Origin of the sequence: Citrobacter sp. Cu233 (assembly GCF_030332225.1) — a bacterium.
Lineage (GTDB): Bacteria > Pseudomonadota > Gammaproteobacteria > Enterobacterales > Enterobacteriaceae > Citrobacter.
This window is the reverse complement of the sequence record NZ_JAOWIF010000042.1, coordinates 433876-491546: the sequence shown is the minus strand read 5'-3', so window position 1 is coordinate 491546 and position 57671 is coordinate 433876. Positions and strand designations below refer to the sequence as shown.

Sequence of the window (57671 nt, the reverse complement as noted above, 5' to 3'; positions counted from 1 at the left end):
CGGTCTGGTCAATGCAGCAACGATTACCCTGATTACCCTGGTCGGTTACTCAGCTATGGGCGGTGCTGTCGGTGCAGGCGGTCTTGGCCAGATTGGCTATCAGTATGGTTACATTGGGTATAACGCTACCGTAATGAATACAGTACTGGTATTGCTCGTCGTTCTGGTTTATTTAATTCAGTTATCCGGCGATCGCATCGTCCGGGCAGTCACGCACAAATAACGTTACACACAACACTAAAAACTCATTAAGAAAAGGAAATAAGCATGGCGTTCAAATTCAAAACCTTTGCGGCAGTTGGAGCCCTGATCGGTTCTCTGGCACTTGTGGGTTGTGGCCAGGATGAAAAAGATCCTAACCACATCAAAGTGGGTGTTATCGTTGGCGCAGAGCAGCAGGTTGCTGAAGTCGCACAGAAAGTGGCTAAAGAAAAATACGGTCTGGATGTTGAACTGGTCACGTTCAACGATTATGTCCTGCCCAATGAAGCGCTGAGCAAAGGCGATATCGATGCAAACGCCTTCCAGCACAAACCGTACCTGGATCAGCAGATCAAAGATCGTGGTTACAAACTGGTTGCCGTAGGCAATACCTTTGTTTATCCGATTGCAGGCTACTCCAAAAAAATCAAATCACTGAATGAACTGCAGGATGGCTCTCAGGTCGCTATTCCAAACGACCCGACTAACCTCGGCCGTTCCCTGCTGCTGTTGCAGAAAGTCGGCTTGATTAAACTGAAAGATGGCGTTGGCCTGCTGCCGACCGCGCTGGACGTGATTGAAAACCCGAAAAACCTGAAGCTGGTTGAACTGGAAGCGCCGCAGTTGCCACGCTCACTGGACGACGCGCAAATCGCACTGGCAGTCATCAACACCACCTATGCCAGCCAGATCGGCCTGACTCCGGCAAAAGACGGTATCTTTGTTGAAGATAAAGATTCCCCATACGTGAACCTGATCGTGACTCGTGAAGACAATAAAGATGCTGAGAACGTGAAGAAATTCGTTGAAGCATACCAGTCAGACGAAGTGTACGAAGCGGCAAACAAAGTCTTCAACGGCGGTGCTGTTAAAGGCTGGTAATTTTAGGCTGTTTTCACAATCTGTAATATCATCAGGACGGGCGCTTGCCCGTCTTGTCATTTATGCAAGCACCTGATTCAATATCTGACGTTTAGATCATTCATTGAGGAAATATTATGCGTGCTTTACCGATCTGTTTAGTAGCACTCATGCTGAGCGGCTGTTCTATGTTAAGCAGATCCCCTGTTGAACCCGTTCAAAGCACCGCTACCCCGCCAAAAGCGGAGCCGGAAAAACCAAAAGCACCGCGCGCGACGCCGGTCAGAATTATTACCAACGCAGAAGATCTGGTCGGTAAACCATTCCGCGATCTTGGCGAAGTGAGTGGAGAGTCCTGCCAGGCATCAAACCAGGATTCCCCTCCGAGTATTCCAACCGCACGCAAACGCATGCAGATAAACGCATCCAAAATGAAAGCCAATGCGGTATTGCTGCACAGCTGCGAAGTCACCAGCGGGACGCCGGGTTGCTATCGTCAGGCTGTTTGCATCGGTTCTGCCCTGAACATTTCGTCTAAATGAGTCATTTTCAGTTCGAGCAAATAGGCGTTATCCGCTCTCCTTATAAAGAAAAGTTCGCTGTGCCGCGCCAGCCGGGTCTGGTGAAAAGCGCCAACGGCGAACTGCATTTGCTCGCGCCCTATAACCAGGCCGATGCTGTTCGCGGCCTGGAAGCATTCAGCCATTTGTGGGTGATTTTTGTTTTTCATCAGACAATGGAAGGTGGATGGCGTCCAACCGTGCGCCCACCCCGTCTGGGCGGTAACGCCAGAATGGGCGTCTTTGCCACGCGTTCAACCTTTCGCCCTAACCCTGTCGGGATGTCGCTGGTTGAGTTAAAAGAAATTGTCTGCCACAAAGAGCGCGTTATTCTGAAACTCGGTAGTCTGGACCTGGTCGACGGAACGCCGGTGGTCGACATCAAACCTTATCTGCCATTTGCAGAAGCACTGCCTGACGCCACAGCCAGCTACGCGCAGCATGCGCCGGTTGCTGAAATGGCGGTAAGTTTCACTACGGAGGTTGAACAACAGCTTCTGACGCTGGAAAAACGTTATCCATTGCTGAAAACATTTATCGGCGAAGTACTGGCACAGGACCCACGTCCTGCGTATCGTAAGGGTGAAGAGACAGGCAAAGCGTATGCCGTCTGGCTACACGATTTCAACGTGCGCTGGCGCGTAACGGAAGAAGGTTTTGAAGTCTTTGCGCTTGAACCCCGCTAATTTCGTGCCCTTCTCTTTTGACATCCCTTTCTCGCTGGTAAACTAAACCACTTTTTTTGTGTCAGGCTGGCATCCAGCCTGTTCGATCGTTCAACTGGAACCGTAACAACATGCGTACTAGCCAATATCTGCTCTCCACTCTGAAGGAGACTCCTGCCGACGCCGAAGTCATCAGCCACCAGCTGATGCTGCGCGCCGGGATGATCCGCAAGCTGGCCTCCGGGTTATACACCTGGCTGCCGACCGGCGTGCGCGTCCTGAAAAAAGTCGAAAACATCGTGCGTGAAGAAATGAACAACGCCGGTGCGATCGAGGTGTTGATGCCGGTCGTTCAGCCTTCTGAACTGTGGGAAGAGAGCGGTCGTTGGGAACAGTACGGCCCGGAACTGCTGCGTATCGCAGACCGTGGCGATCGCTCATTCGTACTCGGCCCAACGCATGAAGAAGTCATCACCGACCTGATCCGTAATGAGCTGAGCTCTTACAAACAGCTGCCGCTGAACTTCTATCAGATCCAGACGAAATTCCGTGATGAAGTTCGCCCACGATTCGGCGTGATGCGTTCCCGCGAATTCCTGATGAAAGATGCGTACTCTTTCCATACTTCTCAGGAATCTCTGCAGGAAACTTACGACGCGATGTATGCCGCGTACAGCAAAATCTTTAGCCGTATGGGCCTGGATTTCCGCGCAGTACAGGCTGATACCGGCTCTATCGGCGGTAGCGCTTCTCACGAATTCCAGGTGTTGGCACAAAGCGGCGAAGATGACGTTGTATTCTCCGACAGCTCCGATTTTGCTGCCAACATCGAATTTGCTGAAGCCGTTGCGCCGAAAGAACCCCGCGCAGCCGCCACTCAGGAAATGACGCTGGTTGACACACCGAATGCGAAAACTATCGCGGAACTGGTTGAGCAGTTTAATCTGCCCATTGAAAAAACCGTTAAAACCCTGCTGGTGAAAGCGGTTGAAGGCAGCAGCTACCCGCTGGTTGCTCTGCTGGTTCGCGGCGATCACGAGCTGAACGAAGTTAAAGCAGAAAAACTGCCGCAGGTTGCCAGCCCGCTGACTTTTGCTACTGAAGAAGAAATCCGTGCCGTCGTGAAAGCAGGTCCGGGTTCACTCGGTCCGGTGAACATGCCAATCCCGGTGGTTATCGATCGTACCGTGGCGGTAATGAGCGATTTCGCTGCCGGTGCAAACATCGATGGTAAACACTACTTTGGTATTAACTGGGATCGTGATGTTGCAACGCCAGAAGTGGCAGATATCCGTAATGTGGTCGCAGGCGACCCAAGCCCGGATGGCAAAGGTACACTGCTGATTAAACGTGGTATCGAAGTGGGTCACATCTTCCAACTGGGTACCAAGTATTCTGAAGCGATGAAAGCTGCCGTTCAGGGTGAAGATGGCCGTAATCAGATTCTGACCATGGGCTGCTACGGTATCGGGGTGACTCGCGTTGTTGCTGCCGCTATTGAGCAGAACTTTGACGATCGTGGCATTGTATGGCCGGATGCTATCGCACCGTTCCAGGTCGCTATTCTGCCAATGAACATGCACAAATCCTACCGTGTGCAGGAACTGGCAGAGAAGCTGTACGCAGAACTGCGTGCACAGGGTATCGAAGTGCTGATGGACGATCGTAAAGAGCGTCCGGGTGTGATGTTTGCCGATATGGAACTGATCGGTGTTCCGCACACCATCGTGCTCGGTGACCGTAACCTCGATAACGATGATATCGAATACAAATATCGTCGTAACGGCGAGAAACAGCTGATTAAAACCGGCGACATTGTTGACTATCTGGTCAAAGCGATTAAAGGCTAACACCAGCAAAAGGCCCTGATAATCAGGGCCTTTTTTTACATGGATTGTATAAAATGGCTAAACCAACAGCGTATTACCGACTGCTCTTCCCCATCTGTCTTCTTCTTTCAGCCTGCACGGTTGACGTCAGTCAGCAGAATTCATCTGCAACCGCTGTAGATGCACAGGCAAAAAAATGGGTGGTAAAATTCCAGCATCAAAGCTCATTTACCGCTAAGGCACTACATGAGATTACAGATACCGACCTCAAGCCTGGCGATCTATTATTCTCTTCCAGCCTTGGGGTCACGTCATTCAGTATCCGCGCGTTCAGCACTTCTTCCGTCAGTCATGTCGCCGTTTACCTGGGTAATAATGAAGTTGCAGAAGCGACCGGGGCGGGCGTACAAATCGTTTCTCTTAAGCAGGTGGAAAAGCACAGTGATAAGCTTTTTGCCCTGAGGGTCCCCGACCTCACCCCGCAGCAGGCCGAAGACATCAAAATATTTGCCTATAAAATCAAGGACAGCGGCTATAACTATCGCGGCATCGCAGAATTTATTCCGTTTATGATGACCAAGCAAATATGTTCGTTGAATCCTTTCTCAGAGGATTTTCGCCAGCAATGCATCAGCGGACTGGCGAAAGCACAATTGAGCAATACCAGCGAGGGGGAAAAGAAGGCGTGGTTTTGCTCCGAATTCGTGAGTGATGCGTTTGCCAAAGCCGGGCATCCGCTAACGATGGCGCAGTCGGGTTGGATCAGTCCTTCCGACCTGATGCATATGCGCGAAGGCGATATTTCCGCGTTTAAGTCTGAAACGCAGCTACAGTATGTCGGCCACCTGAAGTTAGGAATTTATATCAGAACGAGCCGCTTTGTTGGATTGATCTGATAAAATCTATGAAGCCGAAAATAGGAAAAACTGTCCGCGAAATCACCGGACAGTTTTTATAAGCGACAGATTAATTTTCGCAACTCTGCCCGGGGATAAACTTAATTTCTTTATCCGCTCTTAAAGTTTTAACTGGCACGCCCGTATCCGGATTTGCTTCCATCGTGAAGTGCCCTTCCACCGTTAGCAGAACCGCCTTATCCGTTGCGCCACGCGCAGCCAGATAATCTCGCTCCAGTTGCGCATTGTTCGCTACAGAAACGCGTTTACCCGTTGCGCAGTCGGTAAAGATCGCCGCATCCGCCATGTAGAAATACATCCCACGCATCGGCATTGGCGTCACGGGCAGACTGGCAGAAACCGGCTGCAAGGTGTAGTTGAGCTGTGACTCAATTGGATTGCCTTCACGATCGAGCATTTCCAGTGCCTCGCCTTTTGCCCGGTAGTAAGACTTTTCACCTTTGCTGTCCGTCAGCACCAGCTTGTCAGCCGTACGCGCCCACGAGCCATATGAAGCAAACGAAGAGGGTTCATCACGTACGCCCTGATAGCGTTCGTTCATTACCCATGTTCCATCTTTTTCCAGGAACAAAGAGGTTTCAATCCCTTCGCAGTCCGCACAAGGCAAGATGCCACGCCAGCTTTGCTGCATCGGTTTTAATTCTGCCGCTTGTGTCGGTTGCAGAACATCAACTTCAGAGCGATTGTTACAGCCGATCAAGGCAAAGAGTGTAAATACAGCTGCTAATGACAGTATTGCTGTTTTCACCACAGATTCCTTCTAAATATTGTATTCCCATTCGTCAGTCCTGTGGGCGACGAACTTTCCCGCGCAGTGCCTTCACAGTGGATTTTTGCGCCTTCGATGACAATCTGCGCTCTTTTGAAGCGCGTGTCGGGCGCGTTGCCTGCCTGCTTTTCTGCACTGCGGTTAATTCTTTAATCACTGCCACCAGCCGGGATATTGCCGCTTCCCGGTTCAATTCCTGGCTACGGTATTCCTGAGCCTTAATAATAATGACACCATCGCCGCTGATCAGATGATGGCTGGCAGCCAATAGGCGTTCCTTGTAATACTCTGGCAGGCTGGAGGTCCGAATGTCAAAGCGCAAATGAATAGCCGTTGAGGTCTTGTTAACGTGCTGTCCACCTGCCCCCTGTGCCCGAATAGCGGTGATTTCCAGCTCGTTATCAGGGATAGAGACATTTCGGGAGATAATAATCATCAACGCTGCTGCCACGCAGACAGATGAATTTCCAGATTGTTCTGAGAGTCTGACAACCAGATAGCACCGTCCTGAATAGTTGCCTGCAGCGCCATGGTGCGTCCTGCGAACTCACTCAGTTGCGCCAGTTGTTCATCATCCAGATACCACACGGATAAATTGGCAAACTGCGCGCATCGGGTCTGATTCTGCTGCCACCAGATTTGCGCTGCGCGGCTGTTATAGGCAAACAAAGCGACTTCAGCAGACTGGGTACACGCCTTCTTAAGGCGACGTTCATCCGGCAAACCGAGTTCAATCCAGAGATCGATGCCCAGGTGATCGTTGCGCAACCATGCTTCGGGTTCGTCTTCAGCGCTTAAACCCCGCGTGAATTGCAGCCGCTCGTCAGCATATTTAATCCATGCCAACAAACGCAACATCATGCGTTCCTGGGTTTCTGAAGGATGACGCGCCAGCGTCAATGTCGCGTCAAGAAACTGGTTGCGGTCGAGATCCGCTACATTGACGACGGCTTTATAGATTGTCGCTTTAAGCGCCATGGGAGAACTCCTTTTGAATCAGGCGTCCATTGTAGCGAAAACTGTGGCAAAAGGCTGCTAACCGCTAACGAACGTACCGTCTATCAAGGCGCTGATATTGCTTGAATGAGTATGGTATAGTCACCTTGCTAAACAGAGTTTATCTTCGTAGGCTTAGACTTGCATCCACGGTTAAGTCAGAGTGCTGACAGGAGGGCATGTGGAAAAATATTGTGAGTTAATACGCAAGCGGTACGCGGAAATCGCCAGCGGAGACTTAGGGTATGTCCCGGATGCGCTGGGTTGCGTATTGAAGGTACTTAATGAAGTGGCGGCAGACAGCGCCCTTTCAGAGTCGGTCAGGGAAAAGGCGGCCTATGCTGCCGCGAACTTACTGGTGAGCGATTATGTCAATGAATGAAACGTATCAACCCATCAACTGTGATGATTACGACAATCTTGAACTCGCCTGCCAGCACCATTTGTTACTGACGCTGGCGCTCAAAGATGGCGAAGTTCTGCAGGCGAAAGCCAATGACCTGGTTTCACGCAAAAATGTGGAATATCTGGTCGCCGATGTCTCGGGTGAAACCCGTGAGCTTCGCCTCGACAAAATTGCCAGCTTCAGCCACCCGCAAATCGGTACTGTGGTGGTCAGCGAATCCTGATTATTTTGTTGCCGGATGGCGGTGCAGGCTCCTTATCAGACCTACTTTCCATACGATACGTAGGCCTGATAAGCGCAGCGCCATCAGGCACGCCACACCAGACTCACCCCGTCTTCATCTTTTGCCAGCCCGTCATGCGTCACGAAGGCCCCTGCAGCCGCAATCAGCGTGTCACCGTAAAACAGTAATGGCGTGGTGTCTCGCCGCCAGGGAGGAATACCCTGCTCCTGCCAGATTTTTTTAAGCTTACGCCCACCGTTACGCCCGACAATATGCAATAACCCTGGCGCTTTAAAACGAATACTAACGGGTTCATCAACGTGTGGCCTGCGCAGCTCACCCGTAGCGATAAGCTGTATCTCGCCCAACCCTGCAGGCAGCGCTAACGGCGTTTTCCAGGATTGCCACGGGATGACGGTTTCACTTTGCCCGTCAACCGACTTCACCCACCACAGCTGCGACTGATAACGGCGGACGTCATACTCACCAAGGTGAAAACAGGGCGATGCGTCCTCACGTGCCAACGCGACTTCCTGCCAGATACGTTCTAACGCATCACGGGAAGGCATCGGTGCATTTAATCCTGCCAGCCAGCGACGAAGCAGCGCAGCACGTCGTACGGTACTCATCGTCATTAATGGCCCGAGCAAGAGTGTACCTTGCGCCGTAACGCAGTTGGCTAAATCGTCGGTCAGCAACTCATCCAGTAAACGTTCCTGCTCGGCACACAGCGCAGCGCTACGGGCTGTAGCTTGCGCAAAGCGCGGCCACCGCTGTTGCAGGTGCGGGATAATACGCAGACGTAAGAAGTTGCGATCGTAGGCATCATCCTGATTACTTTCATCTTCAATCCACCGTAATTCATGCTGGCGCGCCCACTGCTCAAGCGCACCACGCGTTTGCATCAACAGAGGTCGAATGAGTTGGGTACCGCTAAAAGGCGAACTTTCCCCCATGGCCGAAAGCCCTGCAGGACCACTACCACGCTTAAGCGCTAACAAAAATGTCTCACATTGATCGTCCAGATGCTGAGCGGTCATCAGCACCTCTCCAGGCAACAGTGTCTGCGCAAAGGCCTGATAGCGCGCTCGTCGGGCTTGCGCCTCGATGCCCAGCCCGTCATCCTGCAGATGAACCCGCTCAACCACCAGTGGAACCTGCCACTGCACGCATACCGCCTCACAATGTTGCACCCAACGGTCTGCGTGCGGGCTTAACCCATGATGTATATGGATGGCCCGCAGAGAGACCTCCGGATGCTGCATTCGCCACAGCACCAGTTGGTGCAACAGCACGGTAGAGTCGAGGCCGCCGCTAAAGGCAACGAGGATCGCGTTAGTGTTCAGAAGTGAAGTATTCAGCGTAAGTGTCGTCATGATGATTGCTTACAATAGCATTGCCCGGCACGTTACCGGGCTAAAGCGACAATGACAAGCCTTACAGCTCATACAGTTCAAGCGGTAATCCGTCTGGATCGTTAAAAAACGTAACGCGTTTACCGGTAAAGGGATCGATGCGCACCGGCTCACATTTCACATGGTGGCCTTCAAGATGAGCAATCGACTTTTCCACATCCTCGACGCTGAACGCCAGATGGCGTAAACCGCAGGCTTCCGGTCTACTGGGACGACAGGGGGGAAATGGAAAAGAAAAAAGCTCAATCACGTACTGGCCATTCAGCGCCAGATCACCTTTCCAGGAGTCACGTTCTTCCCGGTAGGCTTCACTCATTAACGTGAAGCCTAATACATCACAGTAAAATGCCTTACTGGCCCTGTAGTCCGTCGCAATAATGGCAATATGGTGAACCTGTTTTAACCCCAGCATGTTCTTCGCCTCTTTAATTTTACTCTCAGCACGTTACTCGTGCGCAACGGGTTCAGGCAAGTCGTTATGCCATTTTTAGGACTCTCACACGATACACGCCGTCCTCTCCCAACTTAGCTCCATGAATATCAGTTTCAAATCCAGGGTAGCGCTGCCCCACAGAGCACAGCATCAGCAGGAAATCGAGCACTGACCGGCTTTTTTCTGTGATCATTTCTCCGGGCATCAGCAGCGGGACACCGGGAGGATAAGGCAAGATCATATTGGCAGAAACGCGCCCCACCAGTTGATCGAGGGTCACGGTCTCCACTTCACCTTTGATCTGCCGCTGCCAGGCCTGATGTGGCGTCATTTTCATTTCCGGCAACGTGTCGAATGCCCGCAGCATCAACCCGGAGAGATCGTGTTGGCGGATCAATCGATGGATTCCCTGTGCCAGATCCTGAATGCGCATATTGCGATAAAAATCGGGATCCTCAGCATACAGATCCGGCAGCATGTTTTTAACGCGTAAATTCAGATCGTACGAACGTTTAAATTCCGTTAGTCCACGTAGCAGACCCATCGCCCGGGTTTTATCAATACCAATACTGAACAGGAATAACAGATTATACGGGCCCGTTTTCTCCACGACGACACCGCGTTCATCAAGGAATTTCGCCACCAGTGCAGCGGGGATCCCCTCTTCGCTCATATTTCCCTGCTCATCCATCCCTGGCGTCAGAATGGTCACTTTCACCGGGTCGAGGTACATATGGTCGGCATCAGCATCAACAAATCCGTGCCAGTCTTCGCCAGGTGCTACTGGCCAGCACTCTGCTTCATCCACTTTTTCGGGCTGCCAGATATCAAAGAACCAGCCGTCAGATTCTTCACGCAGTCGCTGTACTTCTTTGCGAAAGTGTAATGCCCGCTCAACGGAGCGATTGATTAATCGCTTACCTGAGTTTCCACGTAGCATCGCTGCCGCCGTCTCGATCGAAGCGACAATCGGGTAACTCGGTGAGGTGGAGGTGTGCATCATAAAGGCTTCGTTGAAGGTCTCTTCGTCATAATCGCCTTTAATATGAATCAGCGAAGCCTGCGACAGCGCAGCCAGCATCTTGTGGGTGGACTGGGTTTCAAAAATCACCTTTCCCGGCACCCGATCGCCGCTCATACCACTTTTTCCCTGATAGATTGGATGAAAATGGGTATATGGCACCCAGGCTGAATCAAAATGAATAGAAGGCACATCCAGCGTTTGTTTGATCCAGTTAGTGTTGTAGAGCAACCCATCGTAAGTGGAGTTAGTAATTACCGCATGCACTGGCCATTGCGCCTGTACCGTCTCTGCGACCTTGCGCTCAATACTCTCCCGGGTAAATTCACTCTTAGGTATACCACCAAGAATACCCAGCGCATTACGCGTCGGCTTGAGCCATACGGGCACGACATCGCTCATCATCAGCAAATGCGCCAGAGACTTATGACAGTTGCGGTCAATCAGTAGCGTACTTCCCGAAGGTGCGGCATACATGCCAACAATTTTATTCGATGTCGAGGTGCCATTAGTGACCATATAGCTTTGCTCGGCACCAAACGTGCGCGCAATGTACTCCTCCGCTTCGAGGTGCGGACCGGTATGGTCGAGCAGCGATCCCAGCTCAGTCACCGAAATGGAGACATCCGCCTTAAGCGTATTGCCGCCAAAGAAATCGTAGAACAGGCAACCGACCGGACTTTTCTGGTATGCCGTTCCCGCCATATGTCCTGGGGTACAAAAAGTGTACTTTCCCTCTTTTACATAGGTAAACAGCGCTTTGGTAAAAGGTGGCGTAATGTTGTCGAGATATTCATTGGTGTACTGGCGAATACGCGTGGCAATATCGTCAGACTGACCCAATGCGTACTCAAAGAACCACAGCGCCATGCGCAGATCGTGTGCGCTGACATCCATCGTCGAATGGGTATTGATAAAGGCGTAAAGTGGGAGGTATTCGTTAAGCTGGTTGATGTCGCTACACAAATCCAGGCTGTATTCATCCCAGTCAAAAATGACGCCACAAATTCGCGGGTTGTGCTCAATAAATTTCAGCAAGTCGTTGCTATTCTGCGGCCAGATAATCTGAAACCCCTGCTGCTGTAGCGCACGTTCAAGCTCCTTGATGGGCTCATCTTTATAAAAGACGCCATGCGGTCCCATGATGGCAATGATATTCATGCGTTCCTCCTGGAAAAACCTTAGTTAATCATAGCCTGGTCAAACCGCAGGTAAAAAAAAGGGCCACAAAGCTGTGGCCCTTTTCAGAATAAATGCAGTTTACGCGTAGCCGTAACTCATCAAACGCTGATAACGACGGTTTTTCAAATCATCTTTGCTTAACACGTCCAGATCGGCAAGGTCGACCAACAGCTGTGCTTTCAGTGATGCAGCCATCACTTCCGGGTTACGGTGTGCTCCACCCAGCGGCTCCGGGATGATAGAGTCGATAAGTTTCAGCTCTTTCAGACGCGGTGCGATAATCCCCATCGCTTCTGCAGCCAGCGGGGCTTTGTCTGCACTTTTCCACAAAATAGAAGCACAACCTTCCGGGGAGATAACGGAATAGGTGCTGTATTGCAGCATATTCACTTTATCACCCACACCGATTGCCAGTGCACCACCGGAACCACCTTCACCGATAACGGTACAGATGACCGGCACGCTCAGACGTGACATCTCACGCAGATTACGCGCAATCGCTTCAGACTGGCCACGTTCTTCCGCGCCCACACCCGGGTAAGCCCCTGGGGTGTCGATGAAAGTAATGATCGGCATATTGAAACGCTCAGCCATTTCCATCAGACGTAGCGCTTTGCGATAGCCTTCCGGCGCTGGCATGCCGAAGTTACGACGAATTTTCTCTTTGGTCTCACGGCCTTTCTGATGACCGATGATCATCACCGGACGGCCATCCAGACGCGCGATGCCGCCGACAATGGCCTTGTCATCTGCATAGGCACGATCGCCCGCCAGCTCATCAAATTCATCAAACGCCAGGCGGACATAATCCAGGGTGTATGGACGCTGTGGATGGCGAGCCAGCTGGGCTACCTGCCATGCGCCAAGATCGGCGAAGATTTTACGCGTCAGTTCTACGCTTTTTTCACGCAGACGATGCACTTCTTCATCGATGTTAATATCCAGTTTCTCATCCTGACGGCTAACCGCAGTCAGAGAATCGATTTTTGCTTCCAGCTCTGCAATCGGCTGTTCAAAATCAAGGAAATTCAGACTCATAGTATTCCTGTATTAGTCAAACTCCAGTTCCACCTGCTCCGAACCAATAAGGCCACGGAGATCGTTTAACAAACGATCGCTCGGAGAGACACGCCACGTTGCGCCAAAACGCAATCGTGCTCGTGCATCCGCCCTCTGATAGTAGAGATGTACTGGAATTGTCCCCGAGCGGTGGGGTTCCAGAGACTGACGGAGTCGGTTTAAAAGCTGGTCATCAATTTGCCTGTCCGTCAGCGAGATAGCAAGCCCGCGAGCATATTTTTCCCGGGCTTCGTCAATATCCATGACTTCACGGGCCATCATTTTAAGCCCACCGCTGAAGTCATCAAAGCTGACCTGTCCGCTGACGATAAGTATGCGGTCTTTTTCCAGCAATTGCTGGTATTTATCCAGGGCATCGGTAAATAACATCACTTCCAGACGCCCGGAACGGTCATCCAGTGTACAGATGCCGATACGATTGCCACGCTTGGTGACCATTACCCGCGCAGCAATGACGAGCCCCGCAGCCGTGGTAACTTTACCACGTTCTGTCGGATGCATGTCTTTCAGCCTGTAGCCTCCGACATAGCGCTCAATTTCTTTTAAATACTGGTTGATAGGGTGTCCCGTCAGATAAAGTCCTAACGTTTCACGCTCACCGTCCAGTACCACCTGTTCCGGCCACGGTTGGCAGCTGGCATAGGATTGCTCAATTTGTTCCGGCTCTTCCGCCAGTACGCCAAACATATCGGCCTGACCGATAGCTTCCGCTTTCGCATGTTGATCGGCGGCTTTAAGCGCATCGTTCAGTGAGTTCATTAGAGCTGCACGATGCGGCCCCAGGCGGTCAAACGCCCCGGACATAATCAGCTTTTCCAGCACCCGGCGATTAAGTTTTTTGATATCCGTACGGGCACAGAGATCAAACAGCTCGCGGAAGTAACCGCCTTTATTACGCGCCTCAATGATAGCTTCAATTGGCCCCTCACCCACACCTTTTATCGCGCCGATACCGTAGACAATCTCGCCATCATCGTTAACGTGAAAATGGTACAATCCGGAGTTGATATCTGGCGGCAGGATTTTCAGCCCCATACGCCAGCATTCATCCACTAATCCCACCACTTTCTCGGTGTTATCCATATCAGCTGTCATCACCGCCGCCATAAACTCAGCGGGGTAATGCGCTTTCAGCCACAGCGTCTGGTAAGAGACCAACGCATAGGCAGCGGAGTGCGATTTGTTAAATCCGTAACCGGCGAACTTCTCCACCAGGTCAAAGATTTTCATCGCCAGCTCGCCGTCTACACCACGCTTCTTCGCCCCTTCCTCAAAGGTGCCGCGCTGCTTGGCCATCTCTTCTGGCTTTTTCTTACCCATCGCACGACGCAGCATATCCGCGCCGCCAAGAGTATAACCAGACAGCTCCTGGGCAATCTGCATGACCTGTTCCTGATACAGGATAATGCCGTAGGTTGGCTCCAGTACCGGTTTCAGGCACTCATGTTGCCACTGCACATCTGGGTAAGAGATCTCTTCACGCCCGTGCTTACGGTCAATAAAGTTATCTACCATCCCCGACTGTAGCGGACCGGGGCGGAACAGTGCCACCAGGGCTATCATATCTTCGAAGCAGTCAGGCTGCAGTCGCTTGATAAGATCTTTCATACCGCGGGATTCAAGCTGGAAGACGGCTGTCGTCTCCGAGCGTTGCAGCATGTCAAAACTTTTCTTGTCGTCCAGCGGGATAGCGGCGATATCCAGCGGCGGTTCGCCGTTCTTTTCGCGCCGCGCGTTGATCATCTCCAGCGCCCAGTTGATGATAGTGAGCGTGCGCAGACCGAGGAAGTCGAACTTCACCAGGCCGGCGTATTCCACATCGTTTTTATCAAACTGGGTAACCGGGTGCAGCCCCTGCTCATCACAGTACAGCGGTGCAAAATCAGTAATTTTTGTCGGGGCGATAACGACACCACCGGCGTGTTTACCTGCGTTACGCGTGACGCCTTCCAGCTTGCGCGCCATATCAATAAGCGCCCGAACCTCTTCATCTGCCTCATAGATTTCCGGCAGTTGAGGTTCAGCCTCAAAGGCTTTAGCCAGCGTCATACCCGGATCGGGCGGTACCAGTTTCGAGATACGGTCAACAAACCCGTATGGGTGCCCCAGTACTCGACCCACGTCACGGATAACCGCTTTCGCCGCCATGGTACCGAAGGTAATAATCTGCGAAACCGCATCGCGCCCATACATTTCCGCGACGTGTTCAATAACCTGGTCGCGTTTCTCCATACAGAAGTCAACGTCGAAATCAGGCATCGAGACACGTTCCGGGTTCAGGAAGCGTTCGAACAGCAGGTCAAATTCCAGCGGATCAAGGTCGGTAATTTTTAACGCGTAAGCCACCAGCGAGCCCGCACCAGAACCACGTCCAGGGCCTACAGGTACACCGTTATCTTTCGACCACTGGATAAACTCCATTACGATCAGGAAGTAGCCTGGGAACCCCATCTGGTTGATAACTTTAAGTTCAACTTCCAGACGTTCATCATAAGGCGGTCGCTTCTGCGCACGGACTTCAGGATCGGGGAACAAAAATTCCAGACGTTCTTCCAGGCCCTCACGCGATTTCGCGACGAGGAAATCCTCGGTGGTCATGTCGCCTGTCGGGAACTGCGGCAGGAAGTATTCGCCCAAGCGCACCGTCACGTTGCAACGTTTGGCAATCTCGACAGTGTTTTCCAGCGCCTCCGGGATATCGGAGAACAGCTCGCACATCTCCTCTTCGCTGCGCATATACTGCTGCGGCGAGTAGTTACGCGGGCGTTTTGGATCATCAAGCGTAAAACCGTCGTGGATCGCCACGCGGATTTCGTGTGCATCAAAGTCACCGGTTTCAAGGAAGCGAACATCGTTGGTCGCGACCACCGGCAGGCCGCGTGTTTCGGCCAGTGCTACTGCAGCATGCAGGTAATTTTCTTCATCCTGTCGACCGGTACGGATCAGCTCAAGGAAGTAGCAATTAGGGAAATGCTCTTCATAAAACGCCACGCACTCGTCGACCAGTGTGCTGTTCCCGCGCAACAGGCTGCGTCCGACATCACCCATACGGCCGCCGGAAAGCAAGATTAACCCTTCTTTTAGCTCTATCAGCCAGTCTCTGTCGATCACCGGCCCTTCTGCGCCATAGCCGCGCTGATAGGCTTTTGATATCAACAATGTCAGGTTCTGGTAGCCCGTATTATTAGCAGCCAATACCGTCAGTTGCGTGAGCTCATCACCCAACAGTTCGCTACGAACATGAAAATCTGCGCCAACAATCGGCTTAATACCTGCGCCATGACCCGCTCCGTAAAACTTCACCAGACCACACAGGTTGGTAAAATCGGTGATCGCCAGCGCAGGCATGCCCAACGCGGCCGCCTTTTTCACCAGCGGCCCGGTTTTCGCCAGCCCATCGATCATGGAATAGTCGCTGTGCACCCGCAGGTGGACGAAACGAGGTTCAGACATCTTCAGATTCCTTTAACACAAGAATCAGGACGTGAGTCCCAGTGCGCGTTTGACAGGAGCAAAACTGCGACGATGGTGCTCAATTGCACCATGCTCAGCGAGCGCAGCCAGATGAAAAGCGGTTGGATAACCTTTGTGCTGAGCAAAACCATACTGCGGGAAAACCTTATCCAGCTCGGCCATTTCAGCATCGCGCGTCACTTTCGCCAGGATGGACGCTGCGCTGATTTCCGCAACGCGGCTGTCACCTTTCACCACCGCCATCGACGGCATCGGTAAGGCCGGGCAGCGGTTTCCATCGATCAGGACGTATTCCGGCGCAATATGCAAACCTGCAACCGCACGCTGCATTGCCAGCATTGTGGCGTGCAGAATGTTCAATTCGTCGATTTCATGCGGTTCCGCACGACCCAGGCCCCAGCTTAACGCTTTATCTTTGATTTCATCAAAAAGCGCCAGTCGACGCTTTTCCGACAATTTTTTGGAGTCGTTAAGACCAACTATCGGACGTGCCGGATCAAGAATAACAGCGGCAGTCACTACCGCGCCAACCAATGGACCACGTCCAACTTCATCCACACCCGCCACCAAATGCGTATGTGGATAAACAAATTCAATCATTGTGCTAACTCCAGAACGGCATCCGCTGCCTGCTCATCCGCATTGCAACGGATCTGCTGGTGCAATTCGCGGAACGTGTCGTGCATCGCATGGCTGGTTTTACCGTTCGCCAGCAAAGGCAGCAACGCCTGCGCCAGCGCCTGCGGTTTACATTCATCCTGCAACAGCTCTTTGACGAGTTCTCTTCCCGCCAGCAGGTTAGGCAGCGATACGTAATCGGTCTTCACCAGACGTTTTGCCAACCAGAAAGTGAAAGGTTTCATTCGATAGCCGACAACCATTGGGCATTTTGCCAGCATACATTCCAGTGCAGCCGTGCCAGAGGCCAGTAGCGCAGCATCACTGGCGACCATTGCTTCACGTCCCATTCCGTTGAGCATATGCACGGAAAGTTCCGGGGCAACCTCAGCCTTGATACGTTCAAATTGCTCGCGCCGTTTGGCATTGACCAACGGCACGACGACTTCGAGATCCGGATAATGCTGACGTAATAGCTGCGCCGTTTTCAGAAAATCGGCGCTGAGCATCTCCACTTCTGCACCACGACTCCCAGGCAAAAGCGCCAGGCAGTGAGCATCATGAGGAATGCCTAACACATCACGCGCCGCGTTTTTATCTGGATCCAGCGGCATGGCGTCCGCCATGGTGTGACCGATAAAGCGACACGGGACGTTAAATTTGTCATAAAACGCTTTTTCGAAAGGCAGAAAGGCCAGCACCATATTGGTGGATCTGCCTATTTTGAAAACGCGTTTCTGTCGCCACGCCCATACAGAGGGGCTGACATAATGAATGGTTTTAATACCCTGCGATTTCAGGTTACCTTCAAGGGTAATGTTGAAATCAGGCGCATCAATCCCGACGAAAACATCCGGCTTAAGGTCGGTGAATCGGCGAGTGAGATCGGCACGGATATGCAGTAAACGACGCAGGCGCCCGAGCACTTCTACAATGCCCATTACTGCCAGTTCTTCCATTTCGTACCAGGCTTCACAGCCTTCCGCCTGCATCAATGGACCCGCAACGCCAACAAAACGCGCATTGGGAACACGAGCCTTGAGCGCACGAATTAAACCGGCACCAAGAATATCGCCGGAGGTTTCTCCGGCGACAAGGGCAATCGTTAAAGGACGCTGCTCAGTCATTAACGAATCAGACCACGCGTTGAGCGTTCAAAGAAGTCACTAAAAGCCTGAACATCGGGGTACTGCTTCGCCAGTTCGGCGATTTCCGGTTTCACTTCCTCAAGCGTTTTACCGCTGCGGTACAGCGCTTTATAGGCGTTGCGGATCGCGGTAATAGCTTCACGGGTGAATCCGCGGCGTTTCAGACCTTCGATGTTAACGCCAAATGGCGTCGCGTGGTTGCCCTGGGCGATAACGTATGGCGGGACGTCCTGGGCTACGCCAGAGCAGCCACCAACCATCACGTGTGCACCAATAATGCAGAACTGATGCACCGCGGTCATGCCGCCGATGATAACAAAATCATCAAGTGAAACATGTCCGGCAAGTGTCGCGTTATTCGCCAGAATGCAGCGGTTACCTACCGTACAATCATGCGCAACGTGTGCGTTAATCATCAGTAAGTTATCGCTACCCACCTTCGTCAACCCACCGCCCTGCACTGTGCCACGATGAATGGTGACGCTTTCGCGAATGCGGTTGCGATCGCCAATTTCCACACGGGTCGGTTCACCAGCATATTTCAGGTCCTGGTTCACTTCACCAATGGAGGCAAACTGATAAATCTCGTTATCGCGACCAATTTTTGTATGGCCATTCACGACAACGTGAGACTTCAGTACGGTACCCTCACCAATTTCAACATGGGGTCCAACAATACAAAATGGGCCAATGTGAGCATTAGCGCCAATGCTGGCGCCGTCTTCGACAATGGCTGTTGGGTGAATAAAGGCGGATTTATCAATCACGTATCAGGCCTCCCGGCTACGGGCACACATCATCGTTGCTTCGCACACAACTTTACCGTCGACCAGCGCAACCCCTTTGAAACGGGTCAGGCCGCGGCGCGTTTTCTCGAAAGTCACTTCCATGATCATCTGATCGCCTGGCACGACAGGACGCTTAAAGCGTGCTTCATCAATACCTGCGAAATAATACAGTTCGCCTGGTTCCAGTTTTCCTACGCTTTTAAACGCCAGAATACCCGTGGCCTGCGCCATCGCTTCCAGAATCAACACGCCAGGAAAAATCGGTTTACCCGGGAAGTGGCCCTGAAAGAAAGGCTCGTTAACGGATACATTTTTCACTGCGCGCAGAAAACGGCCTTCTTCAAAATCCAGCACGCGATCTACCAGTAAAAACGGAAAACGGTGCGGCAGAAGTTCTAAAATCTCTTCAATATGCAGAGTATGAGTGTTAGTAGTCAAAATACTCTTCCTGTCTAAATATACTAAAAGGCAATAATAACACGGCCTGCCGCAATCCCAGGAATGTGACAGGCCGTAAAGTCAGACATGCGTAAAACGATGTTTTAGTCTTGTTGATTAACCTTGCGCTCAATCGCTTTGAGGCGCTTGCTCATATCATCAATGTTCATCACCAGTGCAGCTGTTTTACGCCATACCTTGTTGGGTTGTAGCGGAATGCCTGAGGAGTAGACGCCAGGTTCTGTGATAGGACGCATCACCATACCCATGCCAGTTACCGTGACTTTATCGCATATTTCCATATGCCCATTAATCACGCTGGCGCCGCCAATCATACAGTAACGGCCAATCTTCAGGCTACCCGCCATAATGACGCCACCGGCTACAGCCGTATTGTCGCCAATCACGACGTTATGCGCAATCTGGCACTGGTTATCAATGATAACACCATTACCGATCACGGTATCGTCCAGCGCACCACGGTCAATCGTGGTACATGCGCCAATCTCAACACGATCGCCAATAATCACGCGACCCAGCTGTGGGATCTTCACCCAGTTACCGCGATCGTTCGCGTAACCAAATCCGTCGGATCCGACAACAGTGCTGGACTGGATCAGGCAATTTTCACCAATCTGAATGTCGTGGTAAATCGTCACATTTGCCCACAAGCGTGAACCTGCGCCGATTTTTGTGTTTTTTCCAACGAAGCAACCCGCGCCGATAACCACGTTATCGCCCAGTTCTACGCCAGACTCAATGACCGCATTCGCGCCCACAGAAACATTGTTACCCAACTTCGCCGTTGCATCGATCGCTGCACTGGGTGCAATATTTTGCGCAGGCTGAGGCGTGGTATCTAAAATTTGTGCCATTCGTGCATAGGTCAGGTAGGGATTCTTCACTACCAACGCCGCACTCTTAGCAAACGGAAGATCGTCCTGCGTCATCACAACGGCAGAAGCCTGGCATGCACTCAGGTGCTCACGGTACTTTGGATTCACCATGAACGTGATATTGCCAGTTTGCGCAGATTGCATGGACGCTACGCCGGTGATGACGATATCGCCATCACCGTGTAATTCTGCATCCAACTGCTCTGCTAAATCAGCCAGTCGAATTGAAGGCATTACTTATTTAACCTGTTTCAGTACGTCAGCGGTGATGTCTTTTACATCGCTGCTGTTGTATGCAACGGTGTTCGCGTCAACAACCAGATCGATACTCTGGCTGCTCGCAACAGATTTCACAGCAGTCTGGATACGATTAACCAGCTTGCCGCGTTCCTCGTTAGAACGACGTTGACGATCCTGCTCGAAAGCCTGCGCTTTCTGAGAGAAAGTCTGGCGCTGAGCCATTACGTCTTTTTCCAGCTTGGTACGGTCGCTGCCTGCTTTCATTGATTGCAGACGCTGCATTTTAGATTGCAGGTCGGATTCCATACGCTGCAGTTCGCTGGCACGGCCTTTGAACTCATTTTCCAGAGTAGTAGAAACACCAGTCTTCTGCGCAACCTGTTGGAACAGGCTACCCATGTTGACGATTGCAATTTTGTCAGCAGCCTGTGCGGACGTTGCCATCGCTAAACCGAGACCTGCAGCTAATAACCACTTTTTCACAATTAACTCCTTACCATCCCATTTGCACCCGAAGGTGCAGTTCTTTGCGTGGCCAGGCGATCCCATGCAGGATCGCCTAAAGTCATCGCTACACTACCACTACATTCCTTTGCGAAGAACAATTACCAGGTTTTACCAATGTTAAACTGGAACTGTTCCGCTTTGTCTCCATCGTACTTCTTGAACGGTTGGGCGTAGGAGAAAACCAACGGCCCCAATGGGGACATCCATTGTAACGCGATACCCGCAGACATACGGATATTATTCGGATCGCTGTAATCAGGTACGCCAAGTGCACGAGTGTCGGCAGTGTTCTGCCAGTTAGTATCCCACACGGTACCCATATCCCAGAAGAAGGAGGTACGAACCGAGTTAGCATACTTGTCGCTGATAAACGGCGTAGGCGTGATGAATTCCAGGCTCGCGACAGCCATGGCGTTACCGCCGACCGCATCGTCTGATTTACACAACGCAGCACCCGTACACTCTTCGTAGTTGTTATTATTGTATCTATCGCCAGAATAAGCCCCGTTCTTATAGACGGCTTTCGGACCGATAGTATTGGACTGGAAGCCACGCACGGTGCTGGAACCACCCGCGTAGAAGTTCTCATAGAACGGCATCTCTTTACTGCCTATGCCATCACCATAGCCCAGCTTGGTACGTCCCAGAACCACCCACTTGTGGTCGTCATCGATCGGCACATAGGTCGCCGTATCCAACGTCGCTTTATAGTATTCGTTATCGGAACCCGGAACGGTCACTTTACCGTTCAGGTTGACACGCGTACCTTCCGTTGGGAAATACCCACGGTCCAGCTTGTTATAGGTCCAACCGTAGTTAAAGGTGAAATCATCCGCGGTAAAGCTGTTGGCGTCATATTGTCCCATTGAATCAAGATAACGCTCCATCGCAATCTGCGGCTGCATATTGGACAGTTTGTTATGCACATAACCCAGACCAGCACGCAACGTATTGTATTCGTTGACCGGGAAGCCCAGGGTTACATCCGTACCATAGCTTTTGTTGGTATAGTCGGACAGGTCTGCATCATCTGCTTCAAAGTCGTTATAGAAGACACGACCACCGAGGCTCACACCATCGACAGTGAAGTACGGGTTGGTGACAGACAGCTCAGTATAGGTCTGATAGTCGTTTTTGGTGCCACTAATCCCGACTGAATAACCGGTACCTAACCAGTTATCCTGCTGAACGCCAGCCTGGAAGCTCACGCCACTTTCAGTGCCGTAACCCACACCGAAGTTAAAGCTACCGGTGTTGCGTTCTTTCACCTTATAGACCACATCAACCTGATCAGGACTGCCCGGAACACGTTGAGTATCGGTATCAACAGTTTCAAAGTAACCCAGACGGTTCAGACGCTCTTTACCCTGGTCAACCAGATCGCTGCCCAACCAGGCGCCTTCCATCTGGCGCATTTCGCGACGCAGTACGGAATCTTTCGAGGTATCGTTACCTTCAAAACGGATCTTACGCACATAGAAACGGTTACCCGCATCCACGTTTACACGCAATTTAACGGTTTTGTCGGCATCGTTGATTTCAGGCTGCGACTGTACACGCGGGTAGGCATAACCATAGCGTCCCAGAAGCTTTTTGATATCATCTTCCATTTTGGTCACTTTGGTGCCGTTATAGAGTTCACCCGGTTCGATTTTCGTCAGGGTCTCAATTTCGGCAGAGTGTCCAGCCAGGTTACCACTCACCTGGACCCCAGAAAGCTTGTACTGCTCGCCTTCTGTGATGTTAACGGTGATGTAGATACCTTTTTTATCCGGCGTCAGGCTAACCTGCGTGGAATCGATATTGAAGCGAGCATAACCGCGATCCAGATAGTAACTGCGCAGGGTTTCAAGGTCGCCCGCCAGTTTCTGTTTCTGGTATTTACGATCGCCCACCACGTTCCACCACGGTACTTCATCGCGCAGTTGGAAGTGAGAGATAAGCTCGTCGGTTGTGAAGGCATGGTTGCCGACGATATTGATCTGTTGGATCTTCGCCGAAACGCCTTCCTGGAAGACCAGTTTGAGGTCAACGCGGTTACGCGGCAACGGCGTTACCACCGCTTTCACACTGGCGCTGTATTTACCGACGCTATAGTAGAAATCTTCCAGGCCTTTTTCGATATCGGCAAGCGTGGTGCGATCCAGAGACTCGCCAACACGTACGCCAGACGCCTCGAGGTTTTGCTTCAGCATGTCATCTTTCACCGATTTGTTACCGGAGAAAGTGATGCTGGCAATAGTCGGACGTTCTTTTACCTGAACCAGAAGGGTATCACCATCGCGCAGGACGCGGACATCCTCAAAGTTACCGGTGGCGAACAGAGCACGAATGGTATTACTGATGTCTTCATCATTAACCGTGTCGCCTGTGCGCACCGGCATACTAAGGAGAGCCGCACCAACGGCGACTCGCTGTAGGCCTTCGAAATGAATGTCCTTCACGACGAACCCTTCAGCACCGTATACGGTGGCGCTGCTAAACAGCAGCGACGCTATGAGCAACTTTTTCATCGCCATCGTTATTATGCGTTCTTCCTAACACTCTCTTACAACCGAGAGAAATCATTGAAAAGTGCAAGCCCCATTAACAACACCAGCAAGATCGAGCCAATGCGATAACTAAAGTCTTGAACCCGCTCGGATACCGGACCGCCCTTCAGCTTTTCAATCGCCAGGAACAGCAGATGCCCCCCGTCAAGAACGGGCAACGGAAACAGGTTAATTATCCCTAAGTTCACGCTGATAAGCGCAAGGAACATCAGGTAATAAATAACCCCGAACTCCGCTGACATCCCAGCCCCCTGGGCGATAGAAATCGGCCCACTGAGGTTGTTCAGTTTTACATCACCGGTAATCAATTTTCCCAGCATACTGACCGTTAGCTTCATCAACTGCCACGTTTTATCCGAGGCTTCGAGGATGGCGCTGAATGGCCCATACTGGCGTACTGTCTTATACTCATCAGGCAGAGGGATAATTTTAGGCACAACGCCCGCAAAACCTTCGGCCTTTCCGTTACCCGGTTTTGAATCCGGGGTTAACGTCAAAGACAAGGAATTCCCTTGCCTTTCAATTTCTAACGCTAGCGGCTTATCAGGATTATCGCGCACCAACGTCACGAACGTCATCCATTGCGTCAGCGGCTGACCATTGACTTTAACGATCCTGTCGCCAGCTTGCAAACCCGCCTTACTTGCCGCGGAGTTAACCTGCACTTCTGACAGCACCGGTTCAATCTGCGGACCACGCGGACGAATGCCCAAACTCGAGACGGGATCCTCTTTGTCTGGCTCAAATGCCCAATGGCGTAAATCCAGCGTTTTGTCCTGTCGCTGGTTACTACCAAACTGCGCCACGCTGATGGTCGTATGCTCATCACCAATTTTGGATACCAGCTGCAATCGGACGGTATCCCAATCAGGGGTTTCGATACCATCAACCGCTTTTAGTTCCGTACCAGGCTGAATTTGCGCCTGGGCAGCAATCGAGTTGGGTGTTATTTCACCAACAACCGGACGAACGCCAGGGACACCGATGATAAAGACCAGCCAGTAGGCAAAAATAGCGAAGAGGAAATTTGCAATCGGGCCTGCAGCAATAATGGCCGCGCGCTGGCCAACTGTTTTATTGTTGAAAGCGTAGTGGCGCAGCTCCGGTACAACTGGTTCAGCGCGCTCATCCAGCATTTTGACGTAACCGCCGAGGGGGATTAAGGCGATAACGTATTCCGTACCCTGTTTATCGGTACGGCGCCAAAGCGCTTTTCCAAAGCCAATGGAAAAGCGCTCGACGCGGACTCCGCAGCGCCGTGCAACCCAGAAATGACCAAATTCATGCACGGTGATAAGTACACCAAGTGCAACGATGAATGCAGCCAGATTCCAGAGAATACTCAGCATAAGACCATCCGTTAGAGCGTCCTGAATACCAGTAACAACAGGCAAGCAAAGACCGGCACCGCAGCCGTCAGGCTGTCAATACGATCCAGAATACCACCGTGTCCTGGTATTAAGTGACCACTGTCCTTAATACCTGCTTCACGCTTAAACATACTCTCGGTCAGGTCACCCAGCACAGAGGCCAGGGCTGCAACGATGGAGCAAATGAGCAAGGTGACAGGCGCAACTTCAAGATTCGCCCACATACCATAACCCCACGAGATTACAGCTGCAGTGGCAAGTCCGCCAATAAAACCCTGCCAGGTTTTACCAGGAGAAACCTTCGGCGCCAGTTTATGTTTACCAAACAGCTTACCAAACATATACGCACCTGAATCCGCTCCCCAAACGAGGATCATGACATAGAGCAGCCATAGCGCGCCACTATAATGATTCTCATCATAGTGCCAGGCACGTAGCGCCAGCATTCCCCAAAAGAAAGGAACAATGGTTAACACGCCGAAAATTATGCGTAATGTTTTGGAATTACGCCAGACCGAGGCCGAACCAGGGTAAAACAGCACCAGTAATAGCGCCACAGCCCACCAGCCCAACGACGCCCAAAGCGACACCTCAACCAGCGGTTGGTGAATATTATGATGATACTCAGGCAGCAAAAACAGCATCAGTGCCAGCAATAGCCCACACAAAACCGCCAACCAGACTCGCTGTGTACGAGTGGCAAAACCGCTTAACTGTCCCCATTCCCAGGCGGCCAGCATACAGACGACCAGCGTAACAATGGCGAACCCCACCGGCGGCAACAAAAACAACGCCGCGATGACAACGGGTATTAAAACAAAAGCAGAAATCAGGCGATACTTCAGCAAAAGCGACCCCCATCAGGCTTTTTCATCACCGGGCTCGGTGCCGCCGAAACGACGCTCACGATTAGCAAAGGCATGTAGCGCACCTTCAAAGTCTTGTTCATCGAAATCGGGCCAGAGAACATCCGTAAAGTAAAGTTCGGCGTAGGCAATTTGCCACAACAAAAAATTACTAATTCGATGCTCTCCCCCAGTCCTTATCACTAAATCCACAGGAGCCAGCTCATGCATACAAACTTGCTGGCCAAGCATCTCTTCATCAATTTGCTCCGGACGCAACAGACCTTCCTGCACCTGTTGTGCCAGTTGCCTGACGCCCTGGACAATATCCCACCGTCCACCGTAATTCGCGGCAATATTCAGCGTTAGCCCGGTATTCTGGGCGGTAAGCGCTTCCGACTTGCGAATCCGTTCTTGCAAACGAGTGTTAAATCGACTGATATCCCCAATAATACGCAGGCGCACGTTATGGCGGTGCAGGTTTTTCACTTCGCTATCAAGTGCCCACACAAACAACTCCATTAACGCGCTGACTTCCTGCGCTGGTCGGTTCCAGTTCTCACTGCTAAAGGCATACAGCGTTAACGCATCAATACCGTTATTGGCAGCAAAAGAGACAGCCCGGCGGACGGATTTTGCTCCGGCCTTGTGCCCAAAGGCGCGGATCTTCCCTTGCTTTTTCGCCCAGCGGCCATTGCCATCCATGATAATTGCGACATGGCGACAACCATGTGCTGGCAAATTTTCGCTTAATGGTTTAGTTGCAGACAACATAACGCGTTTTTAGTCCCTGAAAGGATTTACGGTACTCAGGAATACTGAAGCCTATCCACAAAAAAGCCGTGTCAAACCACGGCTTACCCGATCGAAAAAAAGCAAATACCTGCGATCAGGTGGCGCAGACTATATCACTGAAGCCCAACGCTAACAAATAGCACGATCCCCCACAGAGGGATTATCATCAGCTTGAGAGTCGTGTCACTTGTTTTGTCGCGACATCTCTGGCGATGGCATCGACCCTCAGCACATCATCAACGCTCTGCGGTTCCTGCAAATCCATCTTATCCAGTACGGATAAATTGAGATCGGCGATATCGGTAAATCGAATTTGCTGCGCCAAAAATGCGGCAACGGTAATTTCATTCGCGGCGTTCAGCGCCGTTGTCGCCGCTTGCCCTTGCTCAAACGCGTCCATCGCAAGTTTCAGGCACGGATAACGCTGATAATCAGGTGCGGAAAACGTCAATGCACTGAGTTTGCAAAAATCGACAGGCTTAACGCCAGAGCTCACACGTTCCGGCCATGCCATCGTATGGGCGATAGGTGTGCGCATATCAGGCTCACCCAACTGGGCCAGGACGCTACCATCCTGATAACGGACCATCGAATGAATAACCGACTGTGGATGGATCAACACTTCCATCTGACTTGCACTGGCATTAAATAACCAACGCGCCTCAATGTATTCCAGGCCTTTATTCATCATGGTGGCGGAGTCGACAGAGATTTTTCGTCCCATCGACCAATTCGGATGGCGGCATGCCTGATCGGGAGTCATTAGAGCCAGATCGTGCAATGGCGTTTCACGGAAAGGGCCACCAGACCCGGTAAGCAGAACAGACACAACGCCGTTTTGCTCAAGGTCAGCGTATCCCAGATTGTGTTGGACAGGTTGCGGTAAACTCTGAAAAATCGCGTTATGTTCGCTATCTACCGGCAAAAGCCGCGCTTTATGCCGTTTCACGTCGTCCATAAACAGACGCCCGCAGGTTACCAGAGACTCTTTATTCGCCAGCAAAATGTTTTTGCCCGCGCGGATTGCCGCAAGTGTTGGCAACAACCCTGCCGCACCGACTATTGCCGCCATGACCTGATCGACATCATCCAACGCAGCCATATCACAGGCAGCCTGCTGCCCGCACATCACCTCGGTGCGACTTCCATGATCCCGCAATGCAGATTTCACCAGCGCTGCACTTTTTTCATCATCCATCACCGCGTAGCGGGGGGAAAACTCCAGACATTGCTCCACCATACGGGCGACATTTTTACCCGCTACCAACGCAGCAACACGAAATTTATCCGGGTTATGGCGTACTACATCGAGCGTACTGCAACCAATAGAGCCGGTTGAGCCCAGGATGGTTAATTGCTTCATGAGACATCCAGAAGAATTGAGACAGGATAAAAAAGCAAAACGCCGCCATCCAGCCTTCTCAGGCCTTCTAAGCGGCGTTTTTAGCGTACAGGCGAATCAGAACTGCATCAGTTCCGCTTCTTTCTCTGCCAGCGCCGCATCCACTTTCTTGATTGCAGCATCGGTCAGTTTCTGTACGTCGTCCTGAGAACGGCGATCGTCATCTTCGCTGATCTCTTTATCTTTCAACAGCGCTTTCACTTTGTCGTTGGCATCACGGCGTACGTTACGCACAGCAACACGCGCGCCTTCAGCTTCACCACGTACGATCTTGGTCAGATCTTTACGACGCTCTTCGGTCAGCGGAGGCAGCGGAACGCGGATGTCAGAGCCCGCTGAGCTTGGGTTCAGACCGAGGTCGGAAGCCATAATCGCTTTCTCAACAGCCGGCCCCATAGAGCGGTCAAACACGTTGATTTTCAGGGTACGGGAATCTTCAACCGTTACGCTTGCCAGCTGGCGTAGCGGAGTCGGCGTGCCGTAATATTCCACGATAATGCCATCCAGCAGGCTGGGAGAAGCACGACCCGTGCGAATTTTGCTGATTTGATTTTTGAATGCTTCGACGCATTTGTCCATGCGTACTTCAGCATCTTTTCTGATATCGTTGATCACGTTACGAATCCTTGAAAGCTGGTTTCAGTCAGACCATACCCACTACACAAGGTGTGACAAGTATAGTCTTGATTAATTTTGAGGGACGTATCCCGCGACATTAAAGCGGAATATTACCTGCATTTAGCCGCAACGGGAATTATTCCGTGATTAACGTGCCTTCTTTTTCACCCATGACAACACGGCGCAACGCACCCGGTTTGTTCATGTTAAAGACACGAATCGGTAATTTGTGGTCACGAGCCAGCGTGAACGCAGCCAGATCCATCACTTTCAGTTCTTTATCCAGTACTTCAGCATAGGTCAGCTGCTCGTACATGGTTGCCGTTGGATCTTTAGCTGGATCAGCGGTAAACACACCATCAACTTTAGTGGCTTTCAGAACCACATCGGCTTCAATTTCAATACCGCGCAGGCAAGCTGCGGAGTCGGTAGTGAAGAACGGGTTGCCAGTACCGGCGGACAAAATAACCACGCGGTTGTTACGCAGCAGACTGATCGCTTCTGCCCAGCTGTAGTTATCACACACACCGTTCAGAGGAATTGCGGACATCAGGCGAGCGTTCACATAGGCGCGGTGTAGTGCGTCACGCATCGCCAGACCGTTCATTACGGTGGCTAACATGCCCATGTGGTCGCCCACGACGCGGTTCATCCCTGCTTTCGCCAGACCAGCACCACGGAACAGGTTACCACCACCGATCACTACGCCAACCTGGATTCCCAGCTCGACCAGCTCTTTGATTTCCTGAGCCATACGGTCAAGTATGCTTGCATCAATACCGAAGCCTTCTGAACCTTGCAGAGCTTCGCCACTTAACTTAAGCAGAATACGTTTGTAGACGGGTTTTGCATTGGTAGCCATGTTTCTTTCCTGAGACTGTCAACGAATGAGATGAGTTAATTCCAGCGACATTGTATGTCGCTTTTCAGCCTTGCCACTATAGCGCTTAGCTGAATTTACAAGTCGGACGCAAAAAGAAGCCGCCCTCAGGCGGCTCCTTTTAAAATTAAGACTGCTTGGACATCGCAGCAACTTCTGCTGCAAAGTCAGTCTCAACTTTCTCGATGCCTTCACCCACTTCGAAGCGGATGAAACCAGTTACGTCAGCGTTGTGCTCTTTCAGCAGCTGAGCAACAGATTTGCTCGGTTCCATAACGAAAGGCTGACCAGTCAGAGAAACTTCACCGGTGAATTTCTTCATGCGGCCTTCAACCATTTTCTCTGCGATTTCTTTCGGCTTACCAGACTGCATCGCGATGTCCAGCTGAACCTGGTATTCTTTTTCTACTACTTCAGCAGAAACGTCTTCCGGCTTAACGAATTCTGGTTTGCTTGCAGCGATGTGCATTGCCAGCTGTTTAACCAGTTCTTCATCAGCGCCAGTTGCAGCAACCAGAACACCGATACGAGCACCGTGCTGGTAGCTACCCAGAACGTCGCCTTCAAGGGAAGCAACGCGACGAATGTTGATGTTCTCACCGATTTTAGCAACCAGAGCAACACGTTCTTCTTCGAACTGTGCTTTCAGCACTTCAACATCAGTGATTTTGCCAGCAACGGCAGCGTCCAGTACTTTGTCAGCAAATGCCTGGAAACCAGCATCTTTAGCCACGAAGTCAGTCTGGCAGTTAACTTCCAGAATGAAAGCGATATTGCCGTCGATTTTGGTTTTGATTACGCCGTCAGCAGCCACGTTGCCTGCTTTTTTCGCTGCTTTGATAGCACCGGACTTACGCATGTTTTCGATTGCCAGCTCGATGTCGCCATTAGCTTCAGTCAGTGCTTTTTTGCAATCCATCATGCCTGCGCCAGTACGCTCACGCAGCTCTTTTACCAGGGATGCGGTAATTTCAGCCATTCTAAAATCCTCGGAAGATTTGATCTGCCCGGCATGAAACCGCACAGATTTAAAAGTGAAAAAGGGGCCTGAGGGGCCCCTAACCAAACGTGATACTACCTGGTTTATAAGGGGGCTCTAACGAGCGTGCCTTATTATTCAGCTTCTACGAAGCTTTCTTCCGCCTGGGAAGCCAGATCCTGAGAACGGCCTTCACGAACGGTAGCAGCTACAGCGCCCAGGTACAGGGTCACAGCACGGATTGCGTCGTCGTTACCCGGGATAACGAAGTCAACACCGTCCGGATCAGAGTTGGTATCAACGATAGCAAATACCGGGATACCCAGGTTGTTTGCTTCTTTGATAGCAATGTGCTCGTGGTCAGCATCGATTACGAACAGAGCGTCCGGCAGGCCGCCCATGTCTTTGATACCGCCCAGGCTGTTTTCCAGTTTCTCAAGCTCACGAGTGCGCATCAGCGCTTCTTTCTTGGTCAGCTTTTCGAAAGTACCGTCCTGAGACTGAGTTTCCAGATCTTTCAGACGTTTGATGGACTGACGAACGGTTTTCCAGTTAGTCAGCATACCGCCCAACCAGCGATGGTTCACGAAGAACTGATCGCAGCTGTTAGCAGCGTCTTTCACCGCTTCGCTTGCAGCGCGTTTAGTACCAACGAAAAGGATTTTACCTTTACGAGCAGAGATCTTGTTCAGTTCAGCCAGAGCTTCGTTGAACATCGGTACAGTTTTCTCAAGGTTGATGATGTGAACTTTGTTACGCGCACCGAAGATGAACGGCTTCATTTTCGGGTTCCAGTAACGGGTCTGGTGACCGAAGTGAACACCAGCCTTGAGCATGTCGCGCATGGAAACAGTTGCCATGATTAAAACCTCTATATATAAAAGTTGGGGTTAAGCCTCCACGCATCCCATATTACCGACCCCAAAGGGCACCCCGGAATATGTGTCGATACGTGTGTGTTGTTACACAAAGTGAGATTTGTCGCTCCCGTCCATCGTGTGTAGTCTTCGAATGGATCGGAAGTCCGGCGCGCTTTATACCACAAATACGCCACCGACACCAATAATTGTTGGCGGTCTGTGCTGTATTGAACAATGAATTTCGTGTTACAGACAGGCGGCAAATTTTTGAATCCCCGGGAGCTTACGACCAGTAAGTGACTGGGGTGAAAAAATGTAGCCAACGCATCTGTGGCACGAAAGGCGAAGTTCAGAATGATTCTCAATTTGGCAGGGTACACCCCAGACTGATACCATTGACGACACTTACACAATTATTGTCGAAATAATCGACACTGATGGACAGAATTCATGGCTATCTCAATTAAGACCCCTGAAGAAATCGAAAAAATGCGCGTCGCTGGCCGTCTGGCAGCCGAAGTGCTGGAGATGATCGAACCATTTATCAAACCGGGCGTGAGCACCGGCGAATTGGATCGCATCTGTAACGACTACATCGTGAATGAACAGCAGGCGATTTCCGCGTGCCTGGGTTATCACGGTTATCCGAAATCCGTGTGCATCTCTATTAATGAAGTCGTGTGCCACGGGATCCCGGATGACGCTAAGCACCTGAAAGATGGGGATATCGTCAACATCGACGTCACCGTGATTAAAGACGAGTACCACGGCGATACGTCCAAAATGTTTATCGTCGGTAAACCGACCATTCTTGGCGAGCGTCTGTGCCGCGTAACGCAGGAAAGCCTGTATCTGGCACTGCGCATGGTAAAACCGGGTATTCGCCTGCGTACCCTGGGTGCTGCCATTCAGAAATACGCAGAAGGTGAAGGCTTCTCTGTGGTACGTGAATACTGCGGCCACGGTATCGGTCGTGGCTTCCATGAAGAACCTCAGGTTCTGCACTACGATGCAGACGACGGCGGCGTGGTACTGCAGCCGGGCATGACCTTCACCGTAGAACCGATGCTGAATGCCGGTGATTACCGCATCCGCACCATGAAAGACGGCTGGACGGTGAAAACCAAAGACCGCAGCTTGTCTGCTCAGTACGAGCATACTATTGTGGTAACGGAAAACGGCTGTGAAATTCTGACATTACGCAAGGATGACACCATCCCGGCAGTCATCACACACGACGCATAATTTTTTGCCTGATGGCGATGCTCCCGCATCTTATCAGGCCTACAAATTGTACTACTTCGTAGGCCGGATAAGGCGTTCACGCCGTCATCCGGCTTTTTAATGGGTGGCGCACAATGAATACTCTTCCTGAACAGCACGCAAATACTGCCCTCCCCACCCTGCCTGGCCAACCGCAAAACCCAGGGACATGGCCACAGCACGATCTCAACTGTACCGGCATTAAAGCCCATATCGATAATTTCCAGCACTGGTTGGGGGAGGCATTTGACAGCGGAATTTCCGCTGAACAGTTAATCGAAGCCCGCACCGAATTTATTGACCAGTTGCTGCAACGCCTGTGGATTGAAGCAGGTTTCGGTCAGATTGCCGATCTGGCGCTGGTTGCCGTTGGCGGCTACGGGCGTGGTGAGCTGCATCCCCTTTCCGATATTGACCTGCTGATCCTTAGCCGTAAAAAACTGCCTGACGCGCAGGCGGAGAAAGTCGGCGAGTTATTAACGCTATTGTGGGATGTGCGGCTGGAGGTAGGACACAGCGTGCGTACGCTGGAAGAGTGCCTGCTGGAAGGACTGTCAGATTTAACCGTCGCTACCAACCTGATTGAAACACGACTGCTGATTGGCGATGTCGCGTTGTTCCTTGAGCTGCAAAAGCATATTTTCAGCGAAGGTTTCTGGCCATCCGATAAATTTTACGCGGCCAAAGTAGAAGAGCAAAATCAACGCCACCAGCGCTATCACGGCACCAGCTACAATCTGGAGCCGGATATCAAAAGCAGTCCAGGTGGACTGCGCGACATCCACACCCTGCAATGGGTCGCCCGCCGTCATTTTGGTGCCACGTCGCTGGATGAGATGGTCGGCTTCGGCTTCCTGACGCTGGCGGAGCGCGCTGAACTGAATGAATGTTTGCATATTCTGTGGCGGATCCGCTTTGCATTGCATCTGATCGTGAACCGATACGACAACCGTCTGCTGTTTGATCGACAGCTCAGCGTGGCTCAACGCCTCAATTATGGCGGTGAAGGCAATGAGCCGATCGAGCGGATGATGAAAGACTATTTCCGGGTCACGCGGCGAGTGAGTGAACTGAACCACATGCTGCTCCAGTTGTTTGACGAGGCGATTCTCGCCATGCCGGCCGATGAAAAACCGCGCCCAATTGATGACGACTTTCAACTGCGTGGCACATTGATTGACCTGCGCAATGACGACCTGTTTATCCGCGAACCCGAAGCTATTTTGCGGATGTTTTACACCATGGTGCGCAATAGCGCGATCACCGGCATTTACTCCACCACACTGCGTCATTTGCGTCACGCCCGCCGTCATTTAACTCAACCGCTGTGCTACATTCCGGAAGCGCGCTCGCTATTTCTCAGCATGTTGCGCCATCCCGGCGCAGTGAGTCGCGGCCTGTTGCCAATGCATCGCCACAGCGTGTTATGGGCCTATATGCCGCAGTGGTCACATATTGTCGGTCAAATGCAGTTTGACCTGTTTCATGCTTATACGGTGGATGAGCACACTATCCGCGTAATGCTGAAACTGGAAAGTTTTGCCAAGGAAGAGACCCGCCAACGTCATCCGCTGTGTGTGGATCTGTGGCCGCGCTTGCGTCAACCGGAACTCATTCTGATTGCTGCGCTGTTCCACGATATCGCCAAAGGTCGTGGCGGCGATCACTCTATTCTGGGGGCTCAGGACGTACTTAAGTTCGCCGAATTACACGGACTCAACTCCCGCGAAACGAATCTGGTTATGTGGCTGGTGCGCCAGCATCTGTTGATGTCGGTGACTGCTCAGCGCCGTGATATTCAGGACCCGGAGGTGATTAAGCAATTCGCCGAAGAAGTACAAACGGAACACCGTTTGCGCTTCCTGGTCTGCCTGACCGTCGCCGATATCTGCGCCACTAACGAAACACTATGGAATAGCTGGAAGCAAAGCCTGCTGCGCGAATTATATTTCGCCACGGAAAAACAGCTGCGTCGTGGCATGCAAAATACACCGGATATGCGCGAGCGTGTGCGCCATCATCAGCTTCAGGCGCTGGCGTTGCTGCGCATGGACAACATTGACGAAGAAGCGCTGCACCATATCTGGTCACGCTGTCGCGCCAACTATTTTGTGCGCCACAGCCCAAATCAGCTGGCCTGGCATGCACGCCATTTGCTACAGCACGATCTGAGCAAACCGCTAATTTTACTCAGCCCGCAGGCTACGCGAGGCGGAACGGAGATTTTCATCTGGAGTCCGGACCGCCCCTACCTGTTTGCGGCCGTCTGCGCCGAGCTGGACAGACGTAATCTTAGCGTTCACGATGCACAGATTTTCACCACCCGTGATGGAATGGCGATGGATACGTTCATCGTTCTGGAGCCAGACGGCAGTCCGCTGTCGTCAGACAGGCACGAAGCGATCCGTTTTGGGTTGGAACAAGCCATTACTCAACGCAGTTGGCAACCACCACAACCGCGTCGTCAACCGGCAAAATTACGTCACTTTACCGTCGATACCGAGGTGACTTTTCTGCCGACCCATACCGACCGTAAGTCATTCCTCGAACTTATCGCACTCGATCAACCAGGACTACTGGCGCGAGTCGGGCAGATTTTTGCCGATCTGGGAATTTCGCTGCATGGCGCCCGAATTACAACTATTGGCGAGCGAGTAGAAGATTTATTCATAATCGCCACCGCCGACCGGCGTGCCCTTAATAATGAGCTGCAGCAGGAAGTACATCAACGGTTGACAGAGGCCCTCAATCCAAACGATAAAGGGTAATGTTTTTATTTATTATGGAAAGAGTTTAACAATGCAGCAGTTACAGAACGTTATTGAGTCCGCTTTTGAGCGTCGTGCCGACATCACTCCGGCAAATGTGGATACCGTAACCCGTGAAGCGGTTAATCAGGTTATTTCTTTACTGGATTCCGGTGCACTGCGTGTCGCAGAAAAGATTGACGGCCAGTGGATCACCCATCAGTGGCTGAAAAAAGCGGTCCTGCTCTCTTTCCGTATTAACGATAATCAGGTTATCGATGGTGCGGAAAGCCGCTACTTCGATAAAGTGCCGATGAAATTTGCCGACTACGATGAAGCACGCTTCCAGAAAGAAGGCTTCCGCGTGGTTCCGCCTGCGGCCGTGCGTCAGGGGGCATTTATCGCGCGTAACACCGTGCTGATGCCGTCTTACGTTAACATTGGTGCATATGTTGATGAAGGTACGATGGTTGATACCTGGGCTACCGTAGGTTCTTGTGCGCAAATCGGTAAGAATGTTCACCTGTCCGGCGGTGTTGGTATCGGCGGTGTGCTGGAGCCATTACAGGCAAACCCGACCATCATCGAAGATAACTGCTTCATCGGTGCGCGTTCTGAAGTCGTGGAAGGCGTGATTGTCGAAGAAGGTTCCGTCATCTCGATGGGCGTGTATATCGGTCAGAGCACCCGTATTTACGATCGTGAAACGGGTGAAGTGCATTATGGCCGCGTACCGGCGGGTTCTGTTGTCGTTTCCGGCAACCTGCCGTCGAAAGATGGCAAATACAGCCTGTACTGCGCGGTGATCGTGAAGAAAGTCGACGCTAAAACGCGTGGCAAAGTGGGTATCAACGAACTGTTACGTACCATCGACTAACAGCAATTTGAAAAAGCGGGCTTCGCCCGCTTTTTTTACATCTGCGGGTGGCATAAACAAGGCTTTTCGTTAATTATTCAATGGTTATAGTGAGCTTAAGGGTACCGCTATGTATGACAATCTGAAAAGTCTGGGCATTACTAATCCTGAAGAGATCGATCGTTACAGCCTGCGGCAAGAAGCCAACAACGATATCCTGAAAATCTATTTCCAAAAGGATAAAGGCGAGTTTTTTGCCAAGAGCGTGAAGTTCAAATATCCCCGTCAGCGTAAAACGGTGGTCGCCGATGGCATCGGTCAGGGCTACAAAGAAGTGCAGGAGATCAGTCCAAACCTGCGCTATGTGATCGATGAGCTGGATCAGATCTGCCAGCGCGATCGCAGTGAAGTCGATCTTAAACGCAAGATCCTCGATGATTTACGTCATCTGGAAAGCGTCGTGACCAACAAGATCAGCGAAATCGAAGCCGATCTGGAAAAGCTGACGCGTAAATAATCGCATGTGAATGTATTCGTAAGCCGGGTAAGGCGAAGCCGCCGCCCGGCATTTTTGCCTGATGGCGCTACGCTTGTCAGGCCAGCAAGCCCCTTATCTTCTACCGCTGCTCATCCAGTTGCAACGCCACATACAGTAGCAGTCTGTCGTCAAAATTCCCCAAATCCAGCCCGGTAAGTTCTGAAATACGGTTCAGGCGATATTCAAGCGTATTGCGGTGGATAAATAGTGCCTTTGAGGTCGCCAGCGGCTGTACATTGTGGCGAAACCATGCCGCTAATGTCCGGCGCAGCAAACCGTTGTTATCCATCGCTTTCAGCCGTACCAACGGACGGGCCAGCTCATTAGCCTGCCAGCCACCACGCAGGCTGTCTAACAGCACCGGCAACATTAAATCCTGGTAAAAATAGCTGCGGCTTTCCGGCATGCGCTGCTTACCCACCATCATGGTCGTACGCGCGGTGCGATACGAGCGGGCAATGCTGCCCGGCCCGGTAAAATAGTTGCCCAGCGATACGCGAAAGCGTAGCTGTCCGTTCTCTTTCATACGGGCGATCAGTTGTTCAACGCGCTTGCGATGATCTTCTGCATCCCAGCGGCCAAACTGATTCAGCGCAGGTTTCAGAACCACCATCTCAGTCAGTGAAACAATTGCAATCAGATTATTTCGTTCTGGTGTCGTCAACGCATTTTGTAATTGCTGTAGTTCAGCCATGGCGCTGTCTACACCAAGCTGACCGCTGTCGACCTCCACCACTGCTACCACACGTGGCTGGTTCAGATCTATACCTAGCCGCTGCGCCCATTCCACCAGCGCCGGGGTGTTCTCTTCAGCCTGAATCAGATTCATCACCAGTTCTTCGCGCAGACGACTGTCCTGAGCGAGCAGATGCATCAGACGCGACTGTTCCAGCATCATTTCGGCAGTCATACATACCAGTTCACCGTACTTACGCAAATGCTCCGGCTCACCGGTTAAACCAATAACGCCAACAATTTCGCCTTCAAGCCGCAGCGGCAGGTTTATTCCCTGTCGCACGCCGTGCAGATGTCTCGCTACCGCATCATCAATATCGACTACCCGGCTCTGTGAGAGCACCAGCAGCGCACCTTCGTGCAATTCACCAATACGTTCGCGATCGCCACTGCCAATGATCCGCCCACGGGCATCCATTACGTTGATATTGGTATCAATGATGCGCATCGTGCGCGCCACAATATCCTGCGCCATTTTGGTATCGAGATGCCAGCCAGCCATAAAGCCCTCCTGTGAGCAGTGCTCAAGCATAGGGAAGAAAACAGGCTACGGCATTGTGCAAATGCACAAAGCAGAAGAGAGAAGTATGGAGTTGTGGTAGGTATCACAAAAAGAAACCCCTTCCCTGATATGGGAAGGGGTTCAAGGGATTACTGCATCAACAGATAGATAGAGCTGTCACCACGCTGAATGTTCAGCGCCAGAACAGCGGGTTTACTGTCGAGAATTTTGCGCAGTTCCGCGATGTTTTTCACCGGTTGCTGGTTCGCACCAATGATGACATCCCCTTTCTTCAGGCCAATCTGTGCCGCCGGCGAATTCGGTTTCACATCGCTTACCACGACACCTTTGTCCTGGCCTTTGTTGCTCATATCCGCACCTTCAATACCTTTGAAGATAGAGCTAGAATCAACCTGAGTCTGGCTGCTCTGCTGCAGTTCCAGGTTCACCGTTACCGGCTTACCGTCGCGCAGCAGGCCAAGGTTAATTTTGCTCCCCACTGGCATTGTGCCGACCTGCGCACGCAGCGCAGCGAAGCTGCTGATTGGTTTACCGTTCAGTGATGTAATCACGTCACCAGCTTTGATACCGGCTTTCGCTGCAGAAGAGTTCGGCATAACCTGGCTGACGAATGCCCCACGCTGGGCATCCACTTTCATCGCTTTCGCCAGCTCAGAGCTCAGCTCAGTCCCCATAATACCCAGCTCACCGCGTTTAACCTGACCGAACTCAACCATCTGCGAAGTCAGGTTTTTCACCATGTTGCTTGGGATAGCAAAACCGATCCCGATGTTGCCACCGTCCGGCGCGAGGATCGCGGTGTTAATCCCGATCAACTCACCATTCAGGTTAACCAACGCACCACCAGAGTTACCGCGGTTGATCGCCGCATCCGTCTGGATAAAGTTCTCGTAGTTTTCGGCATTCAGGCCACTACGCCCCAGTGCAGAAACGATACCGGAAGTCACCGTTTCACCAAGGCCAAACGGGTTACCAATCGCCACAGTGTAATCACCCACGCGCAGCGCATCAGAATCTGCCAGCTTAATCGCTGTCAGGTTTTTCGGGTCCTGGATCTGGATCAGCGCGATATCAGAGCGCGGATCTTTTCCGACGATCTTCGCGTCAAACTTACGACCATCGCTCAGTTGAACCTTGATCACCGTCGCGTTATCGACCACGTGGTTGTTGGTTACAACGTACCCTTTCGCAGCATCAATGATGACGCCAGACCCCAGCGCCATAAATTTCTGCTGCTGTCCGCCGCCGTTGTCAGCACCCGGAGCGCCACCCTGGCAGAACGGTGAACTCTGGAACGGAGAACCGTCCTGACAGAACGGAGAGTTATCACCGAAGAACTGCTGGAAATTACGCGGCATACGCGGCGTATTGACCGTCGTGCTCCCCTCGACATTAATACTCACCACCGATGGCATCACTTTTTCGAGCATCGGGGCCAGGCTTGGCATCTGTTGGGCTGTTGTTGCTGAAGACGCTGTCTCAGCCGCCGTTGCAGACAGGGGGGACAACGCCAAACCTAAACTCAGAGCCAGTGCACTCATTGCTAATGTGGTTTTTTTCATGTGTTTCGTTCTCGATTAACAGGTCACGCAAAATTGCTGTATACCTCAGAGTCGTTTTATAGCGCTAAGTTCCAGAATGAAGTTTAAGGAAAAAGTAAAATTTTATTGTCCGTCTTTACAAATGAGTATTTATTGTTCTACCGCCATCAGCCGTCTATATTCATCCCAGGCATACAAGTCAGTCATCCCGCTGATATAATCCTGAATTAAACGGCAACGGTAATAATATTCCATAACTGGGAACTCGGCACTACCCGGCAATATTTTACTGACCGCCTCAACATAAGCAAGGCGATGACGGGTAGACAGCTTTTGAAATAATCGTGATTCGATAGGGAACTGTTTTAATCTTTCGTGCTCAACCAGCCCGCTAAAGTCGGATAATGACATTTTTAACAGTGGTTGGTAGATTTCCAGAAGCCCACTGATAACCCGATAGCCTTGCAATTCCAGTTGCTCCACATCTGGATGGCTAAACACATGTTTTACCGCTACATTTTTATAAACCCCAAGCAACTGACTGAAGCTACTGGCATCTTCTAATAAAGCGTGATTAAAACTCCCCTCAAAAATTTGCGGTAAATTATCAATAAAACGCTGAGCGGCATACGGTACCAGTTTATTCAGCGTGTTAACGCGTAAATACATAAAGAACTGATCTTCCGTACTGCGACTTAATGTATTTGAACGAGATTTTTCCCAGGCGTTCTCAACAACCTGACTAAACAGGGAACCTTTTTCATGATGCCCCCACGCCTCATACAGATGGTGGTAAAGCTGCTCGACGCTGAAGATTCTTTTCTCAACAGCATCCTCCAGATCAGCCACACAATAAGAGATATCGTCCGCTGCTTCCATAATCCAGGTTAATGGAAAGCGACTGTAAGGTGCTAAGAATAATTCTTTACGTAACCGCTCAATATACGGTTCCTCGGAAAGGTAATATCCCGGTTTCTTCATTAAATAGTTATGCGTTGCCGGCGTATCTCCACGCCACCATGCCGGGCGCGTATATTTTAAAATCCCCCCCACCTGCGACCAGGTCAGGTTCATGCGCATCAGGGTATGCACCAACCGAATGCCCTGCGCATTGCCTTCAAAATGGCACAGGTCCTGACGTACCTTGCGGCGAATATCATTGAGCGACTCTTCACCTTCACGTAAACGTAACGCTGGCACCAGGCAGCGATCGTCACTTAAGGGCTGACTTTCAGCATCAGCCGGATAGAGTCGCTGGCGAAACCAGTCATTAATTGCTGCCTCGCCAAAGTGACCAAACGGCGGATTGCCGATGTCATGCATCAGGCAGGACATTTCGACAATGCTTTCAAAGGGACCGGTCAACTCATCCAGGCCGAACTGCTCCAACAGTTTTTGCTCTTTCAGTCGACTGAGGATCTCTTTGGCGATATAACGTCCTACCTGCTGAACTTCCATCGAGTGCGTCAGGCGCGTACGCACCGCCGCGTTACGCTCCAACGGAAAGACCTGGGTTTTTTGCTGCAGTCGGCGAATAGCCGGAGAATTGATAATGCGCCCACGGTCGCTTTCGAAAACACGCAGGATCTCATGCTCAGATTTCACGCCCTGCGGCGAACGGTAACGACGATGCCAGTTTATTTTTTTTCGGAAATCGATCTGTGCCATGTCCTCTCCCGCCTGAGAAATGCGCTACCCCTTAAGCGCATGATAGACTATGCCCTCAAATCTGGCTTATCGCGAGTAAATCTATGAAAATCGGCATCATTGGTGCAATGGAAGAAGAAGTTACGCTGCTGCGTGACAAAATCGAAAACCGTCAGACAATCGCTCTTGGCGGTTGTGAAATTTACACCGGCCAACTGAACGGCACTGAGGTTGCGCTACTGAAATCGGGCATCGGTAAAGTGGCTGCGGCGCTGGGCGCTACGCTGCTGCTTGAACACTGCAAGCCAGATGCCATCATCAATACCGGTTCAGCGGGTGGCCTGGCTTCTACGCTAAAAGTGGGTGATATCGTGGTATCTGACGAAGCGCGCTATCACGATGCTGACGTCACCGCATTCGGCTATGAATTTGGCCAGCTACCGGGCTGCCCGGCCGGTTTTAAAGCCGACCCGGCACTGATTGCTGCAGCGGAATCCTGCATTGCCGAACTCAATCTGAACGCCGTCCGTGGACTGATCGTCAGCGGCGATGCCTTCATTAACGGTTCCGTTGGCCTGGCAAAAATTCAACATAACTTCCCACAGGCGATTGCCGTTGAGATGGAAGCAACCGCAATTGCGCACGTGTGTCACAACTTTAACGTGCCGTTTGTTGTCGTTCGCGCTATCTCTGACGTCGCCGATCAGCAGTCCCATCTCAGCTTTGACGAATTTCTGGTCGTTGCCGCGAAACAGTCAAGCCTGATGGTTGAAACGCTGGTGCAGAAACTGGCGCATGGCTAACTTCATCTCCAGGGCGCTGGTCGCCCTGCTTTTCACTCTTCCGGCGTGGCTTTACGCCGCGCCGCGCGTGATTTCACTTTCCCCAGCCAACACTGAACTGGCCTTCGCCGCCGGTATTACCCCCGTTGGCGTCAGCAGTTATTCAAACTACCCGCCTGAGGCCAAAAATATTGAAGAGGTCTCAACCTGGCAAGGCATGAATCTGGAACGTATTGTGGCGCTCAAACCCGATTTGGTTATTGCCTGGCGCGGAGGGAATGCTGAGCGGCAAGTCAATCAACTGATCGCTCTGGGAATTAAGGTCATCTGGGTCGATGCCATCACCGTCGAGCAGGTTGCTGATGCATTGCGTCAACTTGCGCCGTGGAGTCCCAGACCTGAACAGGCAAAGCAAGCAGCGCAAACCTTGCTTGATGAGTATGCTTTACTAAAATCTCAGTATGCCAACAAACCGAAAAAACGTGTGTTTCTCCAGTTTGGCGCAAATCCTCTGTTTACCAGTGGAAAAGGTTCCATTCAAAACCAGGTTCTTGAGGTATGTGGTGGAGAAAACATCTTTTCCGGCAGCCGTGTTCCATGGCCGCAGGTCAGCCGCGAACAGGTCCTGGCAAGAGCCCCTCAGGCAATTGTTGCTACCGGCGGTTCGGGCGAAATTCTTAAAATTGAGCAATACTGGGGAAATCAGCTAAAAATCCCGGTTATTACTCTTGATAGTGACTGGTTTGAACGCGCGAGCCCGCGTATTATCCTCGCCGCAAAACAACTCTGTAATGCGCTTTCACAAGTAAATTAGCGCCTGCCCACACCAGGTTTGTTGTGAGGATTTAAAGATGCTCGTCTATTGGCTGGATATTGTCGGTACCGCGGTATTTGCTATCTCTGGCGTATTGCTTGCCGGAAAACTGCGTATGGACCCCTTCGGCGTTCTGGTCTTAGGCGTGGTAACCGCCGTCGGTGGCGGTACGATCCGCGATATGGCGCTGGATAACGGCCCCGTATTCTGGGTTAAAGATCCCACAGATCTGGTGGTGGCGATGATCACCAGTATGTTGACGATCGTGCTGGTACGTCAGCCAAGACGCTTAGCGAAATGGATCCTTCCGGTGCTGGATGCCGTAGGTCTGGCGGTGTTCGTGGGTATTGGCGTGAATAAAGCGTTTCTCGCAGGAACCGGACCACTGGTGGCAATTTGTATGGGGGTCATTACCGGTGTAGGCGGCGGAATTATTCGCGATGTGTTAGCACGTGAAGTGCCGATGATATTACGTACCGAAATCTACGCTACCGCATGCATCATTGGCGGCATCGTCCACGCCACCGCGTTTTATACCTTTAATGTGTCGCTGGAAAACGCCAGTATGATGGGGATGGTCGTTACCCTGCTGATTCGGCTTGCCGCCATTCGTTGGCATTTGAAATTGCCGACGTTTGCGCTGAATGATAATGGACGTTGATATTGTTTTGCCCGATGGCGCTACGCTTATCGGGCCAACAACATCTTTCCTGTAGGCCGGATAAGACGCTTGCGTCGCCATCCGGCATAACGAACAGCAATCAGATGCTGAAAGAGGAACCACACCCGCAGGTGCTTTTGGCGTTCGGGTTAGTCACAACAAAGCGAGAACCTTCCAGACCTTCGGTGTAATCAACCGCACCACCTACCAGATACTGCAGGCTCATCGGATCAACCACCAGACCAACACCTTGCTTCTCAATGGTCATATCACCATCGTTTACCTGATCATCAAAGGTAAAACCGTACTGAAAACCACTGCAACCACCGCCGGTGATATACACGCGTAATTTCAGATTTGGGTTATCTTCATCTGCGATCAGGCTTTTTACTTTATTGGCTGCTGCTTCAGTAAATTGCAGTGGCAGCGCTACGTCATCACTCATATTTTGCTCCAAACGACATTGGCAATTGGGCAAATTATAACCCAATGGTTGAGGCCATTATCTAATACCCTGGTATTTCGTTCAAGTATTCTCGCCCGTGGCGGTACTCTGGCTTTTTGCCGCCTGCTCCGCTTCCTGCTTAGCCAGCGTGCGGGCAAGGATAGTCGAGTATAGCGGTTTTCCGCCCATAAACTGGGCTAATAGTGTTGCGCCAAGACAGGTAATAATCATTGGCAAAATGAGCTGATAGTTATCCGTCATTTCCAGCACCAGCACAATACCCGTTAACGGCGCACGCACCGAAGCGGCCAGCAATGCCCCCATCCCGGCAATAGCAAACGTCCCCGCCTCCAGATGATACTGCGGAAAAGAGGCCGCTGCAGCCATGCCAAATGCCGTTCCCAGCAATGTGCCTAATGCCAGCATCGGGGCAAATATCCCACCAGGCGCGCCGGATGAGAAGCACAGCAGCGTGGTGATGACCCTGGCGATAAAGATAAACAGCAGCAGGCCCACGCTGAAATTGCCCGCCGCAGCAATCGGGATCAGATTAAATCCACCGCCTGCCGCTTCAGGTTGAATCAAACCGAGGATCCCGCACAGGCCGCCGATCACGCCGCCCATCAGCACCCATTTTTTAATTTCACCACCGTGAAAGCGTTGAAACATATCCTGGGTACGCAACACCATGGTATTGAACAACGGCCCGACGCAACCAAAAATAATCCCAAGGATGAGGTACAACCACAGCGTATTAACCGGCGCATTGGAGAGTTTCCCGACCTCAATAATCGGGGCCTCACCGTTGAAAATACGAAACACAATGCTCGACATAATCACGCCGGTAAATACGGCTTTGATCGACACGAGGTTATAACGAAACTGTGGTCGCATCTCTTCAATAATAAACAGAATGCCGGCCAAAGGCGCATTAAACGCGGCCGACAGACCCGCAGCCGCACCGGTTGCCAGTAAGGTGTGTCGCGCTTCGGCGCTACGCATGTGGAAAATATCCAGCACCATGCGCCCAATATTGCCACCAATTTGCACCGTTGGCCCTTCCCGGCCAAGCACCATCCCGGCACCCAGCGTTCCCATACCGCCGATAAATTTTACCGGCAGCACACGCCACCAGCGCACCGGGCGGAGCTCTTCCAATGCGCCTTCAATCTCAGGGATCCCCGAACCACCTGCTTCCGGGGCAAATTTACGCACCAGAAAATAACCTACCATCGCCAGCAGTGCAGAAAGAAGAAATGCCAATGGCCATACAAGGACGGCGTAGTCAGCAACCTGTGCCAGCGCGCCAATACGCAGATTCTGCACCCAGGTCACGGCTTTCTCAAACGCCACGCCCACCAACCCCGTCACTGTACCCACCACGGCGGCCATAAAGAGGATCGCCAACGGCGTTTTGTCACGATCAAGGAGTCGACGGATCTGATCCCTGCGCCGTAAACGCACAATTTGTTGTGCTTCAAAAGAAGGGGTGTCTGTTTTCATCAGATAATCATTAATTGGTAATACAAATACGGAAACGGCATTCTACTCGCACGTTTCGTGAAAATCCCCTGCAAATCGTATTGTTTCAAATACGCAAAACTTTCATAACCTTCTCTGAATAACTAGAATAGCGGGCATTTACTTTTTCTACGAACCAGGACCCCATCCATGAGTAAGTCTGAAAACCTCTACAGCGCAGCACGCGAACTTATCCCCGGCGGCGTTAACTCCCCAGTTCGCGCCTTTACTGGCGTGGGTGGTACTCCGCTGTTTATTGAAAAAGCGGACGGCGCATATCTGTATGATGTCGATGGTAAAGCCTATATCGATTATGTCGGCTCCTGGGGGCCGATGGTGCTGGGTCATAACCACCCGGCAATTCGCAATGCCGTGATTGAAGCTGCAGAGCGCGGTTTAAGCTTCGGCGCACCGACCGAGATGGAAGTCAAAATGGCGGCGCTGGTCACTGAGTTAGTGCCAACCATGGATATGGTACGTATGGTGAACTCCGGTACCGAAGCCACAATGAGTGCGATCCGTCTGGCGCGTGGTTTCACTGGCCGCGATAAAATCATCAAATTTGAAGGCTGCTACCACGGTCATGCTGACTGCCTGCTGGTAAAAGCCGGTTCCGGCGCACTGACGCTTGGCCAGCCTAACTCTCCGGGCGTTCCGGCGGATTTTGCGAAGCATACCCTGACTTGTACCTATAACGATCTTGCCTCCGTACGTGCGGCATTCGAGCAGTATCCGCAGGAGATCGCCTGTATTATCGTTGAGCCGGTTGCGGGCAACATGAACTGCATCCCGCCATTGCCGGAGTTCCTGCCGGGTCTGCGCGCGCTGTGTGACGAGTTTGGTGCGCTGTTGATCATCGATGAAGTCATGACCGGTTTCCGCGTCGCACTGGCGGGCGCGCAGGATTACTACGGTGTCGTGCCGGATCTGACCTGCCTGGGTAAAATCATCGGTGGCGGCATGCCTGTTGGCGCATTTGGCGGCCGTCGTGATGTGATGGATGCCCTGGCCCCAACCGGACCGGTTTACCAGGCGGGTACGCTGTCCGGTAATCCAATTGCGATGGCGGCAGGATTCGCCTGTCTGAATGAAGTCGCCCAGCCGGGGATTCATGAGACGCTGAACGAACTGACGACGCGCCTGGCGGAAGGCCTGCTGGAAGCCGCCCAGGAAGCCAATATTCCACTGGTGGTTAACCATGTCGGCGGGATGTTCGGGATTTTCTTCACTGATGCAGAAAGCGTAACCTGCTATCAGGACGTGATGTCCTGCGACGTTGAACGCTTTAAGCGCTTCTTCCATATGATGCTGGATGAAGGCGTTTACCTGGCACCATCCGCCTTTGAAGCAGGCTTTATGTCTGTCGCGCACAGCGAAGAAGATATCAATAACACCATCGACGCCGCGCGTCGGGTGTTTGCGAAGCTGTGATCCATTCGCCTCGCCTGTTAAGGCGAGGCGTTTACATTACCGGCTCTGTTTTCTCAACAAATAGATAAAGTACGGCGCACCAATAAACGTCGACAGTAATCCCGCCGGGATCTGATACGGAAACAGCACCATTCTGCCGCACCAGTCGGCAAACACCAGCAGCACGCCCCCCGCCAGCGCGGATATCACCATATGCGGCATCGTACGTCGAAAACCTAACATCCGCGCGATATGCGGCGCCATCAGCCCCACAAAGCTCAACGGCCCAATGGTCATGGTCGCCGTCGCGGTCAGACCCGCAGCCAACATCAGTAAGCCAACACGCGACGGCGTTAATGCCATACCGACAGCCCGTGCAGTGTCCCCCCCTAACGGTAGAATCGTCAACCAGCGGCGGCACAACGGCGTTATCGCCAGCAGAATGATCATCACAATGCCGGTACGCAAAACCTGTTCGCTGGAAGCGTTATAGGTCGAGCCGGACATCCAGGTCAGAATGCCCGCCATGCGCGGATCGCCGCTTGCCTGCAGCATCATCAGCAACATAGTGAATGCCGTACTGAGCGCCATCCCCGCCAACAGCATCCTGTGCGGAGAGAAACCTCCACGCCCGGCGGCAATCATAATGATTAACAGCGTCACCGCCGCACCGAGACTCCCCGCCGGCAGCAACCAGCCAAACGCGTTTCCGGGCACCAGAAACAGCATCAGTACGACGCCGAAAGCCGCACCAGAGCTAATCCCCAACACTTCCGGGCTGGCCATCGGATTACCGGTCAAACGCTGAATAATACAGCCCGCCACAGCCAGCATTACACCAGCTACCAGTGCAGCCAGGATGCGCGGCCAGCGCCAGGGCATCAGTTCATCCAGCATTGCGCCACTGGCCCAGTTCCAGCCGTGAGCATCACGACCCAATGACAACGCAACCACAACCGTCAGCAACAATATTGCGCCCCCAGCCAGCGCGAACATCAGCACGTGCTGGCGCTCAGCGGCGACACGGTTGCTGGCATTCATATCCGGTGCACTTATGCTCTTCAGACGCGGCAGCAACCACAGCAGTAGCGGCGCGCCAATCAACGCCGTCACCGATCCCGTAGAGACTTCCATCCAGACGCGAGTGAGCCACAAAATAATTTGATCGGAGAGCCAGAGGATCAGCGCGCCAATAAGCGGAGCCAGCAGCAGACGCGCCAGCAAACGCCGCGCGCCGAGCATTTTCGCCAGCAGCGGTGCAAACAGGCCGATAAAACCGATAATCCCCACCGCGTTAACCAGCAAGGCACTCAGCACAATCGCCAGCGTTAATGCCGCCAGTCGCGCCAATGAGAGCGCCAGACCGAGATTACGCGCCACACCGTCATCCAGTCCCATGAGCGTCATTGGACGTAGCAGCAGCAGCGTCAACATCACGCCCCCCACCAGTTGCGGCCACAGTCTTTGCACCCCGCTCCAGTCGGTTTGGGTCAGCGTTCCGCTGCTCCACAAAAACATGCTTTGTAGCTGATCGTGATGGAAAATCACCATCAATTGATTAATCGCGCCACAGTACAGGCTGACCACCAGGCCCGCGAGGATCAACGTCACAGGAGAAAGTCGTTTGCCCCAGGCGACGCCAAACACCAACGCCCCAACGATACAAGCCCCTGCCAGCGCCGCAAATTGTGTCGTCATTGCGCCAGGAATAGCCCATAGCGTAGTCACCGTGATGCCCAGTTGCGCCCCGGTTGCAACACCCAGCGTAGTCGGTTCCGCCAGCGGGTTACGCAGTACCTGCTGAAACAGCACACCAACCAGTCCCAGCCCGGCTCCCACCAGTAACGCGATGACCAGCCTCGGCAGCAGGCTGAAATGGAACACCATCTGCTCAATGACATCGATATCCGGTGACCAGATTGCCTGTCGCCACTGGCTACGCGGCAGAGTAGCGGAGAAGTTAACCCAGGTGAGCCAACAGGCCGCGATAAACAGAATCGTGAGCAGAAGTGCCGGGAACAACGCAATACGTTTACTCACGCTTTGCCTCCCAGCGCATTATCAAGGATGCGCGCGAAGTGCATAGCCGATAGCGTGGCACCATAGAACCAGACGGCAGGGACGCGCTGAAAACGCCCGCTACGGACAAACGGCATCGCCTGCCACAACGGTGTGGACATCAGTGCTTGCATATCCTTGCTGTTACCGTGATCGAAACACAGCACATCAACATCTTTGTAGGCGGCAAGCCGATCGATCCCTACCGCGGTGCTGCCCCAAAAGTTGGTTTCACCCTGCCAGGCGTTGCGGATCCCGTACTCATCCAGCACTTCCTGGAACAAGCAATTAGGACCAAATACCAGCATATGGCGAGGATCGAGCAGGGTCATCAGCAGTAATGGCCGGGAGCCTCGCTGAATAAAGCGCGGTTTCAGGCTGGTAATCAGGTGTTCGTACTGCGACAGATGACGTTCGGCAGTGGTCTGCAGATTCAACAACTGCGCCAGTTCTTGCAATGACTGACGTGCAACCGCCAGCGGCTTTTTGCCATCGCTGAAGTTAAAGCCACGACCCGGCGCAATACGAGCAAGCTTCTCAGGTGCCGGACCGTAACCAGCCGACCAGACCATAAATGAGGGTTTCATTTCGGTCAGCAGTTCGAGGTTCGGTTCAGTACGTAATCCGACATCGATGACGGAGTCCGGTAGCACAGGTTCGTTGACCCACAGTTTGTAGTTTGGAATATCCGCGACACCGTAAGGTGCAACACCCAGCGCCAGCAGCAGCTCAACCGGAAGCCATTCCAGCGCAACAATACGCTGTAGATCAACCGCCGCTGCGCGGGCGGTATTCATTTGCCACAGTAGCGGCGATAGCGCCATTGCCGTTAGCAGCCGTCGACGGGAAAGATGAGGTAATCCAATCATTAATAGACAAAACTCACGGGTGCAGCACCGGCCGGATGCGGCAAAATGCCCATCGGGATACCGTAAATCAGTTCCAGGGTTTCACTACGCATCAGTTCCGCGGGTGTTCCCTCTGCAATCATTTCGCCTCCGCGCAGCGCGACCAGGTAGTCACAGTAGCGGGCAGCCATGTTGATATCATGCAGTACGGCAACCACCGTCAATCCACGTTGTTGGCTCAAGCGATGCACCAGCGCCAGAACATCAACCTGATGTGCGATATCCAGCGCCGAGGTCGGTTCGTCAAGCAGCAGACAACGGCTGTCTTGTGCCACCAGCATGGCGATCCACGCACGCTGACGCTCGCCGCCCGACAAGCTATCCACCAGGCGATGCGCCAGCGGTTTGAGCCCAACAAGCGTAATTGCCTCTTCCACTTTCTCTCTGTCAGTCACGCCAAAACGTCCCAGCGCCCCATGCCAGGGATAACGACCAATCGCCACCAGTTCACGCACCGTCATCCCTTCCGCCTGCGGCAATTGCTGCGGTAAATAAGCGACCTTACGGGCAAATGCTTTGCTGCTCCAGTTCTCAAGCGGCTGCTCGTCGAGCAGAATATCGCCTTCTGAAGGAGGCTGATGACGTCCCAGCATCTTCAATAAGGTCGATTTACCAGAGCCGTTATGACCGATAAGGCCAGTCACTTTTCCCACGGGAAACGTTAACGAGAGGGGATGCAAAAGCGTGCGGCCAGGCACACGAAAGGAGACGTTACTCAACGCAAAAGTGGTGTCGGGATGGGATCTGTTTTCCTGCATAGCGGCCAACTTGTAAAACGGGCACGCAAAGCGTGCCCAAAGAGAAATTAGAAACGGAAGGTTGCTGTTGCAACGACCTGACGTTCTGCGCCCCAGAAACAGCCATAAGTGTTGAAACAGCTGGCAACGTACTCACGATCAAGCAAATTGTTCACATGCAACGCTACGTTGGACCCCGCCATACCGACGCGCGCCAGATCGTATCGTACTAACGCATCCACTACCGTGTAGCTTCCCACTTTGAAGGAGTTTGCCGGATCGCCGTAGCTTGAGCCGGTTAAACGCGCGCCAGTTCCCAGCGTCAGGCCAGATAATGCGCCGTCATAGATGGTGTAGTCACCCCACAGTGATGCCATATGTTTTGGCACCTGAGCAGGCGTGTTGCCTTTGTAGTTGGTGTCAGTGGTGTATTCCGCATCGGTATAGGTATAAGAACCGACCACGTTAACGCTTGCTGACAGCGCCGCTTTCGCTTCAATTTCAACACCGCGTGAACGAATTTCACCACCTTCAACCGAGAAAATCGAACCTGACGGATCAGCCATCAGATTGTTGGTTTTAGTCAACTGGTAAACGGCACCGGTCAACACGATCGGACGATCGCTCGGCACATACTTCACACCCGCTTCGTACTGCTTACCTTTGGATGGAGCAAAGATATTACCGCTTGCGCCCGTTTGTGAAGCCGGTTCAAAGGATTCACTGTAACTGAAGTAAGGCGTTACGCCATTATCGAACAGATAGTTCACACCGCCACGCCAGGTGAACTGCTTATCATCACGGGAATCCGTAACGCCAGAAACACGGTTCAGAGAGTCCTGTTTAGCCCAGTCGTAACGACCGCCCAAAGTCACCAGCACCTTATCCCACTGCATCTGATCCTGCGCATACAGGCCAGTCTGTTTCTGTTTATTCAGGACACGGTAGGCAGCGCCAGGACCAGGATGCGAACCAAAATCGAAGTCGCTGCGATCAAGATTATAGATATCGGACGGAGGTACTGACCCGGCCCAACCAAACCAGGAGTCGATATCGTTACGCATACGCATAAAATCAACGCCGGTCAGCAGGGTATGATCCAGAGAACCGGTGGTGAATTTACTCTGCAACTGGGTATCAACAGCGAAGTTCTGCAATTTCTCATTATCGTCAACATACTGACGAGTCAGCGTATGATCCCAATCTGACTGAGGGACACTGGCGCAAGGACTGTTTGCCGGATCCTTTGTATAAAGTGGATCGGAGCACATACCATAGCCATACACGCTTTTCTGCGACACTTTGTTTTGCGCATAACGTAGATTCTGACGCACGGTGAAGGTGTCGTTAAATTCGTGGTCGAAGCTGTAACCCACCATCTTCTCATTACGAGAGTAGGTATTGTTGTTCGCACCTTCGTTGAAATCGGTTGGCAGACGCGAACCGTTTGGCAACTTAGACACAGTCCCCTCTTTCGGCAACCAGCCGTAATAACCCGTTTCCGGCTCGTTCTGGAAGTAGGAAAGGAAGGTGAAGTTCGTCTTATCATCCGGACGCCATGAGAAAGATGGCGCGATAGCATAACGTTGTTCTTCTGCGCCCTGCTGCTGGGCATTTGCGGAACGTGCCAGGCCGGTCAGACGGTATGAGTACACACCATCGTCATCCAGCGCATCGCTGAAGTCAAAACCGGTCTGGAACAGGCTGTCAGTGCCCATTTTGAACTGAATTTCTTTCAGCGGTTCCGTTGTCGGGCGCTTGCTGACCATGTTCAACAACCCACCCGGGTTGCTCTTTCCGTACAGAACGGAAACTGGACCGCGCATCACTTCAGCACGCTCCAGCATATAAGGGTCAATTACAGCATCGTTGTAGAAGTTACCCTGCATCTTCAGGCCATTCAGATAGTTATTCTGACTTTGGCCGTCTGCGGCAAATCCACGAATAATCAGGTAGTCATAGGTATTGGACGCGCCACGCGTGCCCACGGCAACGCCAGGGGTGTAGCTGAGCGCCTCTTTAACCGATTTTGGCTGATGCAATGCCATCTCTTCGGCAGTGACCACTGAAATAGACTGCGGAACTTTCTGAATAGGGGTATCGGTTTTGGTCGCCGTAGCAGACTGGCGTGCGGCGATGGTTGCAGCTGGCCCCCATGCGCTTTCTTGTGCGGCAGGAGCTGCGGTTACGGTGATGGTTTCTTCTTTCGGTTGAACCGCCGCCTGTGCATACACAGACATGCCGCTAACCGCTGTGGCTACCACAACTGCGATTTTACGCAGCGATGAACTCGGCTGAGCAGTTTTAAGACGCGCCATTGGTATTTCTCTGATGAAAGTGAATGATAACGTAAACGAGAATTATTATTATAACGACAGCATAATATTCGAAACGCTGGCGAGATAGCAAGCGATACGCGCCCCTACTAAAACTGAGGGGTTAAGAAATAACCAGATGAAAAGAAAGGGTTAATAAATTAGGCTGGAATGTTGTTTTGCCCGGAACCGGATGTGAGAAAAGAAAAACCCGCCGGAGCGGGTTTTGGGAGAGGTTAGTTACTGCCGAACATATCTTTGATCCAACCAGCAACACCGTCGCCGTCTTTCTTCTCTGGCTGCGGCGCTTGTTGCTGTTGCTGCTGTTGTTGAGGCTGTTGCTGCGGCGTTGACTGATCAAACGGATTGCCCGACTGCTGCTGCGCCTCGCCTTGCTGGCAGAGCGAATCCGGATCGCTTGTCCACACCGGCAGCGTACGCATACCGCCACTGCACACGAAGTTACCGTCGTAATCGACGCCCATATCCACGATATCTTCCGGCGGCGTCAGCGTAAGCGGTGTGGGTGTCTGGTTTGCCAGATAACGCTGGTAAATCGACATCGCCCCGCTTGCACCGTACAACTTGGTTGGCTGGTTGTTATCGCGGCCTACCCAGGTAATCGTCACCTGGCTGCCGTCGATACCGGCAAACCAGGTATCCACGTTGTTGTTGGTGGTCCCGGTTTTACCTGCCAGATGGAGGCCTGGGTACTTCGCGCCCAGTTGACGACCCGTACCGCGTTGAACCACCTGTTGCATCGTCCACAGCGTCATATATGCCGCCTGAGCCGGAACTGCGCGCTCTGCCTGCGGGAAGCTTTGATACAACACGGTCCCATCTTCAGCAATGACCGAACGCAGTGCTGATAATGGCGCACGGTTACCCCCGCTGGCGATGGTCTGGAACGCCTGCGCCACTTCAATTGGCGTCAGGTTCAACGCCCCCAGCAGCATCGCCGGAACCGGATTGAGCTGATCTTTCGGGGCGCCCAGTTTCGTCCAGGTCTCGGTAACAGCTGGCAGGCCCAGCGCCATCCCCAGATTGACGGTCGGGACGTTCATTGAACGCGTTAACGCATCCACCAGCATCACTTTACCGCTTTCGCTATAGCGACGGTCATCGTTTTGCGGTGACCACACCTGGCCGTTCGGCTGGCGCAGAGCAATCGGCGCATCGGCGATCCAGGTATTCAGGCGATACAGCTTCGGCTGGCTCAGCGCCGTCAGATAGGTTGCCGGTTTTGCCAGAGAACCGATGGAACGACGGGCCTGCATCGCGCGGTTATAGCCCGCAAACTGCGGCTCTGCGCCTCCGACCATGGCACGAACCTCGCCGCTAAAGCGGTCAACGACCACAATCGCCGTTTCCAGATCGCTCAGCTTACGCTGTTTTTTCAGCACCGGAATGCCTTCCACCGCCGCTTTTTCTGCCGCATCCTGCGCCACGGAATCAAAGGTGGTGAAAATTTTCACACCGGAGAGATCTTTGACTTTATCGCCCAGCTTCGCCTGTAGCTCCTGGCGTACCATCTGCATAAACGCGGGTTGTGGTGAAATCACCCCACCACGCGGCTGCACGCCTAACGGACGCGCACTCAGCATGTCATACAGATCCTGATCGATAATCTGCTGCTGCTGCAGCAGGCGCAGCACCAGGTTACGACGCTCCAGCGCCAGCTTCGGATTACGCCATGGGTTGTAGATTGACGCGCCTTTCACCATCCCCACCAACAGCGCCTGCTGGTCAAGACTCAACTCCTCTACCGGGCGACCAAAATAGTACAGGCTCGCCAACGGGAAGCCACGGATCTCGTTGTCGCCGCTCTGACCGAGGTACACCTCATTCATATACAGTTCAAGAATGCGGTCTTTGCTGTAGCGCGCATCCATGATCAGCGCCATATAGGCTTCGTTCGCTTTACGCCAGTATGAGCGCTCGCTGGACAGGAACAGGTTTTTCACCAGTTGCTGTGTCAGCGTACTGGCCCCCTGCACCGTACGACCGGCTGTCAGGTTCGCCAGCACTGCACGTCCAATGGAATAGAGGCTGATACCGTCGTGCTCATAGAAATGGCGGTCTTCGGTCGCCAGCAGCGTATCCACCAGCAGATCCGGGAAACCGCTGCGCGGAACGAACAGACGCTGCTCGCCGTTCGGGGAAGACAGCATGGTGATCAAACGCGGATCGAGACGGAAGAAACCGAACTGGCGGTTGTTATCCATATTCTCAATGGTATCCAGATGATCGCCATCAAAGGTCAGACGCGCACGCACCTGCCCTTCTTTACTGTCCGGGAAGTCAAACGGACGGCGGATCATCTCAATACTGTTCGCCTGCACGGTAAACTCGCCGGGACGCGTCATCTTCGAGACCTGACGATACTGTGTCGCCTCCAGCAGTTTCACCATCTCGTTCTTGCCGATGGGCATTTCTGGTTCAAGGTTCACCATTCGGCCATAAACAGCCGCAGGCAGTTGCCAGACTTTACCATCAATACGGCTGCGAATTTTTTGGTCCAGGTACACGCCATATATCGCGATCAGCACCAAAAAAACGATCGACAGTTTTACCAGCAGCCAGAACCAGCCACGCTTACCACGAGGCTTACGCCCTTTGCCCTTACCCTTACGCGGCATCGGTTCTTCATCCTCATAGTCATCATCATCATAATCGTCGTCATACTCGTCATCTCTGAGTTGACGACGGCTCACCTTTTGTTTCACCGGACGTGTCGGTTTCCCTTTACGTCCAATTGGCTCGCGGTCATTCCCCGCCATGCTTTTTCTCCGCAACATTCAGGCGCAAAGGCCTGATTCTCTGTTCTTCCGTCAGGCGACAGAAGAAGAAATCTCTCAATTTATGAATACTTTTTGGTCCGCCGCGTTGGCGCGCTATTCGCCGGATCGTCCGGCCAGACGTGCTTGGGATAACGCCCTTTCATCTCTTTTTGTACCTCACGGTACGATCCTTTCCAGAACGCGCTCAGATCGCTTGTGACCTGCAGCGGTCGCTGGGCCGGAGAAAGCAGTTCCAGCACCAACGACACACGCCCCTCGGCGATGGTTGGCGTATCCGCTTCGCCAAACATTTCCTGCATCCTGACCGCCAGTGTCGGGGGGTTATCCTCGTGATAGCGAATGGCTATCCGGCTTCCCGTCGGCACAGTGTAATGCGCAGGCAGCGAACTCTCCAGACGTTGCAGCATTGACCAGTCCAGTAAACCACGCAATGCCTGAGCCACATTTAATGCTTTGAGCGCGCGTAAAGAGTGCACACCGCTCATATGCGGCAATAGCCAGCTCTCCAGCGTCGACAGCAGCGAAGCATCATCGACAGCAGGCCAACCGTACTCCGGCAACCAGTTTGCCGCACAGTGCAGACGCAACCGAAACTGTTCAGCCTCCGGCGTCCAGTTGAGCACACTTAGGCCTTTATCGCGAATTCCGTTCAACATGGCCTGATGCAACTCTTCTTCCGAAGGTTTAGCCAGTGGCTGCACTTTAACTGTCAGTTGACCAATGCGCATTCGGCGCAGCGCTTTCAGCGTCCCCTGGTTTTCATCCCATTCAATAGTATCTGACTGTCGCAGCAGCTCAGGACACGTCTGTATGACGCTGTCGATATCCAGCGGCAGAGACAACAAAATGCGAGCATCCGGCGAGGCACTACCCTGTAGCAACAGCGGCGCGATAAGCCACTCATGGCGCGCTGAAGCATCATCAGCATCCAGCATCGCCCCCATCCCGTTCGCCAGTTGATAGCGCCCTTCCTGACCACGGCGCCGGGCAATACGATCGGCAAACGCCTGCGCCAGTAAAGGTGCTAACAGTTCGCTATCAGGCTGGCCTCCCCGCACATTCAGGCGCTTTAATAGCTGCTGGCTACGCAGTTGCCAGGCGGGCTGGTGGCGTGAAAACGCTGTTGTCAGATCGGTGCTCCCACCGCGCGGTGGTTCTTCCAGAATTGCCGCCAGCTTTGCTGCCGTTGCCGCTTCGTCGTCATTGTTAGCACTGACGAGCATTGCTGCTAAGCGGGGATCGTTGCCCAGGGCCGCCATTTTCTGTCCGGTGGCACTGAGTCTGTCGCCCTCCAGCGCGCCCAGCATCTGTAACAAACGCGTTGCCGCCTGCATATTTACGACTGGCGGCCTATCCAGCCAGCTCAACTGTGCGGGGTCAGTGCATCCCCATTGCAACAGTTCCATCAGCAAACCGGATAAATCACTCTGTAAAATCTCAGGCTCACTCTGCGCCGTCGCTCTTTCAGCCTGCTCTTTCGCCAGCAGGTGCAGACAAATACCGGGTTCCAGGCGGCCTGCTCGCCCTGCACGTTGGGTCATTGAAGCCTGACTAATGCGTTGGGTAATCAGTCGCGTCAATCCCGTGCGGGCATCAAAACGCGCCACACGCTCCTGAGCACAGTCCACCACCAGACGGATACCTTCAATGGTTAAGCTGGTTTCAGCAATATTGGTTGCCAGTACGACTTTACGTCTCCCCGGCGGCGCGGGCAAAATGGCCTGTCGCTGCTCGGTCAGCGATAATGCGCCGTACAGCGGGCACAGCAGGATATCGCTGCCCACACGCCCTGCCAATTGCTCCTGCACGCGCAGGATCTCCCCCACGCCGGGTAAAAATAGCAGCAACGAACCACTCTCGTTACGCAGCAACTCCGCAGTGGCAATGGCAACCGCCTCGTCAAAACGCAAATGCGTCGCCAGCGGCTGGTAGCGCCGTTCAACAGGAAACGCACGGCCTTCGGAAACAAGGGTAGGCGCTTCAGGCAACAGCTGCTGCAAACGCCCGTTGTCCAGAGTTGCTGACATAATCAGCAGTTTTAAATCGTCCCGCAGGCCTTGCTGCACGTCCAACAGGAGCGCCAGTGCCAGATCCGCCTGCAGGCTGCGCTCGTGAAATTCATCAAGGATCACCAGACCAACGCCCTGCAATTCTGGATCGCGTTGGATCATGCGCGTGAGCACACCTTCTGTGACCACTTCAAGCCGGGTTTGCGGCCCAACGCAATTTTGCGCGCGCATGCGATAACCCACGGTTTCGCCGGGCTTTTCGTTTAGCGACTCCGCCAGTCGTTGTGCCACATTGCGAGCCGCCAGGCGACGGGGTTCCAGCAGGATAATGCGCCCCGTAATCCCCTGATGCGTCAGAAGCTGTAGCGGCAGCCAGGTCGATTTCCCGGCCC

General features: G+C 52.5%; 50 protein-coding genes and 1 pseudogene (2 of these 51 only partly in view). 16 read left to right on the top strand and 35 right to left on the bottom strand.

The features are described from left to right. From OGX95_RS20805 to OGX95_RS20780, 6 genes are all read left to right on the top strand, one after another. Nucleotides 1-223, top strand: the final stretch of a protein-coding gene (locus tag OGX95_RS20805; protein ID WP_005132073.1) for a methionine ABC transporter permease MetI. It extends 431 nt beyond the left edge of the window; only the last 223 of its 654 coding nucleotides appear in the window; its start codon lies beyond the left edge, outside the window; it ends in the stop codon at nt 221-223. Nucleotides 224-267: 44 nt separating this feature from the next. Continuing rightward, complete coding sequence (gene metQ, locus OGX95_RS20800; protein ID WP_286630820.1) at nt 268-1083, top strand: methionine ABC transporter substrate-binding lipoprotein MetQ; 816 nt, start codon at nt 268-270, stop codon at nt 1081-1083. A 116-nt stretch (nt 1084-1199) separates the two neighbouring features. Next, nucleotides 1200-1604 (top strand): envelope stress sensor lipoprotein RcsF, encoded by a 405-nt coding sequence (gene rcsF / locus OGX95_RS20795; protein ID WP_040230040.1) that lies wholly within the window; start codon nt 1200-1202, stop codon nt 1602-1604. After that, nucleotides 1601-2308 carry a tRNA (N6-threonylcarbamoyladenosine(37)-N6)-methyltransferase TrmO gene (tsaA, locus tag OGX95_RS20790; RefSeq protein WP_286630819.1) on the top strand — a complete coding sequence of 236 codons (708 nt, stop codon included), beginning with the start codon at nt 1601-1603 and terminating at the stop codon, nt 2306-2308. Before rcsF ends, tsaA begins: the two co-directional genes overlap by 4 nt. Before the next feature lie 110 nt (nt 2309-2418). After that, on the top strand, nt 2419-4137 hold the full coding sequence (proS, locus tag OGX95_RS20785) for a proline--tRNA ligase (RefSeq protein WP_040230039.1): 1719 nt from the start codon (nt 2419-2421) through the stop codon (nt 4135-4137). 53 nt (nt 4138-4190) lie between these two features. Beyond that, the gene (locus OGX95_RS20780; protein WP_286630818.1) at nt 4191-5012 is read left to right on the top strand and encodes a YaeF family permuted papain-like enzyme; all 822 of its coding nucleotides are present in this window, start codon (nt 4191-4193) and stop codon (nt 5010-5012) included. 70 nt (nt 5013-5082) lie between these two features. Here the strand turns inward: OGX95_RS20780 and nlpE are convergent, their stop codons facing one another. Genes nlpE through OGX95_RS20765 form a run of 3 tightly spaced genes read right to left on the bottom strand, consistent with a single transcriptional unit; the run spans nt 5083 to nt 6780 of the window. Then, complete coding sequence (nlpE, locus tag OGX95_RS20775; RefSeq protein ID WP_286630817.1) at nt 5083-5784, bottom strand: envelope stress response activation lipoprotein NlpE; 702 nt, start codon at nt 5782-5784, stop codon at nt 5083-5085. 31 nt (nt 5785-5815) lie between these two features. Then, on the bottom strand, nt 5816-6238 hold the full coding sequence (arfB, locus tag OGX95_RS20770; RefSeq protein ID WP_286630816.1) for an alternative ribosome rescue aminoacyl-tRNA hydrolase ArfB: 423 nt from the start codon (nt 6236-6238) through the stop codon (nt 5816-5818). Further along, entirely contained in the window at nt 6238-6780 is a 543-nt protein-coding gene (locus OGX95_RS20765) for a YaeQ family protein (protein WP_286630815.1), read from the bottom strand. The genes arfB and OGX95_RS20765 overlap by 1 nt, the downstream gene beginning before the upstream one ends. 199 nt (nt 6781-6979) lie before the next feature. On the opposite strand from OGX95_RS20765, the gene OGX95_RS20760 reads away from it, so the two are divergent. Both OGX95_RS20760 and rof read left to right on the top strand, forming a co-directional pair. Further along, complete coding sequence (locus tag OGX95_RS20760; protein WP_005132083.1) at nt 6980-7180, top strand: YaeP family protein; 201 nt, start codon at nt 6980-6982, stop codon at nt 7178-7180. Then, a complete protein-coding gene (gene rof, locus OGX95_RS20755; RefSeq protein ID WP_048212636.1) occupies nt 7167-7427 on the top strand; it encodes a Rho-binding antiterminator in 261 nt (86 codons plus the stop codon). The genes OGX95_RS20760 and rof overlap by 14 nt, the downstream gene beginning before the upstream one ends. Before the next feature lie 83 nt (nt 7428-7510). On the opposite strand, the gene tilS is transcribed toward rof, so the two are convergent. The 20 genes from tilS to rpsB all read right to left on the bottom strand — a co-directional run bounded on the left by tilS (nt 7511) and on the right by rpsB (nt 30968). Further along, nucleotides 7511-8803: a tRNA lysidine(34) synthetase TilS gene (tilS, locus tag OGX95_RS20750; RefSeq protein WP_286630814.1), complete on the bottom strand. Its 1293-nt coding sequence runs from the start codon at nt 8801-8803 to the stop codon at nt 7511-7513. A gap of 61 nt (nt 8804-8864) precedes the next feature. After that, entirely contained in the window at nt 8865-9254 is a 390-nt protein-coding gene (locus OGX95_RS20745; RefSeq protein WP_286630813.1) for a VOC family protein, read from the bottom strand. A 64-nt stretch (nt 9255-9318) separates the two neighbouring features. After that, nucleotides 9319-11457, bottom strand: coding sequence for a lysine decarboxylase LdcC (gene ldcC / locus OGX95_RS20740; protein WP_286630812.1), 2139 nt, complete (start codon nt 11455-11457; stop codon nt 9319-9321). Between the two features lie 99 nt (nt 11458-11556). Continuing rightward, on the bottom strand, nt 11557-12516 hold the full coding sequence (accA, locus tag OGX95_RS20735; protein ID WP_286630811.1) for an acetyl-CoA carboxylase carboxyl transferase subunit alpha: 960 nt from the start codon (nt 12514-12516) through the stop codon (nt 11557-11559). 12 nt (nt 12517-12528) lie between these two features. After that, nucleotides 12529-16011: a DNA polymerase III subunit alpha gene (gene dnaE / locus OGX95_RS20730; protein WP_286630810.1), complete on the bottom strand. Its 3483-nt coding sequence runs from the start codon at nt 16009-16011 to the stop codon at nt 12529-12531. A 24-nt stretch (nt 16012-16035) separates the two neighbouring features. Continuing rightward, nucleotides 16036-16632: a ribonuclease HII gene (gene rnhB / locus OGX95_RS20725; RefSeq protein ID WP_286630809.1), complete on the bottom strand. Its 597-nt coding sequence runs from the start codon at nt 16630-16632 to the stop codon at nt 16036-16038. After that, nucleotides 16629-17777 (bottom strand): lipid-A-disaccharide synthase, encoded by a 1149-nt coding sequence (gene lpxB / locus OGX95_RS20720; protein WP_286630808.1) that lies wholly within the window; start codon nt 17775-17777, stop codon nt 16629-16631. Before lpxB ends, rnhB begins: the two co-directional genes overlap by 4 nt. Then, entirely contained in the window at nt 17777-18565 is a 789-nt protein-coding gene (gene lpxA / locus OGX95_RS20715; RefSeq protein WP_005132096.1) for an acyl-ACP--UDP-N-acetylglucosamine O-acyltransferase, read from the bottom strand. Before lpxA ends, lpxB begins: the two co-directional genes overlap by 1 nt. Before the next feature lie 3 nt (nt 18566-18568). After that, a complete protein-coding gene (fabZ, locus tag OGX95_RS20710) occupies nt 18569-19024 on the bottom strand; it encodes a 3-hydroxyacyl-ACP dehydratase FabZ (protein ID WP_003018528.1) in 456 nt (151 codons plus the stop codon). Between the two features lie 104 nt (nt 19025-19128). Continuing rightward, nucleotides 19129-20154 carry a UDP-3-O-(3-hydroxymyristoyl)glucosamine N-acyltransferase gene (gene lpxD, locus OGX95_RS20705; protein ID WP_286630807.1) on the bottom strand — a complete coding sequence of 342 codons (1026 nt, stop codon included), beginning with the start codon at nt 20152-20154 and terminating at the stop codon, nt 19129-19131. A gap of 3 nt (nt 20155-20157) precedes the next feature. Further along, on the bottom strand, nt 20158-20643 hold the full coding sequence (gene skp / locus OGX95_RS20700; protein WP_005132103.1) for a molecular chaperone Skp: 486 nt from the start codon (nt 20641-20643) through the stop codon (nt 20158-20160). A 122-nt stretch (nt 20644-20765) separates the two neighbouring features. Next, complete coding sequence (gene bamA / locus OGX95_RS20695; protein WP_286630806.1) at nt 20766-23186, bottom strand: outer membrane protein assembly factor BamA; 2421 nt, start codon at nt 23184-23186, stop codon at nt 20766-20768. A 29-nt stretch (nt 23187-23215) separates the two neighbouring features. Beyond that, nucleotides 23216-24568: a sigma E protease regulator RseP gene (rseP, locus tag OGX95_RS20690; RefSeq protein WP_271441998.1), complete on the bottom strand. Its 1353-nt coding sequence runs from the start codon at nt 24566-24568 to the stop codon at nt 23216-23218. Between the two features lie 11 nt (nt 24569-24579). Beyond that, complete coding sequence (gene cdsA, locus OGX95_RS20685; RefSeq protein WP_040230031.1) at nt 24580-25437, bottom strand: phosphatidate cytidylyltransferase; 858 nt, start codon at nt 25435-25437, stop codon at nt 24580-24582. 12 nt (nt 25438-25449) lie between these two features. Then, the gene (ispU, locus tag OGX95_RS20680; RefSeq protein WP_040230029.1) at nt 25450-26208 is read right to left on the bottom strand and encodes a (2E,6E)-farnesyl-diphosphate-specific ditrans,polycis-undecaprenyl-diphosphate synthase; all 759 of its coding nucleotides are present in this window, start codon (nt 26206-26208) and stop codon (nt 25450-25452) included. A 187-nt stretch (nt 26209-26395) separates the two neighbouring features. Then, the gene (ispC, locus tag OGX95_RS20675; protein WP_286630805.1) at nt 26396-27592 is read right to left on the bottom strand and encodes a 1-deoxy-D-xylulose-5-phosphate reductoisomerase; all 1197 of its coding nucleotides are present in this window, start codon (nt 27590-27592) and stop codon (nt 26396-26398) included. Between the two features lie 96 nt (nt 27593-27688). Beyond that, nucleotides 27689-28246 carry a ribosome recycling factor gene (gene frr, locus OGX95_RS20670; protein WP_005132113.1) on the bottom strand — a complete coding sequence of 186 codons (558 nt, stop codon included), beginning with the start codon at nt 28244-28246 and terminating at the stop codon, nt 27689-27691. 139 nt (nt 28247-28385) lie between these two features. Then, entirely contained in the window at nt 28386-29111 is a 726-nt protein-coding gene (gene pyrH / locus OGX95_RS20665) for a UMP kinase (RefSeq protein WP_005132114.1), read from the bottom strand. A gap of 145 nt (nt 29112-29256) precedes the next feature. Continuing rightward, complete coding sequence (gene tsf / locus OGX95_RS20660; protein ID WP_286630804.1) at nt 29257-30108, bottom strand: translation elongation factor Ts; 852 nt, start codon at nt 30106-30108, stop codon at nt 29257-29259. A 134-nt stretch (nt 30109-30242) separates the two neighbouring features. Then, on the bottom strand, nt 30243-30968 hold the full coding sequence (gene rpsB / locus OGX95_RS20655) for a 30S ribosomal protein S2 (RefSeq protein WP_286630803.1): 726 nt from the start codon (nt 30966-30968) through the stop codon (nt 30243-30245). Between the two features lie 450 nt (nt 30969-31418). Here rpsB and map point away from each other — a divergent pair, with 450 nt between their 5' ends. The 4 genes from map to OGX95_RS20635 all read left to right on the top strand — a co-directional run bounded on the left by map (nt 31419) and on the right by OGX95_RS20635 (nt 36351). Further along, on the top strand, nt 31419-32213 hold the full coding sequence (gene map / locus OGX95_RS20650; RefSeq protein ID WP_202039456.1) for a type I methionyl aminopeptidase: 795 nt from the start codon (nt 31419-31421) through the stop codon (nt 32211-32213). A gap of 113 nt (nt 32214-32326) precedes the next feature. Next, entirely contained in the window at nt 32327-34999 is a 2673-nt protein-coding gene (glnD, locus tag OGX95_RS20645) for a bifunctional uridylyltransferase/uridylyl-removing protein GlnD (RefSeq protein ID WP_286630802.1), read from the top strand. A 31-nt stretch (nt 35000-35030) separates the two neighbouring features. Further along, on the top strand, nt 35031-35855 hold the full coding sequence (gene dapD / locus OGX95_RS20640; protein ID WP_286630801.1) for a 2,3,4,5-tetrahydropyridine-2,6-dicarboxylate N-succinyltransferase: 825 nt from the start codon (nt 35031-35033) through the stop codon (nt 35853-35855). A gap of 109 nt (nt 35856-35964) precedes the next feature. After that, the gene (locus OGX95_RS20635; protein WP_005132126.1) at nt 35965-36351 is read left to right on the top strand and encodes a DUF3461 family protein; all 387 of its coding nucleotides are present in this window, start codon (nt 35965-35967) and stop codon (nt 36349-36351) included. 100 nt (nt 36352-36451) lie between these two features. Here the strand turns inward: OGX95_RS20635 and cdaR are convergent, their stop codons facing one another. The 3 genes from cdaR to dgt form a co-directional block, all read right to left on the bottom strand. Beyond that, nucleotides 36452-37609, bottom strand: coding sequence for a DNA-binding transcriptional regulator CdaR (cdaR, locus tag OGX95_RS20630; RefSeq protein ID WP_286630800.1), 1158 nt, complete (start codon nt 37607-37609; stop codon nt 36452-36454). A 149-nt stretch (nt 37610-37758) separates the two neighbouring features. After that, nucleotides 37759-39192, bottom strand: a complete 1434-nt coding sequence (gene degP / locus OGX95_RS20625; protein ID WP_005132129.1) for a serine endoprotease DegP — start codon at nt 39190-39192, stop codon at nt 37759-37761. 129 nt (nt 39193-39321) lie between these two features. Then, nucleotides 39322-40839, bottom strand: coding sequence for a dGTPase (dgt, locus tag OGX95_RS20620; RefSeq protein WP_286630799.1), 1518 nt, complete (start codon nt 40837-40839; stop codon nt 39322-39324). Nucleotides 40840-40922: 83 nt separating this feature from the next. Here dgt and mtnN point away from each other — a divergent pair, with 83 nt between their 5' ends. From mtnN to OGX95_RS20605, 3 genes are read left to right on the top strand one after another with little or no spacing between them, the layout of a single operon-like run. Then, a complete protein-coding gene (gene mtnN, locus OGX95_RS20615; RefSeq protein ID WP_005132132.1) occupies nt 40923-41621 on the top strand; it encodes a 5'-methylthioadenosine/S-adenosylhomocysteine nucleosidase in 699 nt (232 codons plus the stop codon). Next, complete coding sequence (gene btuF, locus OGX95_RS20610) at nt 41614-42414, top strand: vitamin B12 ABC transporter substrate-binding protein BtuF (protein WP_286630798.1); 801 nt, start codon at nt 41614-41616, stop codon at nt 42412-42414. The genes mtnN and btuF overlap by 8 nt, the downstream gene beginning before the upstream one ends. Nucleotides 42415-42451: 37 nt before the next feature. After that, nucleotides 42452-43075 carry a TRIC cation channel family protein gene (locus OGX95_RS20605; protein ID WP_286630797.1) on the top strand — a complete coding sequence of 208 codons (624 nt, stop codon included), beginning with the start codon at nt 42452-42454 and terminating at the stop codon, nt 43073-43075. Nucleotides 43076-43175: 100 nt separating this feature from the next. On the opposite strand, the gene erpA is transcribed toward OGX95_RS20605, so the two are convergent. The 3 genes and pseudogenes from erpA to clcA form a co-directional block, all read right to left on the bottom strand. After that, nucleotides 43176-43520, bottom strand: coding sequence for an iron-sulfur cluster insertion protein ErpA (erpA, locus tag OGX95_RS20600; protein ID WP_003018581.1), 345 nt, complete (start codon nt 43518-43520; stop codon nt 43176-43178). Continuing rightward, nucleotides 43513-43578 (bottom strand): annotated as a pseudogene (yadW, locus tag OGX95_RS20595) (small protein YadW). Before yadW ends, erpA begins: the two are co-directional and overlap by 8 nt. Nucleotides 43579-43601: 23 nt before the next feature. Continuing rightward, nucleotides 43602-45023 (bottom strand): H(+)/Cl(-) exchange transporter ClcA, encoded by a 1422-nt coding sequence (gene clcA / locus OGX95_RS20590; protein ID WP_286630796.1) that lies wholly within the window; start codon nt 45021-45023, stop codon nt 43602-43604. 168 nt (nt 45024-45191) lie between these two features. Between clcA and hemL the strand changes: the two genes are divergently transcribed. Continuing rightward, nucleotides 45192-46472: a glutamate-1-semialdehyde 2,1-aminomutase gene (gene hemL, locus OGX95_RS20585; RefSeq protein WP_286630795.1), complete on the top strand. Its 1281-nt coding sequence runs from the start codon at nt 45192-45194 to the stop codon at nt 46470-46472. A 36-nt stretch (nt 46473-46508) separates the two neighbouring features. On the opposite strand, the gene fhuB is transcribed toward hemL, so the two are convergent. The 6 genes from fhuB to hrpB form a co-directional block, all read right to left on the bottom strand. Continuing rightward, complete coding sequence (gene fhuB / locus OGX95_RS20580) at nt 46509-48491, bottom strand: Fe(3+)-hydroxamate ABC transporter permease FhuB (protein ID WP_286630794.1); 1983 nt, start codon at nt 48489-48491, stop codon at nt 46509-46511. Continuing rightward, nucleotides 48488-49378 carry a Fe(3+)-hydroxamate ABC transporter substrate-binding protein FhuD gene (gene fhuD / locus OGX95_RS20575; protein ID WP_286630793.1) on the bottom strand — a complete coding sequence of 297 codons (891 nt, stop codon included), beginning with the start codon at nt 49376-49378 and terminating at the stop codon, nt 48488-48490. Before fhuD ends, fhuB begins: the two co-directional genes overlap by 4 nt. Continuing rightward, complete coding sequence (gene fhuC, locus OGX95_RS20570; RefSeq protein WP_286630792.1) at nt 49378-50175, bottom strand: Fe3+-hydroxamate ABC transporter ATP-binding protein FhuC; 798 nt, start codon at nt 50173-50175, stop codon at nt 49378-49380. Before fhuC ends, fhuD begins: the two co-directional genes overlap by 1 nt. Nucleotides 50176-50222: 47 nt before the next feature. Then, complete coding sequence (gene fhuA / locus OGX95_RS20565; RefSeq protein WP_286630791.1) at nt 50223-52472, bottom strand: ferrichrome porin FhuA; 2250 nt, start codon at nt 52470-52472, stop codon at nt 50223-50225. A 233-nt stretch (nt 52473-52705) separates the two neighbouring features. Continuing rightward, nucleotides 52706-55249, bottom strand: coding sequence for a bifunctional glycosyl transferase/transpeptidase (gene mrcB / locus OGX95_RS20560; protein WP_286630790.1), 2544 nt, complete (start codon nt 55247-55249; stop codon nt 52706-52708). Between the two features lie 80 nt (nt 55250-55329). Further along, nucleotides 55330-57671, bottom strand: the 3' portion of a protein-coding gene (gene hrpB / locus OGX95_RS20555) for an ATP-dependent helicase HrpB (protein WP_286630789.1). 88 nt of this gene lie beyond the right edge of the window; the window shows 2342 of its 2430 coding nt (coding positions 89-2430); the start codon falls outside the window, past its right edge — the gene reads right to left on this strand; its stop codon occupies nt 55330-55332.

What these genes read in the sequence shown, in the direction of transcription:
- rseP (WP_271441998.1), bottom strand. Translation starts at nt 24,568, where the DNA reads ATGCTGAGTATTCTCTGGAATCTGGCTGCATTCATCGTTGCACTTGGT.
- bamA (WP_286630806.1), bottom strand. Translation starts at nt 23,186, where the DNA reads ATGGCGATGAAAAAGTTGCTCATAGCGTCGCTGCTGTTTAGCAGCGCC.
- lpxD (WP_286630807.1), bottom strand. Translation starts at nt 20,154, where the DNA reads ATGCCTTCAATTCGACTGGCTGATTTAGCAGAGCAGTTGGATGCAGAA.
- tsaA (WP_286630819.1), top strand. Translation starts at nt 1,601, where the DNA reads ATGAGTCATTTTCAGTTCGAGCAAATAGGCGTTATCCGCTCTCCTTAT.
- ldcC (WP_286630812.1), bottom strand. Translation starts at nt 11,457, where the DNA reads ATGAATATCATTGCCATCATGGGACCGCATGGCGTCTTTTATAAAGAT.
- fhuA (WP_286630791.1), bottom strand. Translation starts at nt 52,472, where the DNA reads ATGGCGCGTCTTAAAACTGCTCAGCCGAGTTCATCGCTGCGTAAAATC.
- ispU (WP_040230029.1), bottom strand. Translation starts at nt 26,208, where the DNA reads ATGTTGTCTGCAACTAAACCATTAAGCGAAAATTTGCCAGCACATGGT.
- rnhB (WP_286630809.1), bottom strand. Translation starts at nt 16,632, where the DNA reads ATGATTGAATTTGTTTATCCACATACGCATTTGGTGGCGGGTGTGGAT.
- map (WP_202039456.1), top strand. Translation starts at nt 31,419, where the DNA reads ATGGCTATCTCAATTAAGACCCCTGAAGAAATCGAAAAAATGCGCGTC.
- btuF (WP_286630798.1), top strand. Translation starts at nt 41,614, where the DNA reads ATGGCTAACTTCATCTCCAGGGCGCTGGTCGCCCTGCTTTTCACTCTT.
- fhuC (WP_286630792.1), bottom strand. Translation starts at nt 50,175, where the DNA reads ATGCAGGAAAACAGATCCCATCCCGACACCACTTTTGCGTTGAGTAAC.
- proS (WP_040230039.1), top strand. Translation starts at nt 2,419, where the DNA reads ATGCGTACTAGCCAATATCTGCTCTCCACTCTGAAGGAGACTCCTGCC.
- hemL (WP_286630795.1), top strand. Translation starts at nt 45,192, where the DNA reads ATGAGTAAGTCTGAAAACCTCTACAGCGCAGCACGCGAACTTATCCCC.
- cdaR (WP_286630800.1), bottom strand. Translation starts at nt 37,609, where the DNA reads ATGGCTGGCTGGCATCTCGATACCAAAATGGCGCAGGATATTGTGGCG.
- glnD (WP_286630802.1), top strand. Translation starts at nt 32,327, where the DNA reads ATGAATACTCTTCCTGAACAGCACGCAAATACTGCCCTCCCCACCCTG.
- tsf (WP_286630804.1), bottom strand. Translation starts at nt 30,108, where the DNA reads ATGGCTGAAATTACCGCATCCCTGGTAAAAGAGCTGCGTGAGCGTACT.
- rof (WP_048212636.1), top strand. Translation starts at nt 7,167, where the DNA reads ATGTCAATGAATGAAACGTATCAACCCATCAACTGTGATGATTACGAC.
- mtnN (WP_005132132.1), top strand. Translation starts at nt 40,923, where the DNA reads ATGAAAATCGGCATCATTGGTGCAATGGAAGAAGAAGTTACGCTGCTG.
- dgt (WP_286630799.1), bottom strand. Translation starts at nt 40,839, where the DNA reads ATGGCACAGATCGATTTCCGAAAAAAAATAAACTGGCATCGTCGTTAC.
- rpsB (WP_286630803.1), bottom strand. Translation starts at nt 30,968, where the DNA reads ATGGCAACTGTTTCCATGCGCGACATGCTCAAGGCTGGTGTTCACTTC.
- metQ (WP_286630820.1), top strand. Translation starts at nt 268, where the DNA reads ATGGCGTTCAAATTCAAAACCTTTGCGGCAGTTGGAGCCCTGATCGGT.
- OGX95_RS20635 (WP_005132126.1), top strand. Translation starts at nt 35,965, where the DNA reads ATGTATGACAATCTGAAAAGTCTGGGCATTACTAATCCTGAAGAGATC.
- dapD (WP_286630801.1), top strand. Translation starts at nt 35,031, where the DNA reads ATGCAGCAGTTACAGAACGTTATTGAGTCCGCTTTTGAGCGTCGTGCC.
- degP (WP_005132129.1), bottom strand. Translation starts at nt 39,192, where the DNA reads ATGAAAAAAACCACATTAGCAATGAGTGCACTGGCTCTGAGTTTAGGT.
- arfB (WP_286630816.1), bottom strand. Translation starts at nt 6,238, where the DNA reads ATGATTATTATCTCCCGAAATGTCTCTATCCCTGATAACGAGCTGGAA.
- mrcB (WP_286630790.1), bottom strand. Translation starts at nt 55,249, where the DNA reads ATGGCGGGGAATGACCGCGAGCCAATTGGACGTAAAGGGAAACCGACA.
- pyrH (WP_005132114.1), bottom strand. Translation starts at nt 29,111, where the DNA reads ATGGCTACCAATGCAAAACCCGTCTACAAACGTATTCTGCTTAAGTTA.
- OGX95_RS20605 (WP_286630797.1), top strand. Translation starts at nt 42,452, where the DNA reads ATGCTCGTCTATTGGCTGGATATTGTCGGTACCGCGGTATTTGCTATC.
- dnaE (WP_286630810.1), bottom strand. Translation starts at nt 16,011, where the DNA reads ATGTCTGAACCTCGTTTCGTCCACCTGCGGGTGCACAGCGACTATTCC.
- lpxB (WP_286630808.1), bottom strand. Translation starts at nt 17,777, where the DNA reads ATGACTGAGCAGCGTCCTTTAACGATTGCCCTTGTCGCCGGAGAAACC.
- erpA (WP_003018581.1), bottom strand. Translation starts at nt 43,520, where the DNA reads ATGAGTGATGACGTAGCGCTGCCACTGCAATTTACTGAAGCAGCAGCC.
- accA (WP_286630811.1), bottom strand. Translation starts at nt 12,516, where the DNA reads ATGAGTCTGAATTTCCTTGATTTTGAACAGCCGATTGCAGAGCTGGAA.
- rcsF (WP_040230040.1), top strand. Translation starts at nt 1,200, where the DNA reads ATGCGTGCTTTACCGATCTGTTTAGTAGCACTCATGCTGAGCGGCTGT.
- clcA (WP_286630796.1), bottom strand. Translation starts at nt 45,023, where the DNA reads ATGAAAACAGACACCCCTTCTTTTGAAGCACAACAAATTGTGCGTTTA.
- ispC (WP_286630805.1), bottom strand. Translation starts at nt 27,592, where the DNA reads ATGAAGCAATTAACCATCCTGGGCTCAACCGGCTCTATTGGTTGCAGT.
- tilS (WP_286630814.1), bottom strand. Translation starts at nt 8,803, where the DNA reads ATGACGACACTTACGCTGAATACTTCACTTCTGAACACTAACGCGATC.
- OGX95_RS20780 (WP_286630818.1), top strand. Translation starts at nt 4,191, where the DNA reads ATGGCTAAACCAACAGCGTATTACCGACTGCTCTTCCCCATCTGTCTT.
- fhuD (WP_286630793.1), bottom strand. Translation starts at nt 49,378, where the DNA reads ATGATTGGATTACCTCATCTTTCCCGTCGACGGCTGCTAACGGCAATG.
- OGX95_RS20745 (WP_286630813.1), bottom strand. Translation starts at nt 9,254, where the DNA reads ATGCTGGGGTTAAAACAGGTTCACCATATTGCCATTATTGCGACGGAC.
- OGX95_RS20765 (WP_286630815.1), bottom strand. Translation starts at nt 6,780, where the DNA reads ATGGCGCTTAAAGCGACAATCTATAAAGCCGTCGTCAATGTAGCGGAT.